General features: G+C 41.8%; 54 protein-coding genes and 2 pseudogenes (2 of these 56 cut by a window edge). 13 read left to right on the top strand and 43 right to left on the bottom strand.

All coding sequences use genetic code 11. The features are described from left to right. The 8 genes from MKX41_RS32215 to MKX41_RS32180 form a co-directional block, all read right to left on the bottom strand. Positions 1 to 186: the 5' portion of a hypothetical protein gene (locus MKX41_RS32215; RefSeq protein WP_340974769.1), read on the bottom strand. 72 nt of this gene lie to the left of the window's left edge; only the first 186 of its 258 coding nucleotides appear in the window; its start codon is at positions 184 to 186; its stop codon lies off the left edge, out of view. 526 nt (positions 187 to 712) lie between these two features. Continuing rightward, complete coding sequence (locus tag MKX41_RS32210; RefSeq protein ID WP_340974768.1) at positions 713 to 1,003, bottom strand: hypothetical protein; 291 nt, start codon at positions 1,001 to 1,003, stop codon at positions 713 to 715. 204 nt (positions 1,004 to 1,207) lie between these two features. After that, positions 1,208 to 1,435 (bottom strand): hypothetical protein, encoded by a 228-nt coding sequence (locus MKX41_RS32205; protein ID WP_340974766.1) that lies wholly within the window; start codon positions 1,433 to 1,435, stop codon positions 1,208 to 1,210. Between the two features lie 156 nt (positions 1,436 to 1,591). Continuing rightward, entirely contained in the window at positions 1,592 to 2,293 is a 702-nt protein-coding gene (sigK, locus tag MKX41_RS32200) for an RNA polymerase sporulation sigma factor SigK (protein ID WP_042125228.1), read from the bottom strand. Positions 2,294 to 2,501: 208 nt separating this feature from the next. Beyond that, complete coding sequence (locus MKX41_RS32195; protein ID WP_445671352.1) at positions 2,502 to 3,512, bottom strand: recombinase zinc beta ribbon domain-containing protein; 1,011 nt, start codon at positions 3,510 to 3,512, stop codon at positions 2,502 to 2,504. A 12-nt stretch (positions 3,513 to 3,524) separates the two neighbouring features. Further along, positions 3,525 to 4,172 (bottom strand): recombinase family protein, encoded by a 648-nt coding sequence (locus MKX41_RS32190; protein WP_340974764.1) that lies wholly within the window; start codon positions 4,170 to 4,172, stop codon positions 3,525 to 3,527. Between the two features lie 317 nt (positions 4,173 to 4,489). Next, the gene (locus MKX41_RS32185) at positions 4,490 to 4,615 is read right to left on the bottom strand and encodes a hypothetical protein (RefSeq protein WP_340974762.1); all 126 of its coding nucleotides are present in this window, start codon (positions 4,613 to 4,615) and stop codon (positions 4,490 to 4,492) included. 71 nt (positions 4,616 to 4,686) lie between these two features. After that, positions 4,687 to 5,460 carry a hypothetical protein gene (locus MKX41_RS32180; RefSeq protein ID WP_340974760.1) on the bottom strand — a complete coding sequence of 258 codons (774 nt, stop codon included), beginning with the start codon at positions 5,458 to 5,460 and terminating at the stop codon, positions 4,687 to 4,689. A 927-nt stretch (positions 5,461 to 6,387) separates the two neighbouring features. On the opposite strand from MKX41_RS32180, the gene MKX41_RS32175 reads away from it, so the two are divergent. From MKX41_RS32175 to MKX41_RS32165, 3 genes are read left to right on the top strand one after another with little or no spacing between them, the layout of a single operon-like run. Next, positions 6,388 to 7,521 (top strand): tyrosine-type recombinase/integrase, encoded by a 1,134-nt coding sequence (locus MKX41_RS32175; RefSeq protein WP_340974759.1) that lies wholly within the window; start codon positions 6,388 to 6,390, stop codon positions 7,519 to 7,521. 1 nt (position 7,522) lies between these two features. Continuing rightward, a complete protein-coding gene (locus MKX41_RS32170; protein ID WP_340974757.1) occupies positions 7,523 to 8,587 on the top strand; it encodes a tyrosine-type recombinase/integrase in 1,065 nt (354 codons plus the stop codon). Position 8,588: 1 nt separating this feature from the next. Then, the gene (locus tag MKX41_RS32165; protein WP_340974755.1) at positions 8,589 to 9,548 is read left to right on the top strand and encodes a tyrosine-type recombinase/integrase; all 960 of its coding nucleotides are present in this window, start codon (positions 8,589 to 8,591) and stop codon (positions 9,546 to 9,548) included. A gap of 53 nt (positions 9,549 to 9,601) precedes the next feature. On the opposite strand, the gene MKX41_RS32160 is transcribed toward MKX41_RS32165, so the two are convergent. The 6 genes from MKX41_RS32160 to MKX41_RS32135 form a co-directional block, all read right to left on the bottom strand. Further along, positions 9,602 to 10,336 (bottom strand): ribonuclease H1 domain-containing protein, encoded by a 735-nt coding sequence (locus MKX41_RS32160; RefSeq protein ID WP_340974754.1) that lies wholly within the window; start codon positions 10,334 to 10,336, stop codon positions 9,602 to 9,604. Continuing rightward, positions 10,288 to 11,307, bottom strand: coding sequence for a DUF4238 domain-containing protein (locus MKX41_RS32155; RefSeq protein WP_340974753.1), 1,020 nt, complete (start codon positions 11,305 to 11,307; stop codon positions 10,288 to 10,290). Before MKX41_RS32155 ends, MKX41_RS32160 begins: the two co-directional genes overlap by 49 nt. Before the next feature lie 67 nt (positions 11,308 to 11,374). Then, complete coding sequence (locus MKX41_RS32150) at positions 11,375 to 12,418, bottom strand: hypothetical protein (RefSeq protein ID WP_340974752.1); 1,044 nt, start codon at positions 12,416 to 12,418, stop codon at positions 11,375 to 11,377. Between the two features lie 278 nt (positions 12,419 to 12,696). After that, a complete protein-coding gene (locus MKX41_RS32145; RefSeq protein ID WP_340974751.1) occupies positions 12,697 to 14,148 on the bottom strand; it encodes a DNA integrity scanning protein DisA nucleotide-binding domain protein in 1,452 nt (483 codons plus the stop codon). A 175-nt stretch (positions 14,149 to 14,323) separates the two neighbouring features. Then, positions 14,324 to 15,397: a toll/interleukin-1 receptor domain-containing protein gene (locus MKX41_RS32140; RefSeq protein ID WP_340974750.1), complete on the bottom strand. Its 1,074-nt coding sequence runs from the start codon at positions 15,395 to 15,397 to the stop codon at positions 14,324 to 14,326. Beyond that, a complete protein-coding gene (locus MKX41_RS32135) occupies positions 15,394 to 15,849 on the bottom strand; it encodes a hypothetical protein (protein ID WP_340974749.1) in 456 nt (151 codons plus the stop codon). The genes MKX41_RS32140 and MKX41_RS32135 overlap by 4 nt, the downstream gene beginning before the upstream one ends. Before the next feature lie 297 nt (positions 15,850 to 16,146). Between MKX41_RS32135 and MKX41_RS32130 the strand changes: the two genes are divergently transcribed. Both MKX41_RS32130 and MKX41_RS32125 read left to right on the top strand, forming a co-directional pair. Continuing rightward, on the top strand, positions 16,147 to 17,730 hold the full coding sequence (locus MKX41_RS32130; protein ID WP_340974748.1) for an ATP-dependent nuclease: 1,584 nt from the start codon (positions 16,147 to 16,149) through the stop codon (positions 17,728 to 17,730). Then, on the top strand, positions 17,712 to 18,827 hold the full coding sequence (locus MKX41_RS32125) for a hypothetical protein (RefSeq protein ID WP_340974747.1): 1,116 nt from the start codon (positions 17,712 to 17,714) through the stop codon (positions 18,825 to 18,827). The genes MKX41_RS32130 and MKX41_RS32125 overlap by 19 nt, the downstream gene beginning before the upstream one ends. Before the next feature lie 72 nt (positions 18,828 to 18,899). Here MKX41_RS32125 and MKX41_RS32120 read toward each other — a convergent pair. Next, positions 18,900 to 19,103, bottom strand: a pseudogene (locus tag MKX41_RS32120) (RNA polymerase subunit sigma-70); the annotation flags it as partial. Positions 19,104 to 19,584: 481 nt separating this feature from the next. Between MKX41_RS32120 and nrdI the strand changes: the two are divergent. Genes nrdI through nrdF form a run of 3 tightly spaced genes read left to right on the top strand, consistent with a single transcriptional unit; the run spans position 19,585 to position 23,014 of the window. After that, positions 19,585 to 19,944, top strand: coding sequence for a class Ib ribonucleoside-diphosphate reductase assembly flavoprotein NrdI (gene nrdI / locus MKX41_RS32115; RefSeq protein WP_042185827.1), 360 nt, complete (start codon positions 19,585 to 19,587; stop codon positions 19,942 to 19,944). Continuing rightward, the gene (nrdE, locus tag MKX41_RS32110; protein WP_340974746.1) at positions 19,931 to 22,015 is read left to right on the top strand and encodes a class 1b ribonucleoside-diphosphate reductase subunit alpha; all 2,085 of its coding nucleotides are present in this window, start codon (positions 19,931 to 19,933) and stop codon (positions 22,013 to 22,015) included. Before nrdI ends, nrdE begins: the two co-directional genes overlap by 14 nt. Positions 22,016 to 22,054: 39 nt before the next feature. Then, a complete protein-coding gene (gene nrdF / locus MKX41_RS32105; RefSeq protein ID WP_042185822.1) occupies positions 22,055 to 23,014 on the top strand; it encodes a class 1b ribonucleoside-diphosphate reductase subunit beta in 960 nt (319 codons plus the stop codon). A 63-nt stretch (positions 23,015 to 23,077) separates the two neighbouring features. Here the strand turns inward: nrdF and MKX41_RS32100 are convergent, their stop codons facing one another. The 5 genes from MKX41_RS32100 to MKX41_RS32080 form a co-directional block, all read right to left on the bottom strand. Further along, positions 23,078 to 23,437 carry a hypothetical protein gene (locus tag MKX41_RS32100; protein ID WP_042185820.1) on the bottom strand — a complete coding sequence of 120 codons (360 nt, stop codon included), beginning with the start codon at positions 23,435 to 23,437 and terminating at the stop codon, positions 23,078 to 23,080. Positions 23,438 to 23,903: 466 nt separating this feature from the next. After that, positions 23,904 to 24,677, bottom strand: coding sequence for an SDR family NAD(P)-dependent oxidoreductase (locus MKX41_RS32095; protein ID WP_283910738.1), 774 nt, complete (start codon positions 24,675 to 24,677; stop codon positions 23,904 to 23,906). A 302-nt stretch (positions 24,678 to 24,979) separates the two neighbouring features. Then, on the bottom strand, positions 24,980 to 25,210 hold the full coding sequence (locus MKX41_RS32090) for a hypothetical protein (RefSeq protein ID WP_340974740.1): 231 nt from the start codon (positions 25,208 to 25,210) through the stop codon (positions 24,980 to 24,982). Between the two features lie 5 nt (positions 25,211 to 25,215). Continuing rightward, entirely contained in the window at positions 25,216 to 26,439 is a 1,224-nt protein-coding gene (locus MKX41_RS32085; RefSeq protein ID WP_340974738.1) for a Ger(x)C family spore germination protein, read from the bottom strand. Continuing rightward, the gene (locus MKX41_RS32080; protein ID WP_042185813.1) at positions 26,436 to 27,950 is read right to left on the bottom strand and encodes a spore germination protein; all 1,515 of its coding nucleotides are present in this window, start codon (positions 27,948 to 27,950) and stop codon (positions 26,436 to 26,438) included. The genes MKX41_RS32085 and MKX41_RS32080 overlap by 4 nt, the downstream gene beginning before the upstream one ends. Before the next feature lie 144 nt (positions 27,951 to 28,094). Here MKX41_RS32080 and MKX41_RS32075 point away from each other — a divergent pair, with 144 nt between their 5' ends. Then, positions 28,095 to 29,198 carry a GerAB/ArcD/ProY family transporter gene (locus tag MKX41_RS32075; RefSeq protein ID WP_340974736.1) on the top strand — a complete coding sequence of 368 codons (1,104 nt, stop codon included), beginning with the start codon at positions 28,095 to 28,097 and terminating at the stop codon, positions 29,196 to 29,198. Positions 29,199 to 29,277: 79 nt separating this feature from the next. On the opposite strand, the gene MKX41_RS32070 is transcribed toward MKX41_RS32075, so the two are convergent. Continuing rightward, positions 29,278 to 29,691: a zinc ribbon domain-containing protein gene (locus MKX41_RS32070; RefSeq protein ID WP_076286297.1), complete on the bottom strand. Its 414-nt coding sequence runs from the start codon at positions 29,689 to 29,691 to the stop codon at positions 29,278 to 29,280. A 287-nt stretch (positions 29,692 to 29,978) separates the two neighbouring features. Here MKX41_RS32070 and MKX41_RS32065 point away from each other — a divergent pair, with 287 nt between their 5' ends. After that, complete coding sequence (locus tag MKX41_RS32065; protein ID WP_042185808.1) at positions 29,979 to 30,197, top strand: PspC domain-containing protein; 219 nt, start codon at positions 29,979 to 29,981, stop codon at positions 30,195 to 30,197. 47 nt (positions 30,198 to 30,244) lie between these two features. Next, positions 30,245 to 30,928, top strand: a complete 684-nt coding sequence (locus tag MKX41_RS32060; RefSeq protein WP_339269525.1) for a PspA/IM30 family protein — start codon at positions 30,245 to 30,247, stop codon at positions 30,926 to 30,928. 36 nt (positions 30,929 to 30,964) lie between these two features. Here MKX41_RS32060 and MKX41_RS32055 read toward each other — a convergent pair whose 3' ends face one another. The 4 genes and pseudogenes from MKX41_RS32055 to MKX41_RS32040 form a co-directional block, all read right to left on the bottom strand. Then, entirely contained in the window at positions 30,965 to 31,669 is a 705-nt protein-coding gene (locus MKX41_RS32055) for a DNA alkylation repair protein (RefSeq protein ID WP_339801482.1), read from the bottom strand. Positions 31,670 to 31,691: 22 nt separating this feature from the next. Then, on the bottom strand, positions 31,692 to 32,309 hold the full coding sequence (locus MKX41_RS32050) for a DNA-3-methyladenine glycosylase family protein (protein WP_340974733.1): 618 nt from the start codon (positions 32,307 to 32,309) through the stop codon (positions 31,692 to 31,694). A 179-nt stretch (positions 32,310 to 32,488) separates the two neighbouring features. Next, positions 32,489 to 33,193: a vWA domain-containing protein gene (locus MKX41_RS32045; RefSeq protein ID WP_340975143.1), complete on the bottom strand. Its 705-nt coding sequence runs from the start codon at positions 33,191 to 33,193 to the stop codon at positions 32,489 to 32,491. Between the two features lie 78 nt (positions 33,194 to 33,271). Beyond that, positions 33,272 to 33,790 (bottom strand): annotated as a pseudogene (locus MKX41_RS32040) (TerD family protein); the annotation flags it as partial. A gap of 111 nt (positions 33,791 to 33,901) precedes the next feature. Here MKX41_RS32040 and MKX41_RS32035 point away from each other — a divergent pair. Then, positions 33,902 to 34,540 (top strand): 3'-5' exonuclease, encoded by a 639-nt coding sequence (locus MKX41_RS32035; RefSeq protein ID WP_340974732.1) that lies wholly within the window; start codon positions 33,902 to 33,904, stop codon positions 34,538 to 34,540. Between the two features lie 334 nt (positions 34,541 to 34,874). Here the strand turns inward: MKX41_RS32035 and MKX41_RS32030 are convergent, their stop codons facing one another. Next, positions 34,875 to 35,831, bottom strand: coding sequence for a 3'-5' exoribonuclease YhaM family protein (locus MKX41_RS32030; protein WP_042185798.1), 957 nt, complete (start codon positions 35,829 to 35,831; stop codon positions 34,875 to 34,877). A 199-nt stretch (positions 35,832 to 36,030) separates the two neighbouring features. Beyond that, positions 36,031 to 38,322 carry an FMN-binding protein gene (locus MKX41_RS32025; RefSeq protein ID WP_340974731.1) on the bottom strand — a complete coding sequence of 764 codons (2,292 nt, stop codon included), beginning with the start codon at positions 38,320 to 38,322 and terminating at the stop codon, positions 36,031 to 36,033. A gap of 492 nt (positions 38,323 to 38,814) precedes the next feature. On the opposite strand from MKX41_RS32025, the gene hemH reads away from it, so the two are divergent. After that, positions 38,815 to 39,828 carry a ferrochelatase gene (gene hemH / locus MKX41_RS32020; RefSeq protein WP_340974729.1) on the top strand — a complete coding sequence of 338 codons (1,014 nt, stop codon included), beginning with the start codon at positions 38,815 to 38,817 and terminating at the stop codon, positions 39,826 to 39,828. Positions 39,829 to 39,919: 91 nt separating this feature from the next. Here the strand turns inward: hemH and MKX41_RS32015 are convergent, their stop codons facing one another. From MKX41_RS32015 to MKX41_RS31940, 16 genes are all read right to left on the bottom strand, one after another. Then, a complete protein-coding gene (locus tag MKX41_RS32015; RefSeq protein ID WP_340974728.1) occupies positions 39,920 to 40,372 on the bottom strand; it encodes an IDEAL domain-containing protein in 453 nt (150 codons plus the stop codon). 322 nt (positions 40,373 to 40,694) lie between these two features. Beyond that, positions 40,695 to 42,506, bottom strand: coding sequence for an adenine deaminase (gene ade / locus MKX41_RS32010; RefSeq protein ID WP_445671336.1), 1,812 nt, complete (start codon positions 42,504 to 42,506; stop codon positions 40,695 to 40,697). Between the two features lie 237 nt (positions 42,507 to 42,743). After that, a complete protein-coding gene (locus tag MKX41_RS32005; RefSeq protein ID WP_340974726.1) occupies positions 42,744 to 43,976 on the bottom strand; it encodes a pyridoxal-phosphate-dependent aminotransferase family protein in 1,233 nt (410 codons plus the stop codon). A 133-nt stretch (positions 43,977 to 44,109) separates the two neighbouring features. Beyond that, the gene (locus MKX41_RS32000) at positions 44,110 to 45,351 is read right to left on the bottom strand and encodes a M20 family metallo-hydrolase (RefSeq protein ID WP_340974725.1); all 1,242 of its coding nucleotides are present in this window, start codon (positions 45,349 to 45,351) and stop codon (positions 44,110 to 44,112) included. Beyond that, the gene (locus tag MKX41_RS31995; RefSeq protein ID WP_340974723.1) at positions 45,348 to 46,742 is read right to left on the bottom strand and encodes an allantoinase; all 1,395 of its coding nucleotides are present in this window, start codon (positions 46,740 to 46,742) and stop codon (positions 45,348 to 45,350) included. Before MKX41_RS31995 ends, MKX41_RS32000 begins: the two co-directional genes overlap by 4 nt. A 33-nt stretch (positions 46,743 to 46,775) precedes the next feature. Next, the gene (gene uraH / locus MKX41_RS31990) at positions 46,776 to 47,180 is read right to left on the bottom strand and encodes a hydroxyisourate hydrolase (RefSeq protein ID WP_340974722.1); all 405 of its coding nucleotides are present in this window, start codon (positions 47,178 to 47,180) and stop codon (positions 46,776 to 46,778) included. Then, positions 47,180 to 48,130 (bottom strand): factor-independent urate hydroxylase, encoded by a 951-nt coding sequence (gene pucL / locus MKX41_RS31985; protein ID WP_036680024.1) that lies wholly within the window; start codon positions 48,128 to 48,130, stop codon positions 47,180 to 47,182. The genes uraH and pucL overlap by 1 nt, the downstream gene beginning before the upstream one ends. 39 nt (positions 48,131 to 48,169) lie before the next feature. Further along, on the bottom strand, positions 48,170 to 48,682 hold the full coding sequence (gene uraD / locus MKX41_RS31980; RefSeq protein ID WP_340974721.1) for a 2-oxo-4-hydroxy-4-carboxy-5-ureidoimidazoline decarboxylase: 513 nt from the start codon (positions 48,680 to 48,682) through the stop codon (positions 48,170 to 48,172). Between the two features lie 4 nt (positions 48,683 to 48,686). Further along, positions 48,687 to 49,223, bottom strand: coding sequence for a (2Fe-2S)-binding protein (locus MKX41_RS31975; RefSeq protein WP_340974720.1), 537 nt, complete (start codon positions 49,221 to 49,223; stop codon positions 48,687 to 48,689). Beyond that, positions 49,210 to 51,504 (bottom strand): xanthine dehydrogenase subunit D, encoded by a 2,295-nt coding sequence (gene pucD, locus MKX41_RS31970; protein WP_340974719.1) that lies wholly within the window; start codon positions 51,502 to 51,504, stop codon positions 49,210 to 49,212. Before pucD ends, MKX41_RS31975 begins: the two co-directional genes overlap by 14 nt. A 34-nt stretch (positions 51,505 to 51,538) precedes the next feature. Further along, entirely contained in the window at positions 51,539 to 52,438 is a 900-nt protein-coding gene (locus MKX41_RS31965; protein ID WP_340974718.1) for an FAD binding domain-containing protein, read from the bottom strand. A 57-nt stretch (positions 52,439 to 52,495) separates the two neighbouring features. Further along, complete coding sequence (locus tag MKX41_RS31960) at positions 52,496 to 53,425, bottom strand: ABC transporter permease (RefSeq protein WP_076185399.1); 930 nt, start codon at positions 53,423 to 53,425, stop codon at positions 52,496 to 52,498. A gap of 3 nt (positions 53,426 to 53,428) precedes the next feature. Continuing rightward, positions 53,429 to 54,571 (bottom strand): ABC transporter permease, encoded by a 1,143-nt coding sequence (locus tag MKX41_RS31955; protein WP_340974716.1) that lies wholly within the window; start codon positions 54,569 to 54,571, stop codon positions 53,429 to 53,431. After that, positions 54,568 to 56,100 carry an ABC transporter ATP-binding protein gene (locus tag MKX41_RS31950; protein ID WP_340974714.1) on the bottom strand — a complete coding sequence of 511 codons (1,533 nt, stop codon included), beginning with the start codon at positions 56,098 to 56,100 and terminating at the stop codon, positions 54,568 to 54,570. The genes MKX41_RS31955 and MKX41_RS31950 overlap by 4 nt, the downstream gene beginning before the upstream one ends. A gap of 109 nt (positions 56,101 to 56,209) precedes the next feature. Beyond that, positions 56,210 to 57,370 carry a BMP family ABC transporter substrate-binding protein gene (locus MKX41_RS31945; protein ID WP_036680038.1) on the bottom strand — a complete coding sequence of 387 codons (1,161 nt, stop codon included), beginning with the start codon at positions 57,368 to 57,370 and terminating at the stop codon, positions 56,210 to 56,212. A 242-nt stretch (positions 57,371 to 57,612) separates the two neighbouring features. After that, positions 57,613 to 57,671, bottom strand: partial view of an NTP transferase domain-containing protein gene (locus MKX41_RS31940; protein WP_175617362.1) — the 3' end only. It continues 514 nt past the right edge of the window; the window shows 59 of its 573 coding nt (coding positions 515–573); its start codon lies off the right edge, out of view; the stop codon is at positions 57,613 to 57,615.

Here is a 57,671-nt window from a genome sequence, read left to right as displayed (position 1 = left end):
AGTCAACTCCGTACTCTCTTTCTCCACGCAGTGCTGAATAATTGCTGTTAGCTTCTGCATATAACAGCCCGCAAAATTCTCAATCTCCTGCTCAAGATACTGCTTTCTGTTGTAACCAAACGTAAATCGCATTCTTCCTTCTTTCACAATACCACTTACTTCTAATCCACTGCTTCGCTTCAGCACAGGACTTGACTCAAATATATTACCTTAGTCCAATATTAGGAAGAGTGTTCCTTTAAAGTGAAAATCATCACTCTGGGTTCTCACTTAACAGAGAGGACAATCCAAAACGTACACTCTGTTCAATATGATTTACTTAAGTATTCTGTAGTTTGTTGTTATAGCACATTTGACTTAAAGTACACTTATGATTTAGATACACTCTTGTCATCCCTGGTCAGGACAATATTATTAATAGTTTCAGCACCGATGAACGCTTTCATTTGCATTTCTATCTCTGTAAGAATCAGGAAGACTACTACAGCAATAAGGAAATTACCAATTGAACACATTAATGTGAATAGCCAGGAAGAGTTTGCGAAAAAATAATTATCCCCATCTTGCGATCGCAAATGTGAAAAATCATACAGTTAATTTATTAATATCACCACATCAGGGCATTCGAATACTTAAAACGTTACTTTCACAAAATCTATGTATCATCTTGGAGGCCCCTAAGGGAATTGTTATCTGCATTCTATCCCTCAATTCAAGGCTTATCTTTCAGATTTGATTTTATTCGATTTTTCAAATGACCTATAAAGATCTGACCAGGTTCAGAAAGATCGAATTTCTTAATAACAGCTTTATGAATTAAATCGATTTCTTTAGCAAAATTGTAAGCATTGGGCCCAAAAACCCAGCTCCTCTTTAATGGTCTATAGTATTTGATTAGAATTTTCGTAGCCTCATCTTCCTCATATCCCAGAAGTTTAAGTTCACGAATTACGTCATTAATGTAGGGTTTATCCCTCATATGTCTACTTGTTGGATTGTTCATACATTTACCTCCAAGATCCCATGTATTAGTTAGTGACTCAAAAATATATTTTATATTATTTCCGTATTATTTTTACATCATTTCAACTCTTGTAGATATTAGTCTAGCGACAATTATAACTACTCCTTTTTTGCTAACGATCATTTTAGAGTTACCTATCTAGAAGCTTATTCCTACATACAAAACATATATTAAATCTAGGCATCATTTAAAGTATTCTTCTGAACACCACTTTATTTTTATTTCTCTACTTTTTTCATGAATTTTTATTAACTGATTTAGAACAAAAATTCGTTGAACTATATCTTCAGCTATAAAAAACTGTCTCTTAAAATAATTAAGTTGCTTCTGATATGGACCTTGATGCTTTTCATTGTTCTCATATACATGTAACAATTGAATATGGAGATCATAAATTTCTTTGTATGTCATAATAACACCCCTCAGCAGTTAAAAAGTTAATATTCTAAATGTGCTTTTTTTATGTTCATTTAGCCTAACAACTTGCCTTAACAAAAAAGCAACTTCCCTGTTGGCAAGTCGCTTTTAAAACACTCTATAGTAAATCTTTAGTTATTATCTAAGATCCTACCGCTTCGCCTTATAAAACTCATGATACAGCTTCATGAGCGCTCGCTTCTCAATCCGTGACACATAGCTGCGACTGATACCAAGCTCCTTGGCAATCTCCCGCTGCGTTCTTTCTTCTCCACCTGTATCAAGTCCGAATCTGCCAACTACGACTTCTTTTTCCCGGTCATCCAGAATATCAAGGTTACGATAAATCTTGCTTTTCTCAATCTTAAGATCGACCTCTTTAATGACATCATCAGCCTCGGAGCCAAGGATATCGATGAGTGTAATTTCGTTTCCTTCTTTATCAGTCCCTATCGGATCATGTAATGAAACATCCTTGCGGGTCTTTTTCAATGATCTAAGATGCATCAGGATTTCGTTTTCAATACAACGAGCAGCAAAAGTGGCTAGCTTTGTGCCTTTGTTTGGACGGTAGCTTTCAATAGCTTTGATCAGACCAATAGTTCCGATGGAGATCAGATCCTCCATGTCTTCCCCAGTATTATCAAATTTTTTCACTATATGAGCTACTAATCTCAAATTGTGCTCGATAAGCAAATTCCGGGCTTTTGCATCCCCTTCAGCCATCATGCCTAAGTATTTGCTTTCCTCCTGCTCCGAGAGCGGCTGTGGAAATGCGTTGTTCCTTACGTAAGATACCAGCAACGTCAGTTCTTTAATTAGCAACGCGATCGTACTTAAGAATCCAGGCAACTTGGCGACACCTCCCGCACTTGTACAATGAAACCGATCTGTTTGCCTTACGGGTTCATGGTCATCTTATTGTATGTGGGTAGATGCCCAGAAGTGCATGTACATAAGAAAGCAGCATCATAAAAAAATAGTCTTCTCAATAAAGATCACTTAACTATGCTACTTATCATACAGCAAGGTTAAACTTACGTTTGTTAAACGAGTAGCATCAACCATTAGTATTGCCCTTACGTCGAGATGGTAAGAAAAGTTTCTTATTCAACGTCAGTGGAATATCTTTCTCACTTCCTCCACTTTGACCTCCTGTAAGCTCACTTAGGCTTCCGACTACACTAATGTTAAATCCTCCATCTTCTGCTTTGAGAACAATTTCATCGATGAGTGTTTCAATGATAAACCGTTTATCCTCAAATACCAGTTCTGCTCCTTTACTACTTATAAAATCGTTTATCTGCTCGACTATCTTCAGATTCTCCTCATGAGAGTAATGTTGTTCTCTGTGCGTTTTGACCTGCTCCTCATAAAACACCAATTGTGACTGCAATTCATTTATCTCACGAATTAATTTATAGGAATCAGTTGCTAGCTCATCTTCCGTAATTACATCCCGTCGGAACATGATTTTTAACTTATCCATTTCTTTTCTCTTTTCAACGATCTGGCTTTGGATCATACCAGCAGTAAAAAGTAATTCATTAATGACTTCTTCTACTTGCCCCTCTAATCTCTGCATATAGTCTTCTGGATTAGACAATGCCTCCATAACCATATCCCAAATAAACTCTTCCAACACCTCTGCTCGAATACTGCGTGAAGGGCAAGGTTGGGATATCCCATATACTCTAGGAAAAAGATTAAGGCATCGGTAGCAAGTGTATTTAACTCTTTTACCTGTCTTCTTATCCTTTCGCCCCGTGTATGTAGTCCCTCCCCATTTACGACCACAATGACCACACCGAATAAGTGATCTCAACAAGTAATTAAAATGTACATTCCCCGAACGAGTAAAGTTCTTTATACGCCGTTGGCGCGCTTTTTCATATAACTCCTCGGTTATAATCGGTTCAATTCCAACCATAATCCAGTCGTTTTTTTTTCGTATTGTGTATGTTTTTTTTGGATTCCCAAATTTACTCTTTTGTCCCTTGAGTTTCTTCACTTTTCTACGATTGTAATAATACTTGCCGATATATATTTCCGAACTAAGCATCCGACTTATTGAACTTCCTCCTCAGTTTCCACTGACGGAACGTTTTGGGCGGACACCCATTTTGAAAAGCCTGTTCCCAATTTGTCGGATTGTCATATTTTCATTCAGATACCAGTGATATATCTGTCTTACATGCTCTGCCTCCATCTGATTCACAATAAGTTGCCCCTCAACCCAATCATATCCGAAGGGGGCAACGCGCATAGGCATGATCTTTTTGTCCTTTTCTACGGCCTTCAGCCTTCCTCGAACAGTCCTCTTCTTAATTAGAGAAAGCTCATATTGAGCAATAACACTCATCAAATTAAAGAAAAGTTGTCCTTCAGGAGTACTTTGATACTCCGTATCAACAAAGATCAGATGAACATCACGTGACTCAAACTCCCGGCACAAGAACAACTTATCAGTCAGATCACGTGAGAGACGATCCGGATGGGTAATTATGATTTCTCTAACCTGTCCTGCACTAATTAATTCACGTAGCTCATTCATTGCTGGTCGTTCAATATCTTCACCACTAGCCCCCTCTTCCCTAAAGACCTTTACAGAATGTTCAAGAACGCTAAGCTCCTTTGCTTTTTCCATGCAGAGCTCTACCTGGCTTTCTAAGCTATGGCCTTCAACCACCTGCATACCAGTCGATACACGAGCGTGAATCGCAGTATACAAAGAATCCCTCCTATCTAATAACATTTTTTTCTCTTTACAACTTCCCTACAGTTTAAAAAGGACTGACTATTTACAGTTTATTTACAGTATGAAAACCTTTGGTTTTCACGAGAGTCATTTACCAAATTTGCATAATAAGAACACACGTTCTTATTTGTCTATTGTATCCAATTGAATTAAAAATAAACCGACTGCAATTAGTCGGTTATTTGATAATTCTCTTTAATATATAATCGATGACTTTTCCTTTTGCTTTCGCTGCATCAGTTACTTCCAACGCATTCTTAATTGTTTCTAATTTGTTTACTCCTGGAGTATTATTGTTCATTTTTTTTCGTACATTTCGCAACTTCCATCGTTTTAATCCGTTCTTCTTCATCTTTCATCCATTGCTTAATAATCTCTAATGCCTTATCTCTGATTTTCTGATCTACTCTAGACAAAATAAAAACCTCCTGATAATCAAGTTATCAGAAGGTTTCACAGTAATAGCTACCGCTTTTCATTTGTATTTTCAAAAATCCAATTTTCTAAAATCAATGGGTGTATTAAAATCGATTTGGTGGTTTGCTATACATATAATCGCTGCATTCCTTTGACTAGGAATGGCAGTAAGTACATCTCCAAAAACACAGTCAAACTTGCTATTTAATGCTGCTAACAACTCGTTATATTCCCTTATAACTCCTAACTGATTAAAGATCTCCACAAGGAAATTCCCATTCCTACATTCAACTCTGAGAAATAGAGAGTTATCAGGATTAACTCCCTTAAGAATAAAATTTCGTATCCAGACCTCCGTATCTTTCACATTATTCAAGATTTCTAAAAAAGAAATCAACTTCTTCTTTTCAAGACCTAAATGATGAAAGTGATACGTTACCCATTCATTATCCGTTATTCTTTCTTCCATTAACCATTCAGGAGGGACACGAAAAAGTATCGCTAATTGAGCTATGAGTTTCTGCGAAATTTTTGTATTGAAAGAACCCGATCCCATGAACTTTTGAATTGGTGTATGACTAGCATAACCAATAATTTTTGCAACTTCTCTATATGTCATACCGGTGGATTTGAGTAGAAATTCACGTCGTATCTTTAAAGACAACCTCGCTAAAAACCTATGATAATCATCTGCCGATAATCTTAACAACGGATTACAAACAAACTGCCCCTTATTAAGGAAGTTTTCTTGGTAATACTTATCGGTCATTTTTCCTCTGCCAACATTTTTTCCTGCCTCTAACATCCTATTTAAATAAGAAGACTCTTCGGTTAAACTACTCATTCCCATGCTATCACCAAGTAAAGTGTATAAGCTGATAAGGTGATGGTGCTCATTTGTATTCTCAAAAATACAAATGAGCAGTTCGAGTATTTAACGTAAATAATACGTAATCAATTACAAATTGCATGCATTATCAATACTCATAGCCTCGAATCCGATCTGTAAAATGTTTAAAAAAGGGGAACACGCGGTTTAAAGCATACAAAATTATTAGCAACCTATAAATCTGTAAATATCTGTTATCGATACCCCCACCTCCATCCCTAGGTTTTTCTACAGATTTGATTATGATTTGATCAATTTTCGAATTCGAGAGAGTGATGATTAATGAAATACACTTTAATTACCTATGATATTCAATCCATTCTTTCTCTGTTTAAAATCTCTCAATAGATTCCATCACTATCTTATAATACTTATTAATCCCAAGATCTTCTCCGGTTTCAATCAGAAGTAAGATAGAATACACATTTTCATTTGCAATATTTCTAGCTAAGAAGCTTGGGTTATGTACGCTTGAAATATCTATTCACCACACTTCCTTTCTAGATATTTCACATGTTTATCAAAGATATCCCAGCAAAGTCCACATAAAAAAGCTTAGTTCAATTGAACTAAGCTTCGTACTCCATTAAAACAGCATAGAAAAACTTTACCAAAATAAAGTGTTTTACGTAAAAGTGAAATTTTACGTCACGAATGGATAATAAAGGAAAAAAACGAATGTACAAAGAAATCCCAATCTTTCCGAACTGATTCTAACGCTGTTTTTCCATTTATTTATCGTTGCCTGAGCAACTTCTCCGTCCCTGTTAAAACATTAGTAACAAGGAAAATTAGTGTGGTTCGTTGTACATCCAATTTTATACGAACCAAGTATATAAATCAATAAATACTAGAATAATAGATTTTGAGGGGGGATTATTAATGATACCTAAAATGATACAAAATACTCAACACTTCACAGAAACTGATCTAGGAAAGAAAAAAGTTAATTACACTACGCTGAAGACTATTATCGAACGTTCTGGTCCCGATCCTGAGTTTACAAACAAGTTGTTACTAGATATTGAAAAGCATATTGTAAAGCGTAATAAAAAGAGAGTTCATGTCCGTGGTAGCTCTGATTTTCCTCAGCTAATTCTTACATTTAAAAATCATTATGCTCAAAAATACTCACAGACATCATTAAAGCATCATATCTATCATGTCGGTAAGTTTTTAGGTTATGTTCAACGGCAATTTATCGGTGTAGCCCCTCTACATTCGATTTATGATTGCAAAAAATTCACTAAATCAATGGTTGTTTCCTATGAAGAACACTTAGTCGAACGGATGCATCTAGACCAAATTAAAAAAAGCACCTTGAACAGAGTGCTTTTTTCAATGAAATTATTTTTGGATATGTTATCTGCTCTTAAAGTAAATTACATTCGCTACATCATCCCGCAGTCACTGCGTGCCCAAGCCAATAGATCAAACGAATTTGTTAATCTTGAGGAAGTACATGTTCTGCTTGAATCAATAGAAAAAAGCAGTTCAAATTCAAAAATCAGGAACATGTGCATTGTATTACTCATCATGGAACTTGGTTGCCGTCCGATTGAAGTAGCTAATATTCATCTAAATGACCTGAGGTTAACCGAAAGACTTATTACTCTCCATTCAGTTAAATCTAAAACAAGAACCCTAAAAATGAGTAAGGATCTCACGGATATGATTCATGAGTATCTTCATTTTACTCGTTCTTTATATCCAGTCGAACACAATAATCTTTTTGTGACTCATCGATCAAGGTCTCCTATAACATCTCAGATGATAAGCTCAATGTTTAATCATAGTAATAAGATTAGTTTTGGAACGATACGTTTTAGTGCAAAATCACTCCGACATACCTATGCAACTAATGCTCTTGATAATCTTAATGATTTTGATCAAGTATCTGAATCAATGGGGCACAAACATCGTCGTTCAACGGAATGGTATATTCATAGAAGTGTGCAACGTTTGCTGGCTAAATCCCTCCCCCGTAATCCTTTAAATCGAATGAACGAGGTGTAACATGGACTTTGAATACCAAGTTAATATAACTCCCGAGGAAATATGTGAACTCTACAAAATTGATGTCCACGATTTCCTGGTGCTTGTTGAAGGCAAAAAAACTATTCGAGACGAAAAAACTATACTTTATGTTATTGAGGAATATATAAAAACCTTAAGGATGAACAGAATAAAATCAGAACTCACCATAAAGTATTACATCACAGTCCTTAGAAAATTTGCTCGGTTTTTATTACTAAAAGAGTCCGAATTTAAAATGGTAGATTTAACGGAGGAGCTTTTTTTCGAATTCACTGATACTTGTAAGCCTAGGAAAGAAGAGAAATTAACAGCTAGAACCTTCAACACCTACCAATCGATTATAAAAAACGTGATGGATTTTGCACATACACGAAGGTACGTGAGTGAGGATTTACGCTTTAAGATCGAAAAATTCAGAGGCGAAATTCTACCTAGATATCTCCCCGATGAGCTTATACCTCTAATTTTAAATCAAGCCAAACAAACTAACTGGCCATTTTTAAATTTTGCTTTAATCTATTTTATGCTCGGTACTGGATGTCGAGTGAGTGAAGTTGCGAACCTGAGGATTTGTGACTTTCAAATTCATGAGGACCTTATTTTCATACGAAAAGGGAAAGGAAACAAACAGCGTTACATCCCCATGTATCCACAAGTAAAAAAAGTCATTTTAGATTTTCTAGCGAGAACCGGAGTCTATCATTGGGACATAAGAGATGAATCTTATCTCTTTGCAAAAAGATGTTACGAGAATCGCGAACCCATCATGATTCGTAATATCCAACGAATGGTGACAGGCATATATGAAAAACTCGGGATTAAAGGAGCGTACACTGTTCACAGTTTACGACATACATTCGCGTATAATTCATTATCAGCAGGTATGGCAATATACGATCTCCAAGAAATTTTAGGTCACAATAATATTGAGACTACAAGAATCTATACAAAGCGTCGTCCCATCGATTTGAAAAATGCAGTAAATAAGTATCCATTTCCGCTTGAAAAGCTAGTTGCTCAAATAATGGGGATTGGAGAGAATTAGCATGATCAATTTCATTCAGGAAATTAATAACTATAAAAAGATAAGTAAATTATCGAAAGATAGATTCAATAGGTATCTAAACTGTCTTTATCATTTTTGCGATTTCCTTGCAGATCAACTTCACTGCAATCCAGATGAAGTGAACCTTGATAAGATTTATCAACTGAAAAATGGAAGCAACATCATCGCTTACAAACCAATAGATGCGGGGATCATTGACCACTATCTTATGAACCAAGTGAAGAATGGATATTCAAATTTAGAGTCGTCCACCCTTGCAATGAAAAGTTTTTTTAGGTTTTTAGCAAACAACCGTAATTTCCCTAATATAGTGCCTCATATGAGATTCAAACTCAACGATTATATTCCAGCTGCTAAGTCAATACGAATACTCAGCAGACATGAATTGCTAAGATTTTTACACAGTTTAATATCCCATAGTGACAACTTAATCCGTGATACTCTATTGTTTTCATTGCTTTTATCTACAGGTTGTCGGATATCAGAAATAACAGAATTGAAGTTTTCTGATCTAAACTTTGAGGATGAGATGATCACACTTCTCAAAACAAAAAATAAAATTCAACGGGTTATTGTCCTTCGCAAGGGGTTTGGAGCCCTGCTACGTAAGTACCAGTCTATAAACGAATTAAAAGACAACGAATGTCTTTTCCCCGGAAAGACCAAAAATATCCCTATTACTAGACAGTTCGCAAGTAATCTCTTTAAAAAATATCTCATTTTGGCCAATTTACCTGATTTGAGAATTCATAGTCTTCGGCACTCCTTCGCTACTCACATGCGAGACGAAGGTATGGATTTATTAACCTTAATGGAACTTCTAGGTCATCAGAAACTTCAAACCACTCTAAATTATACGCAGTCGTATTACACGAGGAATGCACATATACGAATAAAAGAGCATGAAGAATTTTATCGAAAGTTTCGATCTCGAAAATAAAGTGCTCTTTAGCTGCTGTAATACTTAATTTAATCTAAAATCTATTGAAATGACTAATATTCAGTAGCTTGCTGCGTAATAGATTCATGTGTACTATTGCTCATAATCAAGTCTATCCATTCCTTGTGCTCCCTCCAGCCGTTTAAGACACGAATTCCTTGGTACGCAAGTTTTTTCACCCACTCTGTTTCTGAACGAAGTGAATCTGTTTTGGTATGCTGAATATCAACGATCTGAAATTCTGGTTCTAGATTGTCCATCTGAATGTTGGAAATCATCTTTTTATATGCCCTATATTTATGCGAGTCTTTTAAGTGATTAATTTTCCTGTATTCTATATTACGAGTTTGTCCTACATAAAAAGGTATATTAGTCCGTGGATCAATAATAAGATAAGTAAAATATGGCCCTGGCTCCTCATCTTCCATGGGAGAAGAGTAATTTTGAACAGTATATTTTGCAGTATCAAAATGAAAGATCGGACTTTTTGATTCTGGTAACATTTGCCCCCACCACATTTCAGCCAATTCAATCTTAGAAAATGACTTGTATACAGCCCCTTTATATCCTTCTACGTATTGTTTGGCTCCTTCTTCCCAAATATCAAAAATTCCTATTTTCTTCCCTTTAATAACAACATAAAATTTACTTCTCATAAGAACCTCTCTCAAAAACCTTAATGTTTTTTTGACTTGTACTTTCTGAAATATAATTTTTATAAGCATAATCCCCCAATTTGTTAGTACTCCTGTTCTAACTTCTTTTGACGTACATGCCAAGTCTCCCACTCTTTTTTCTCATGATCGTAGGCCACTTGATTAACAATTCTGGGATAAATCTCACTTATTTCATCTACAGGATTTAATCCAAATATATGACGGTGCGCGTTCTCAGCAATAAATCGATTAAGGGTCTCAGCTAACTCTCTGGTAACATTATTCATTCTTACCTTATTTCCGACCTGAGTATATAGCAATAATCTAGGTGATAACGGAAAGATGATTTCTGCACCCTTATTTCCCCATCCCCCTTTAAAATCATAAGATCCATCTTCATAATAATTCAACCTCACTAATGGATTGTCACTTGTAACCCAAAGCAATTCTCCAGGAGAACGAAGTATACTCCATGTATGCTCATTCAGAACCTTATAAGTAGTAGTAAGTAAGTGACGGATAGAAAATAACCAAACTCCACGCCCCAACAATACTTCTGTTTTCAACTGTCCCAGCTCAGATGCAGTGCCATTTTCCTTAGTTACTCGTATTGGAATTAATTTGCTATCAATATATTCCTTATTTGCGGGAATAAGCCCCTCATTAGGGTCAGCTTTCATTTTACTGAGAGTTGTCTGCATCGCTTCTTCAATTATAGTTGGCATCTCTAACTTCCATCGCTCCAATTGTTGTATATACCTTTCAGGATTACGAATATCTTGAAGTGCAACAAATCTGAGCAGATGCTCCCATTCTTGTTTACTCAAAGGCTCATCAGAACGAGCTTTAGTCAAAGCAATTTGCGCGGGTGTCTCTATTTCCTGATCCATCCATACTTCAATTTCATCTGAATCAGCCCCTAAAATACTTCGTGTAAATAGATGATGGTGATTAGCTATAATCTTAATGGAAGATTGAAACCACTCCGGGACTGAACTATGCGAAACTAGGGTCCGATAAGTCCATACTCTATTATGATTATTCGCCCAGGTCTTTAAATAGGATTGTGATACATAGTGATGATTCTTTCTAAGATTCTTCAATGGACGAACCCCCATATAACCACTATTTTCATACTATTAATTACCTCGCTATTACAGCCTTTCCGCACTACTCACGTCCTTCCAACCAATAACGGACCTTTTTTGTTGAACTCATACCACTAGGAGTATCTGATAAAATTTCGATCTCTACATCTTCAATACTGAGCATAGCACTACATACTGAAGGCATCCTATTCGACAAATTCATTTCTTTATGTATTTCGCCTGAGATAAAATCGATATAAGGCAAACCTTGTTCCGTTGCATTTACAATAGTCTCAAATATGTATAGCCTTATTTCATCAGTCAGACCTCTGCTATTTATAGCTGAAGCTTTATTATTTACAGTTGAAGGTTTTTTGCGACTGTTGTTAATAGCTGTTTGATTCTCCGCAAACTTACTGATCATCTCAAGCTCATGTTGAGGGAATCTGTTTGGTTCACTCATCATGTATCCGACTTGCCAAAAATACATATCAACTAGTTTCATAGGGATATATTCATTACCTTCACTTGTTAGTAACTCTCTACACTTATTAAATTCGACTTCATTATCCAGATAAAAATCTACTATAGTAACAAGTGACTCTTGGGTAAAGGATGTTTTGCTTAATCCATGCATCTTCATTGCACTCACAAAAAAACGATCGTAAGCGGGAACAATTCCAAATAGCCCTAACAGTATTTTTGAAGCAAGTGTGTCACTAACTGAGATGATCTCATTTTTACCATTAACGGGTGTAACATTACTCGAATAGGATTCTTTCACATCTTTTATGAGCATCTCAATTTCATCATAATATTGATGTGAAGGAGTATTGCCATGCTCAGGAGAGTAGAACTGTTTATACTTCTTTTCTATAAAAACTTTTCTTAAAAGATATTCATGAACTTTGTAATCCTTTTGAAGTAAAAATGTCCCTCCTCTAAGCATCCCCCAACTAGCCAGATAAAAAGCCAAATGTAAACAAGCGTGATCGAATACTCTTGCTTCGTTGAACATCTCATGATTCCCTTTAAAAAATCGATAGCAATGTTGCCAAGATAAGAATCTATGATGTTTATCCATAAGAGACTGCTTATGATACTCTGACACTATATTAAATATCATCTAAGTTCCACCTCACTTTTATTTATTACATTCTACATTCATAGGTGTGGTGTTAGCCCCCCCTTGTAATATTACGCAATACGACAAACTAAGGTTATGGAGTGAGAAGGCTAATAGTTTGATATCTTCTTGCTGTATAAGCAGATGTAGAGTACTGTGAACCATACCATCTACCGGTATGCTGTGTTCGAGAACCGTTACTGTAGTCTTGATAAATAAAATAAAGGTGCTCAAGGGAAGATTGAGCACCTTTATTTAAATCATGAATAACTAAAATACTATACTACTTTATCACTTGTTGATAGTATATCTATATACTGATCTTCAGAAATAACAACAATTAAACACTTAATGCCTTCTTCTTTTTGCTTACTAATATACCTTAATGCAGAATTGAATCTTGCCCCTCTAGATGGTTCTCCTATTGAACGAGCAGCTCCATCAAGTATTATACCAAGACCAAAGCATTGACCGTATTGATCGACCATTATTGCACCATCAATATTAGAAACTAATTCAATGACTTCATTTTCTAAAAATGCAGCCTTTACTAAAGTACCAGAATAACTTAATCTTTCTGTTTCCTCGATTGCCTTTTCGGAAATTACTATCATCGTTCCATGTCTTTGAGCTGCTGCTCGCCCTACTAAATCATCTAGTCTTGCTTTATCCACATCAGATATATCATTTCCAAACATGATATCTAACTTTGAGTATAACTCATCTCTATAACTAATTTCTGTTGGTAAATACGGCCTAAGATTTAAAAAACCTAAAAACCTCTGTCCATTTTTATCCAGTTGCCAATGTAAGTATTCTTTAAACCTCACCTTGAAATAATTACTTTCTTTATTAACAGAACCGATAGCATACGCTTCATAATTATCATTAATTAATAAAGATATAGAATCATTAGTCATCTGCAATAATTTTCTAATATGCTTGTGCTCTTTAATTTCAATATTATGTTCAAGTTCTACCAAAATTCTAACTTTATGCTCATCGTCACTAACTTTATTTTGCTTTGAATTAATATAAATAATACTTCCATTATTTATTTGGTTTTCGTATTTAAGAGCAGATAATATATCAAAATGAGTATAATTATCCATTAAAAATTTCTCTGAATTAACTACAGCACGTTTAAATATTTCGTCATAATTATGATTATTGTAACCCAACTCCCAACCAATCTTTAGATGCTTAATAAATGGATGTACATCCCTTGTCCAGTTTAAGTATTTTAGAAACATTATTCTATCGAACTTTATTAATACTAATTCAAATGAATAATCACTACGCGGATCAAACATATATCTACCATATTCAGTAGCATCAGAGCACCAATATACAAACTCGTCATTTTTTCTATGTAAATTTTTCTCTATTGTAAAAGAAAAATGCATTGTTTTACTTTCTAGAGACTCAATCCTTTGAAATTCATTATTTATAAAAATTTCTACCGCATCTATTATTTCTGTTTTTTCTGAGTCTTCCGGCAATACACAAACATGATGGGATACATTTTTTTTGAAATATATATCAACTTTGTATACTTCCTTAACGCAACATTCCAAGATTTTTCTTGGTAATATTTTAGAAAATTCATCAAGTATTTTTTGTTTATTTCTTTGATATTTTTGTTCATTTATTTTATCAAGTTCTTCTTTATAGTCAAAAATTCTATCATGTAGTTTTCTTTTGTCTAGTATTCTTTTTTCCAAATCCAAACTACACCTCTTCCTAATGTCTTCCTCTTCAATTAATCCTCTATTTCTGATTTTAATAGATACTATTTCTAGAAAGAAGTACTATCTGTCATTGGAAATTAAATATATTTTATAATGGTTTTCAGCCTTATGCTTCGTTCTAATTACATAAAAATTAAATTATATAACCCTAAGCTTAATTACTCTCTACTTTAGGAACCACTAATTCAGTTAATGGAGAAAATTTGCTCTCCTCCATCTTCTTAAATGGAATGCCTTTCCTATCTGCAAGCATTGAAGTAAATTCGTCTATATCAAATAAGATCTTTTTAACACTCTTTAATTCTTTAATAGGCTCAATTTGGTTTAGAGGGCTTTCAATACTTTCAATTAATTCTTGAAGCTTCTTCTCCTCTTGTGCCCAATATTTAGCATAACTTACTCTACCAGATATATCATAGACATTAGCACCTACTAAAAAATCATCATTTATGCCACTATACCGAATTCTTTCATTCTCAGAAAGAATCATAAACAGCATTTTATTTTCGTAATTTCTGTTTTTCATTGTCTCTAAAACTTCATACATACATGCCCTTGATTTTAAATAGGAATCACTAATAATCATTACAACAAAATCATGTTCATCTATGCTGTTCATGAAATCTCTAAAACTTTCCTTATACATAACGTCACGTTCATCTCTTGAAACATGTACACCATGTGGTGTTAATACCTCTTGTAGCTTTTTATCAACTATATCAGCTATCACTCCGTCTTTGCTGCAATAGGAAAGAAACACCCTTTTATTTTTTATATTATGAGTAATAGAATCTTCATCTTCAGCATCAATTAAACAAACCTCAAGATAACTTAGAATGTAATTAATGAAAGGAGCAACTGTTTTTCTAGTAAAAGCTTGGTATTTATCCTTATACGATTTTTCACTTGTATAAAACATAACCAAACCTCTCAACTTGTTCGGATTAAGTCTGAAGAAGCTGAGCAATTGATAAACGAAAGCCACTACCATTTCATCCCCGCTAGGCAGCGAAAGTGGCCCCCATGCATTTTTTTCACTTATTGCAGTCGGAATATCAAACTGATGTACATTGCACTTTTCTATATACTCAGATAAAACTGCATCTTTCTCAATGAAATTCAGCATATCCTCAAGAAAGTTAAATTCTTCTTCGCTATCCATTGACAGAAACTGAGCCGCTATTCTTCTAAATTGCGCTGATGTTTTCCTTAAATTTTTCTTATTCATATATGACAACCTCCACATTTAGGACAGTAAGCTCCAACTAAATGATCAATCTCTCTAATTTTTAAATCGATATTACAACATTCTAAATTAACTTTAAGATAACAATTTGAAGCCTCATATAACTCGAGATTAGAATTAACTTTTGGAATTTTCATATCCACTTTTATAAACTTATTTTTATTTAATGACTTAATCGAAGCACCTAATGTTTTTTGTATTTGATCAATAGCCCATTGTGATATTATTTCATGGCTCTTCTCAATAACTTCTGTAGTATAAAATGTATTCAAATGATTAGGAATACCACAAACAGGACAAAACATGTGTAGAAAATCCCCATTTTTGAATTCATCTCCGAGAACCATAAAACGATTTTTACAGTAATCACATTCTAATTCCATAAAGCCTTGAGAGTCTAAAGGTATTAAGATATCAAAATTCACAACACTCATAGCTCCACCACCATTAATTTTCTGGTCTGTTTCTAATTAATTAAGTTGCCATAATCAATTCCCATAAATTCGAATCCAAGAGTAAATGAACTAATCTCCATTAACCCCAATTTAATCCATAGATAAATGATATCCTATTTTCCATTTGCTTTCCAGATGATTCTTATATTCACACTACTCTACTCAGCTCGCCTCGACTGCTTATAATCATGGGAGCTAACACGCCCATTTAAATCATATAGTCTCCATTTTTTTGATATAATTATTGATTATGTTGTCGTATTAGGAGGAACGGTTATGTACATACAAAGTCTAAAAATTAAAGGTTATAAAAAATTTAAGAATTTCACCATTGATTTTGGTCCTCACATTAATGTTTTAATTGGCGAAAATGAAGCAGGAAAAAGTACGATATTAGAAGCAATAGATATTGTGCTTAATCAAAAGACATTTATCTCTCCTAACGCTAGTTTTGAACAATACTTTAATCAAGAAATTGTACAGGAATATAAAATTCAACCGTCTATTAAGAATCTCCCCAAGATCGAAATCGAATTATTTTTCAATGATGAAAAGGATATACGCTCTGAGTATTTTAATGGACTCCATTCGTCGTTTTCTCCTACTATGAAAACCGGCATAAAATTCACATATAAATTTGATGAGAATCATCATGAACTATTAGATATTCTATACGAAGGCAATTATGACGAAACTTTTATTCCTCTAGACTATTACATAGCTGAATGGAATACTTTTGCTGGACGGAAATACATAAACAAGAATTCGCCTCTCAAGAATGTTTTAATCGATAATTCAACTAGAAAAAACAACCTCTTTGATTCTTACTCCAGACGAATCTATATTAATAAGTTAGCTCCACCAGATAGACAAAATCTATCACACCAATTTAGAAAAAACGTTCAACATTTTGTAAACAGCAATACGGAAAAATTAAATCTACAAGACTATAGTTTCGGCATTGATGAAGGAAAAACTGTATTAGAAAATTTACTAGATTTGAAAAGCGAAGGTGTTTCGATTCAAAACAAAGGAAAGGGTAAGGAGAACTTAATCAAAACTGAAATTGCATTAGAAGTTAGAAGCGATTTGATTTTGCTGGAAGAACCTGAAAATCATTTAAGCTATTTAAATACACGAAAGCTTATTAAAGATATTCAAAATAAATGTGATAGTGCTCAAATTATCATTACTACTCATGACCCATTGATTGTAAGTAGGTTGGATTTAAGAAATACCATCTGGATTTGTAATGGAAGGTACTACTCTTTAGAAAATATCCCGTCAGAAACAGCAGATTATTTCATGAAAACAGATAATATGCAGCTTTTAAATTATATATTAGCTCAAAGAGTTATTTTAGTAGAAGGAAATAGTGAGTATATTTTATTACCTCAGTTGACTTTAAATACTTTCAATTACACCTTAGAAAACCATGGTGTTGAACTTTTGTCAGGAGGAGGCATTACATATAAACATTACATGGAATTATCAAAAATAGTTATGAATCGACTTTTGGTAATCACAGATAACGATGGTGATCAAGAAACTATTGATTCTATCTTTGAAACTAATAAAGAAAATTCTAATATCCTTATAAAATGTTCATCAGATATAAACGAATTCACTTTCGAAGTATGCCTTTTTAATGCAAACCGATCAAAGCTTCAAACTATTTCGGAAAAGAAACCCGGAACTACTGCCGAATACCGCAAGAAAGCTGTCAACCAAAATTTAGCATACCTGCTTAAAAATAAAACCGAAGCAGCCCTAAGAATATCTGAAGAAGATAATTATAAAACTCATGTTATTCTACCTCAGTATATTCAGGAGGGAATTGAATGGCTCATTCAAAAATAATGCTTGCCGTGGCAGGCTCAGGAAAAACTCATTATATTGCAAATCATTTGAATCCAGCTGCCAACAATCTGGTCATTACTTATACAAGACAAAATGTAGATAATCTAAAGAAAGAACTTAAAAAAGTTAACGGTGGGCTGCCAAAAAACACTCATGTATTAACATTTTCAAGTTTCTTATATAGATGGCTCCTTAAACCATTTGAGCCGGTTTTAACGATTGGAAACAAAACGGCCTTTATTACCTCAGGAGTTGAAATTATTAAATCTCCGGAACCACTAAGTATTTCAGGTAAGCCAAATCCAAGATACTTTAAAAAAGATGATTATAGACATTACCTTCATTCCCAAAAATATTATGTTTCAAGAATGTCTGAGTTGATTTTAGCGCAATCAAAAGAAGTATTAAAAAAGATGTTTGAGCGTTTAAAGTATTTTTGTGACCATCTTTATTTTGATGAACTTCAAGATTTCATGGGTAAAGATTTTGAACTTTTAAAGCACTTTATTAGTGAACCTGATTTAGACGTTTTCGCTGTTGGTGATTTTCATCAGCATTCGGTTAGCAAGTCAGATTTTACAGCAAGTAAACCATATTTAAAAAAAGGTAAGACATATTTGTCTAAAGATGAATACAAACTCTTGTTTAAAGGAACGGCAACGATCGATGAGATAACACTGCTTAAAAGCAGACGTGTACCAGCAAAAATATGCACATTTATCAGTGGTAAACTTGGTATATACATTGAATCAGCTAGTCCAGTTCAAGGACATTACGAGTTATTAGAGGATGAACAAAAAATAATTCATACATTAGAGGATTCTGATACTGTAAAGTTATTTTATAACAGCAGTGCCATGTACACTTGTTCACCAACAATAAATTGGGGGTATTCCAAAGGTGATACATACAAAAAAAGCTGCATTATTCTTACAAGGACCTTTGACTCCTTATTTGATGAAAATTTCTCATGTACTCACTTATCACCATCTCAAATAAATACTCTATATGTAGCTATGACTAGAGCTACACATGAACTGTTTTTCATTAAAGAGAAGGATTTCAAAAAAATAAAAAGTAAGTACACTGGTTGTTGAAACCAATGTACTTACTGAAGCTTTTCAATAAATTGATTAAAGATCATAAGTGACATTATATCGTGTCCATAACCTCTTTACTATATGGGCGACAAGTCTCAAATTGTGCTCGATAAGCAAATTTCGGGCTTTAGCATCCCCTTCAGCCATCATGCCTAAGTATTTGCTTTCCTCCTGCTCCGAGAGCGGCTGTGGAAATGCGTTGTTCCTTACGTAGGATACCAGCAACGTCAGTTCTTTGATTAGCAACGCGATCGTACTTAAGAATCCAGGCAACTTGGCGACACCTCCCGCACTTGTACAATGAAACCGATCTGTTTGCCTTACGGGTTCATGGTCATCTTATTGTATGTGGGTAGATGCCTAGAAGTGCATGTACGGGGGAAATTGTACAAACCCTTTATTAGTCTCACCGCTTTAGCTTCATTAATGATCTCATCCATCTGCTCCCAGTTCTGCTCAACGGAGCGACGCTAATTAGTCATGATAAAAATGATGCAGCAAGATCCAGAACGAAAAACAGTACAGCTGCCTTAGCAAACCGCTCCAGCCTGCGTATTTTCGGGATATCAACACTTTAATAGAGCGTTTACTAGACCAGTTTCCAACTAGTTAGGAAGCACTTTTCATGTTGACTTTTCAACATATAGTGATTAAAATAAACAACGCACACTAAATATAGTATGCATATGATTTTCCAGTATTTATAGCTTATCTATTCAATCTTTACAGTAATATATACAGGGGGAGAGACTCCATGCTAGTCGCATACGATTCAAAAACCGGAAACGTCAAACGCTTCATTGGTAAGCTTAAGCTGCCAGCTGTGCAGATTGAAGAGCATATGACCATTGACGAGCCCTATGTGCTTATTACATATACCACCGGCTTTGGACAGATTCCAGAGAAGGTGTCTACTTTCTTGAAGAACAATTATTCCAATTTGAAAGGCATCGCCGCCAGCGGCAACAAGAACTGGGGCGAGCTGTTCGCGCATAGCGCAGACTTGATTGCAGATCGGTACAATGTACCAGTTATCGGTAAATTTGAGCTGTCGGGCACATTTGGTGATGTGGAACGAATTAAACAGGAGGTGAGCCGAGTTGCGGCATATTGAACTAAACAACATGTTGATGAAGAGAGACGAAAGTGGTTTCTTTCAATTGGATAAAGACCTTGAGGCAGTAGCCGAATTTATGCGGGATGTAGAACGGCGGAGCTTGGTTTTTGAGAATACAAAAGCCAAGGTTGATTATATGATTGAACAGGATTTCTACGAAAATTTTTACGAACAGTACAGCTTGGCTGAGATTGAAGATGTCTACCAAATTACCCATTCTTACAACTTCAGCTTTCCATCCTATATGGCTGCTTCGAAGTTCTATACGGATTACGCTGTAAAAAGCAATGACCGCAAGCAATATCTGGAGCATTATCCGGACCGTGTGGCGGCAGTTGCCCTTCACCTAGGGCGCGGGAACGCCGCTACTGCTGGCATGCTTGCCCGTTCGATGATGGAGCAGCGTCTGCAGCCAGCGACCCCAACCTTCTTAAACGCCGGCAAGAGCCGTCGCGGTGAGCTTGTCTCCTGCTTCCTTATCGAAATGGACGACTCGCTTAATTCGATCAACTATGTGCTCAACACCTGCATGCAGCTGTCGAAGATCGGCGGTGGCGTGGCTGTCAACCTGTCCAAGCTTCGTTCACGCGGAGAGACAATCAAGGGTGTCGAGGATGCGGCTAAGGGCATTATACCTGTGCTCAAGCTGATGGAAGACGGCTTCTCCTATGCTGACCAGATGGGTCAACGTAAAGGTTCTGGAGCCGCCTACTACAACATTTTTGGATGGGATGTTCTTGAATTTCTCGACAGTAAGAAGATCAACGCCGACGAAAAAACAAGACTCAAAACCCTGTCCATCGGCCTGATCATTCCGAATCGCTTCTATAAGCTGGCGAAGGACAATGAACCGCTCCATGTATTTGCCCCTTACAGTGTGTACAAGGCTTATGGCACGCATCTTGATGACATGGATTTGGATGAAATGTACGATAAGCTGCTAGCCGATCCACGTGTCAAAAAGAGAAAGGCCATGAGCGCACGGGATATGCTGACCAAAATCGCCATGATCCAGCTGGAATCTGGCTATCCATATATCATGAACAAGAGCAACGCCAATGAGGCCCATGCCCTGAAAAACGTTGGACAGATCAAAATGTCCAACCTCTGCACGGAAATCTTCCAGCTGCAGGAGACCTCAGAAATTGCTGATTACGGACAGGAAGATACCATCCGCCGTGATGTAAGCTGCAATCTGGCTTCCTTGAACATTGTCAACGTGATGGAGCATGGCAAAATCCGTGAATCAGTACATGAAGGTATGATCGCCTTGACTGCAGTCAGCGATATGACCAGCATCTCTAATGCCCCAGGCGTAGCCAAAGCTAACAAAGAGATGCACTCCGTCGGTCTCGGCGTCATGAATCTGCACGGCTATCTGGCCAAGAACAAGATCGCTTATGAGAGCGAACAGGCTCGCGATTTTGCCCGGACCTTCTTCATGACCATGAACTACCATTCACTGGAGAAAAGCATGGAGATCGCTGCTGCAACCGGCCGGTCTTTCCATGGATTTGAGGCTTCTGATTATGCTACAGGAGCTTATTTTGAGCGTTACCTGACTACGGATTACCGCCCTGTAACGCCAAGGGTACAAGAGTTGTTCGGAGATATTTTCATCCCATCCCCTACGGATTGGGAACAACTGCAGGATGCAGTAAAAGTAAATGGCCTGTACCATGCTTACCGTTTGGCAATTGCGCCGACAGCCAGCATTTCCTATATTCAAAATGCTACTTCAAGCGTTATGCCTATTGTAGAGCAGATTGAGACACGGACTTATGCTAATTCAACGACTTACTATCCGATGCCGTACCTGCGTCCAGACAATGTATTTTTCTATAAATCGGCTTACCAAATGGATCAGTTCAAGGTGATCGATTTGATCGCGGAAATTCAGCCCCACATCGACCAGGGCATCTCGACCGTTCTGCATGTTAACAGTGATGTTTCCACCAGAGAACTGGCCCGCTCCTACCTGTATGCGGCGCATAAAGGCTTGAAGTCGCTGTATTACACCCGGACCAAAAAGCTGTCCGTCGAGGAATGCCTCACCTGCTCGATCTAACTGGAAGGCTATAGCCGCAGAAAAGGAGATTGCCATATTATGACCGCTATCCAAGCCGTTAACTGGAACCGTCCCGACGACGATTTCTCATTGATGTTCTGGAATCAGAACATTATGCAATTCTGGACGGACGATGAAATCCCATTATCCGATGATAAAATGTCCTGGCTCACGCTCAGTGAGCAAGAAAAGGACTCCTATATGAAGGTACTCGGCGGACTCACACTGCTGGATACGATTCAAGGCGGAGTAGGTATGCCGCAGATTATGGAGCATGTCGAAGGTCTTCAGCGCAAGGCTGTGCTTGGCTTTATGGGCATGATGGAACAGATTCACGCCAAATCGTACAGTAGCATTTTCACCACTTTGTCCTCCACAGAGGAGATTGACAGTGTGTTCCGCTGGGTTGAAGAGAACCCTTATCTGCAGTTCAAGGCAGAGACCATATCACAATATTACAAAAAAATAGATTCACCCAAAGATCTGTACCTTGCCATGGCAGCCTCAGTGCTGCTCGAGAGCTACTTGTTCTACAGTGGCTTCTTCTACCCGCTTTATCTAGCTGGCCAAGGCAAAATGACATGCAGCGGTGAGATCATCGACCTTATTCTGCGGGATGAGAGCATCCATGGCGTATATGTCGGTGTGCTGGCGCAGGAGATCTTTGACGGGCTACCAGATGACGAGCAGCGTGAGCTACACCAGAAGCTGGTAGACCTCCTTAGACTGCTACATGAGAATGAAGAACGTTATACCGAGCAGATCTACGCTCCCATCGGACTGGTGGACGAGGTCAAGACCTTCCTTAGATACAATGCTAACAAAGCCATGATGAATCTGGGGCATGATCCGCTATTCGACGAGGAAGAGATCAACCCGATTGTTCAGAATGGCATCAGTACCCACACCAAGCAGCATGATTTCTTCTCGAAAAAAGGTAACGGATACGTCCGGGCGCTTAACGTGGAACCGCTGAAAGATGAAGATTTTCAATTTTAAATATAGATAAAGCAAAAAGTGCGGAGAAAATTCTCCGCACTTTTTGCTAACTGTAGGATTAGATTATTGCAAGCTTTTCAGGTATGTTCTAGCTTCTTCGTAGGTATCGTAAGCATCTGCAAAATCTCTACCAAAAATACGTTTCAATTGCATCTTCCAAATTGGGTTTTTAGTTACATAAGCCCATCCTGCTTGACCAGCTTCACTCGCCATAGCACCTGTAGGGGCTAGCATAGCTGCAACCTCAGGAGTAAGTACACTTTTAGAATCAGTTACATCAGTTGTTCCTGTAAATTTAGGTTTAACAAGCTTCATGATATTTTCAAAATCTTTCAGGTATCCTGGAACATCTTCAGCTGAAAAATCAATAGATACTACATCGATATGGTTCTCATTTTGGTTGTACTTAATTGTGTATGACATAATTATTTTTCCTCCAAGTTTTAACGTTATTTTTTTAATAATAGAGATGAAATGTATGTAACTTCACAGACAAAAAATACCCGCCCCATGCTTTTTCAGGGCGACGACATCTACTTCCTGTATCGTTTTTATAACAACACCCTTTCTAGAATCTTAACTAATACATATTACCTATATTATTATCGACAAATTTCTTTTTTTATTTATATTAAAATACAAATTTCTACAAATTCCAACATATCCATGGTCATATTTTCCTTAATTCATTCATTTTTGTGTATCTACTGTCTCTTGCAGCCATTCATTTTGCCAACATACGAAGAATCTGTTTTTTAGACAACTAAAAAAGGCTCTGCGTGCGACTTCCGATTCCAATCCAGTCATCCTTCAGGTTTTTGGAATCAGAATACGCCGCAAAGCCTTTAATACTATATATTAGTTGTTATATAAGTAAATCAATCCGTGATTACTTTGTTGCGGAATAGCCCCCGTCAATCACATGTGCTGTACCTGTAATAAACGAAGCCTCATCACTTAGTAGGAAGCATGCAAACGCAGCTACTTCCTCAGGCGTACCGTATCTACCCAGAGCCGTTCCAGAAGCGATAAGAGATTGAAGCATCTCTACATCATCAGACAACAGCTTTTCATATCTGTTCATGGTTGGTGTAGGGATAGGTCCTGGGCAAAGGGCATTTACTCTAATGTTACGGTGACCCACTTCTTTGGCAACCGATTTAGTCATCCCCACAATAGCATGTTTACTTGCTGAATAAGCTGCATCATTGGCCATCCCGATAAAAATACCATGCAAAGAGGAGCAGTTTAGAACGGAAGCTCCAGATTTCATATGAGGTAATGTATAATGCAACATGTAGAATTGGCTAGTGAGATTTGTCTGAATCACTTTTTGAAACAACAACGGATCATAGTCTATAACATCCGTATTGTCTCCTGTAATTGCTGAGTTATTATATAGGCAATCAATTTTTCCATAAGCCGCTAATGTTTGATCTACGATATTTTTGCAGTCTGCTTCGAGAGAAACATCTGACCGAACAAACATCGCTTCCCCACCTAGAGCCTTAATTTCCTCAACTGTGTTAGCGCCAGCATCTGATCGATTGGCAACTACTACAGTACCGCCCTCTCTCGCTACTCTTAAGGCTGTAGCTTTTCCGATTCCGGTACCTGCACCTGTAATAATAACTACTTTGTTCTCAAATCTGTTGCTACTCATATGCGCACCACTTTCTTATGTCTTTTTCAGGAGGAGGATTCGAACCTCATAGACCCTAATATCGCCTGATGCAATATGGATTGGAACATTTTTGCAGAAAAATCGACAAAATTATCCTCTATATGACAACTTTATTGTATTTAATTGTATATAGCAATGAATATTTTAATCTGTTTTTACAACAATTGAGAATTTGGTTTTGATCGTCATAAAAAAACACCCCTTAGAATTTCATCAGATAAACCAGAAGTTTTATCCGATGCTTATTCTAAGGGGTTTGATAATTTGTAAATCCGTCGTTGTTAATGAAACCATACTCCAAATAAATTATTTATTGGCTTATAGATAAGAATAATCAGAAACAGAGGACTCGGGATGTTCAATTTTAACAACGCACATACGGTCGTGCCAAGTCCCAAAATCCAAAATATAAAATATACGCTAAGATCACGTACTCGGCGCTTTCGCACTAATTTAGGCAAATCAAGTGCCATACAACCTACAGCAAGCACCAAAAAAAACAATAACACCATTCGACTCACTCCTTGATTTTTTCAAGAAAAGAATTATCTGTGAGACCTACGCGGTTAATAACTACTGAGGCACTATAATGGATGGGCAATGATTTGAGGTAATTGTCGCCTTTTTTTTGCTGTAGCTTTGTCCAGGCTTTAGGACTGGCATGGTAGATCGATTGTCCAAATCCCATAATATCAACATTGAAGCGATTAGTTACTTGCTCCACAGTGTTTTGCATCCGCTCTATAATCCGTTCCTCTGTTTCCTTTTCCAAACGTTTTATGGTGCTTTCCGATTCCAAATTTTCTGTACTTTGCACTTCTTCAATGTTGCAAAGCGTCTTAACGTCAAGGTAAATATGCGGCTCCCCATCAATAATTTTCACTTTGCGTTTGGTTGAAGCCTGGATCGCTTCGATAACAATAGGCTTTCCGTCTTCCCCTGCTATCGCGCCAGAATGTGAGGTTACCTTATCATTGATATAATTGTAACCAATCGTTTCACCCTCGTTTAGCCAACCGATCAGTTTGTCTTTTCTGAACACAGCTACAGTATGGTATTCCAATCTCGCCTTAGGCATTGTTCGCTCTACATTGCTTTTATCTCCCCCCTCTTTGGGATCTCCCATAACTTCCACTCCGGTCAGTACAGGATGTTCACCTTCAGCCAATAAATTTTCAATAAAATCATCCAGCGTGACAGCGACTGTTTTTGCTGAATCTTTATAAGAATTATCTAGGGAACTAAATAATTTGTTCGCTGGTAATTTATCCATAGGTGTAAGGACATTCAAGACATCGCTGGCGGTTGTATCTCTGGCAACCATGACGTAGAAATCCATTCGAGCTTCCCGACTTCTTTTAAATACGTCGAGTATCTCGCCCACTCCGGAGCGTGCAAGTTCCTCTCCAATCACTAACACCCGGATATGACCAAGATAACTCGTCCTGGAACTATCCAAATTCAACATACGTTGTGCATCATAAAACGTAGGTACCGTAAATTTATAAACAACCACTGGGACTCCAGTGCCTCCCCCTCCTCCAGACGATTGTGAGGAAATCGCAGATGGAATAACGACCTGCATCGAAACTGTATAACCCGTTTCAGCCTTGTCGATCCCTAACCCCAGGACAAAGGCTACCTCATTCAGCTCCTTTCTCTCCCAACAGCCACTTAGCACTAAAGTAAATTGGAGAGCTATCATCAATTGGAGAACGCCTCTAACTAATTTTTTATTCATTGCGTTGATTCCTCATCACTAGAAGTACTTTGACGAAATAGGTTCTGCGTCTTGTTCTCAGCAGGCCTTGTCTTTAAAAAAGGCCACGGAAAGCGAAAGATAGAGTCTTTTAAGTCTTTTGAATTATAAGGTCCGAGCGGACTCATATAAGGCATTCCGAAAGAACGCAAACTCGACAAATGCAGTACGATGATAAAAATACCGAATAGAATTCCATATAATCCGATAAATCCGGCCAAAGCTATAAGCACAAAACGGATCATCCGCGCAGCTATAGACATTCCTGTCTCCGGAATAACAAAGCTAGAAATGGCTGTAAGCGATACAATAATGACCATTGCAGATGAAATAAAACCCGCTGCAACTGCTGCTTGCCCTATCACCAACGTTCCGACAATGGAAATCGCCTGTCCAATATTTTTGGGTATCCGCACCCCGGCCTCCCGCAAAATCTCATAAGTCATTTCCATGATCAGCGCCTCGACAAAAGCAGGAAAAGGGACACTTTCCCGCTGGGCAGCTAAACTAATTACAAGATTGGTCGGTATCATCTCCTGATGATACGTAGTAATCGCAACATACAATGAAGGTGCAAGCAAAGTGATAAAAAACGAAATAAAACGAACTAATCTCAGCAATGTTCCAATATCGGCCCTTTGGTAATAATCCTCAGCAGACTGAAAAAATGCTACAAAAAATGTGGGTACCAAAAGTACAAAAGGAGTTCCATCAACAATAATGGCCACTTTCCCTTCCAAAATACCTGCTGCAATCGTATCTGGACGATCACTGTTGTATACGGTAGGAAATGGTGTAAATACCGTCTCTTGAATAAATTCTTCAATATATCCACTCTCGAGAATACTGTCCGTATCAATTTTATTCAGACGGCGTTTTACTTCTTGCACCAACTCCTTATTCGCGATGTTGCTTAGATACATAATGGATACGCTGGTTTGAGTTACCCTTCCGATCTGAACGGTTTCCAGCCATAAATGGCTATCTTTTATTTTCCGCCGAACCAGTGCCGTATTCGTCCGTAAATTCTCAGTGAATCCTTCCATTGGACCTCGAACAACCGATTGGGAACTGGGCTCCCCTACATTGCGATCTTCCCAGCCTGGTAAGCCGATTCGGAGAGCGGTGGATGTCCCATCGAGCAGCAGCATTACACTACCGGACAGCAATTCGTGTACGAATTGGCTGTAATCAACGATAACGGTTAGATCACCGGCTATTAATATCTGTTTCTTAATAATCTCAATCTTCTGCTCGGGCTCAAGCTTTCCCAGCTGTTCATAAGGAATATGTTCCTGCAAAGAATACAAAATTGAATTATGCAGTACCTGAGTATCCACAAGACCATCTATGTAAATCAAAGAAATATTAGTATTTTCTTCTATCTGCAACTCTTTTATCACTACATCAGAACTTCCGCCCAGCAATCCGTTCAACTGATCAATATTGGTTTTCAATCGGTTTGATAGTGTACCCGTCTCCGAACTTTTCACGATGTAGCCTCCACTTCACTTAGATTAATGAGTATAGTTTGATGTTAATTTTGATAATTATTCCTTTCTGATTAAAATTCGGAATGGCATAATTCTGGTAACTACAACCATACTAAAACTAGTCCAATAAATTTGAGGGGGTATATGAGTTTGGAGAAAGATCGAATTAGTACCAATCAAATGATTATACTCGGGCTATTCACATTTATTGGGGATATGGCGCTTGTGTATCCAGCGTTAATGATATCAGGAGCGAAACAAGATGCATGGATTGCTGCTTTGATTAGTATTCCCTTGGGCCTAGCGACCATAAAACTGTTGCTCTGCTTAGCAGACATTGAACCAAACAAGAATATTATCGAGCTTAGCCTACAAATTCTAGGAAAATGGGCCGGAACTGCTGTAGCCTTGTTCTATTTAGTGTTCTTCCTGATTGCCGCTTCCACTTACATAAGAGAAATTGAAGATTTCATGTGTACACAGATTTACGAGAAGACACCCGGTGGGGTTATCCGTTTTATGGCTATTTTCCTGCTGGTATATGGTGTACGACTGGGTCTGGAAACATTGGGACGGGCAGCTCAGCTTTTTTTCCCTTTGTTTGCAATTTTTTTGATCGGTCTGCTGCTTCTGCTGACTCCCGATGTCAAAATGGAACGTTTATACCCCATTATGAACACACCAGTACCGGACATGCTCCATACTTTGATGTATGGTGTTTTTTATCCTTTTGGTGAATTATGCGTGTTTCTTATGGTATATCCTTATGCTCAGAAGAATAGCAAAACAAGCCGGGACATTTTCATAGCCCTGATCATCGGAGCTCTGGGACTTAACCTCATCTTATTTTTTTCCCTTACCGTTCTTGGTGTTTACGCTTCTGAACATCAATTTTATGCCGCATATATTCTTGCTCAAAAAATTAATATTGCTAATTCTCTACAACGTATCGAAGCGCTTATGGCTACAGCATGGATTATCAGCACGTACTTTAAAACAGCCATTTATTACTATGCTTTAACATTAGGTACAGCCCAATTATTTAAACTCAAAAGCCACCGTCCTCTGATCCTACCCACTGGATTTTTGTTATTTGGTATGTCACAACTGATTGCCAAAGACATCATTTTTTATGTAAAGGAAATCCCCACCTACTGGGTAGATTGGGATTTCACCTGTGCATTTGTTCTGCCGCTTATGTTGCTAATTGTGTATTATTTAAAAAAACGTTTTGCTGCCAAGGTTTAAACGACTTCTCTCCTAAAAATAAAAAAAGGACAGCTATTAAGCTGTCCTTTTGTTCATGAATTTCTTACATGCAGTAGCTTTATTCCTTCTTATCCAAAGTAATCGACGATGGTGTTACATCACGAATTGGCTCTTGAGCCACTTCAAAAGTTGATCCGCAACTCGGACAAAAGCGAGCCTCGATTGCCACATTGCCACCGCATGCTTTACACTGCTTCACATCGGACAACCCCGCAATTTGCTGCAGATTGACCTCAATCTCCGATTTCAGTTCAAGAATACGGGAAATATTCTTCTCGATCTGCTCACTCGGCAATGGTCCTGCTCCTTGTGTTACAGCTTCAAACAACAGTTTACCCATTACCTGATACTGCTGGTCAATGTCATTCTGCTTGCTGTTGTTCTGTAATTTCAAACGATTGATCTCCACCACTGTCTTTGCTTTATTGCCAGCCTCGCTCACGCCTGCCTTTACCTTGTTAAAAAAGCTCATATTCAGCCCCCTATTCCGTAGTAGTCATATATAAGCATATTTCGACACCACCACAAGTATTCCTCTCTTTATTGTACCTAACTTCAACCGGGATTTGTAGTTCATCCACAATCATGAACTTATTTCCCCCGCCTTCCTGCGGGAACGAACCTCGACTCAGGTCTGGTATATAAAACCGCCTTCAGGCCGTTTTGCCGCATTCAGAAAGGCTATACAATGAGTACATAAGCAAGCGGGTTGCAAGATTTAAACACAATTACCCCCATAAGAGAGGATGACAATAATAAATGAAAAAATTATATCGTTCCAGAAGTGACCAAAAGATTAGTGGTGTATGCGGAGGTCTTGCCAGTTGGTCAGGCATCGATGCCACAATTCTCCGTCTCGTAACGGTTGCTGCAGCACTTTTCAGCTTCGGTACCGTACTTATCTTTTACTTTATCGCCAGCATCATCGTCCCTAAAGAACCTTTTGGCAGCTTTTCGGATGGACATGATTTCTATTAACAGATCGTCCTTTCATACCAATCAAACATACTAAGGAGAGATATAATATGAGTTTATTTAAAAGAATTTCCACCCTTACTAAAGCTGCCCTACACGAAGGTCTGAACAAATTAGAAAACCCAGTGCTACTGACGGGTCAGTATCTACGCGATCTTGAGAACGAAATAGCTACGGCAGAACGCAATGAACGTGATTTAAAAGTTACAGCGAGTGTATTGGAACGCCGTAAGCAAGAATATACTCAGCTGATAGAGCAAAGCGAAGCTGAAGCCGTTCAGGCGGTTGAGCAAGGAAATGAAGAAAGAGCACGCCTTGCACTCATGGCCAAGCTGCGGTATACAGAACAGCTGGATGAGAGTATCAATAGTCAGGCACAAACTCAGCAATCCCTGGCAGAGCTGGAGATCAACATCGCTAGAGCTAAAGAAGAGCGCGAACATCTTAAAGCGAAAAGAACTGAACTTATCGCTCGTGCTCAGCAAGCTACAGAAACACTAAGCTCCGCTCCTCATAGCAACAGTGTAAAAGGACCGAATGTGGGTAACGCTTCACGTGGCTTCGAACGAATGGAAGAGAAAATTTTCGAGTGGGAAGCATTGGCGGAAAACTCCAAGTATAAATCCAACTCAGGCGCAGGCGTAGCTTCGTCTATTGATCCCAACCTTCGTAGCGCCGTGGATGATGAAATTGAACGTATCCGCAACCGGAAAATCAATACCGACAAAAAATAAATATAATAACAGGTCCCTTATTTCTCAGCTACTGAGCTATATAAGGGGCTTGTTTTTTCTATTCCTCTTCATCCCGCGAATCATTTTTTTCGATTCCGGATCTACTCGGTAAGACTCTGTGATTTTCTGCAAAGCCTTGTTATAGGTGAAATCATCTAAAGCGTTAGTTCTCAAATAATCTATCGTAGCCGCAGGCATCTTCACATAACACATCGAAAGCGCCCAAGAAACCGCCATTTTCACATAATACCCCTCATGTCTGACCTTATCGAGTAGTTGTAGAATCCGACTGATGTACGCTTCTTCAATAAAGAAATTAAGCATCATTACTACCGCAAATCGAATCTCATATTCTTTGTCAGATAACAGATACGGCACTATAAAGTCCCACATCTGCTCTTTATTCTTCAAGGTAAACTTCAGCCCCGTGCAAAAGCTATCACATACCGACCAGTTATCGATTTTAGGAATAAAGTCCGCAATATAATGCAGAATTTCTTCAGGATCTGTCTTCACATAACCAAGTACCATACCTTGCAGCATTACCTCTTCAAAAAAATCAGAGTCGGCGTGCTCCAAATAGGCTCTCCAGTCACCCTTTGCAATGGTTTTGGCGAGTTTACGTAGCTCCGGTAGCCTGACTCCTATCACATTATCGATCGTCGGAAGTAAAGCCGCAGAAAACTTCTGGTAATCCGCATCTGCCAACTCCACTAGCTGTTCCTTTATTGTTTTGTCCACTATAGTGCTCCTTACGTATTAATTATTGAAATGAAATCTCCCATAAATATATGGATGCTACCGAACCGTGTGGTGAGTACCTGAGACGGTATTGTTCGAATTGCTTTTTGGTAAGCGTATCAAGCCCATACAGCTTCATCATGCCGCGACGAATGGCGATATCTCCCCAACTGACTACATCTGGGCGCTCCATACAATTAATTAACATCATCTCTGCTGTCCACTTACCAATACCTTTTAACTTCATGAGTCTTTGAATAACCTCTTGATCGGACAATCCATATAATTCCTCCAGCTTAAACTCTCCATCAGCAATCAGCTTGGAAATGTCATGAATACAAACCGCCTTTTTCATCGTCATACCGCAACCCTGAATCTCATCTGCTGTGTGTATAGCTAGCTGCTGCGGAGTTATTTCTCTGAATTGAACCTGCATTCTTGTCCAGATAGTTCGAACCGCTTTGACTGATATTAGCTGACCTACTATGGCATAGATAAGTGCAGTGAAAAGATCCGGAATAATCACACGTTCCACTTTCCCCATTCGCGCCATCGCCGCACCTAGCACTGGGTCCACACTTCCGAGGTAATCGACTTCTGCTTGCCCATATTCAAAAAATTTAGTGATTACAGCTCCCAAAGTATTTCCTCCCGTATCTGAGCTTAACAATAATATACAACATCTATTTTGCAGTGTACGGATTCTTGAATAGGATAGCAAGATAACCAAACTTGAAAAAGCCACAACATTTCTACTCGGGTAGATGGTTATGGCTCCATGTATAGGATTCGATTATTCTGTTTAGATTTTTTCATTATTTATGCTCGAATAATTCGCTTTTCCTTTGCTGCTTTTAGCCATATGGGGAATTCATTTAGTAGCTGATCGTAAAGCTCTTCATCCGTCACCTGTTCAATCCGGTCCAGATGAATAAAATTAGCGTTATCCACCAATCGCCCCTTCATGGTATCAAGTTGCATTAAGACTTCAAAATCGGAATTTCCAATCCCTACAAACTGCCAGAAAATCGGTTGAACAGAAGCCGCCATAATCACCTTCTTAGTAGGCTTCACGACACCACCATCGTTGATGAAAATAATAAATACCGGTGTAGAATCAGGCTCTTCTTCTGTGTATTTTTTAATGATATCCTCCATTACTGGTGGTTCATTATTGCGGCCAAATTTATGGATTGTATTATTATTCATAATATGTGTAAACACATAACTTCCTAATTCCTGCTCTGTCACAGGTGGTAAGCGACTGAACTCGGTATCGTAGACCCATACATCCAGTGACTGGTTATCATCGAATTTACAGGCAACAGCTAAAATACGCTCTACCACTTCTTGCACTGTCCCATTCGCATAAAGGTTTCTCATCGAGCCTGTAATGTCCAGTACGATTCCTACTCTCGCTGTTACACCAGTCAATTTCTTTTTTTCTAAGGTGATCTGGACAATTTTTTTTCGTAAGTCAATGTTGGATAGCACGTTCTTCTCTTCCGAAAGAATCGGTACCAAAGGAATTGTTAACTCAGGGGTAGCAGCTACCTCATTACTTCCCTCGGCTTCTTCAATATCTAGTCCATAGTTGGTGCATAATGCAGCCAATCCCCCATCAAATCCACTACCAATAGCACTAAATTTCCACCCTGATCCATACCGATAAAGTTCTCCTACTACAATCGCTGTCTCCTTGGAAAGATCAGAACCGTAATCGAAAATGAACAATTCCTCATCACTGTCACCATCTACTAAACGTAGATAAGGAGCAGAGACTTGCTTCATAGAGTGCCCTGATTGTTCTCCTTCATAAATCGTTAATGTTAAAGCTATTCTAGTAATGTCCACAGGAAGCCCGGAGAGCGTTATGACGATAGCTTCTTTATCAACTCCTTGTTGTAAGACTGAGTGACTTACCGCTTCGCCTATAGACACCGGATTTCCGTAAAAGATAAAGTTCTCATCGCGTTCGCAGCGATTCCGATCAGACAACAAAAAGGCAGCCGCATCTATGCCAATCCTAGCATCAGCGGTCATCCAACCAAACTTCAGTTCCAGCTTATTTACACTTCGCCCTTTCGTGAGATCCACCTTTTGTCCTTTTATAAGCCGCAATCTCTCATCTCCTTATTATTACTCAACTACTATTTGTAACTTGTACTAGATTGTATTTATCATTTTACTACTTTAATATGAATGTATATATGATAGATGAGGAGCTTTACGATGGACTTTATAGCAATTGACTTTGAAACGGCGAATTCCAGTCGATCCAGCGCCTGTGCTTTGGGACTTGTGGAAGTTAAAGATGGCGTAATCACAGCAGAACATTCTTGGTTGATCGATCCGCAACAGCGGTTTGACGGCATGAACATTTCGATACATGGCATCACCCCCTCCATGGTAATCGGTCAGCCTACTTTCCACGAATTATGGCCCACCGTTGAACCTTTGCTGCACGGACGAATTGTTGTAGCGCACAATGCCGCTTTTGATATGAGTGTACTGCGGTATTGCCTCGATGGGATGTCCATAAGCTATCCGAGCTTTCAATACTTATGTACTTATTTATTAGGTAAAAAAATGCTGCCCGAGCTTCCCTCTCATAAACTTAATGTAGTATCCGAGCATTTCGGCATTGAGCTGAAGCACCATGACGCTCTCGATGACGCGCGCGCTGCTGCCATGGTTCTATTAATGCTTATGGAGCGAGAATCACACCTTGACCCGCTTTTGCTCTCCAGCAGCCACGGATATACTAGCGGAACAATGTTTGCTGGTGGATACACTCCTTTTTCTGCTCGAAAGAGTAAACCTGCTAAGAAACCTGTGAACAATCAAAGAACGAAAAACTTCTATTTGTAAGAAACTATTAAGTTATTTAGCAAAAAACACCCAACAGGCTCATTACAGCTGGTTGGGTGTTTTGCATAGATGGAGGAATATAGCAAACAAGTCGATTCATTCACTACGAAGAAATCTAACCTTTCTGGTCATTATAGGCAATTTATCCCTATAATTCATAAGGTTCGGGTGTAAATGAAGCATTTCATAAAAATTATAAGGAGAAATTCCGTATAATGACTTCAAATAGACCCTTATCGTGCTAATTATAGGGAAGAATTCCGTATATTTTATCAGCGATCAGTGAACATCCCATCGGTTCATCCAGATCACCAACCAAGATCAACACAACACACTAGATCTTCATCCGATAAACTGCTTTATTCTCCAGTCCTCTGATGAATGGCGTCCATTCTTCCGTTTCTGGTGTGGTATCCAGCGCATCCTCGACCATCTGCAGCTTCGCATCCATCGCATCAATATGATGCAGCGCTACTGCCTCAGCCGTTTGCGGCTGAACAGGACTGCCCCATTCGCCCAGGTTATGATGTGATAATACGAGATGCTGTAACGCCAGAACCTTCTCCGAATTCAAATCAATGTCTAAGCGGATGGCCGCTTCTGTAATCCAGTTAGATGCCATCGAGATATGACCAATCAACTTACCCTGAACGCTATATTCTGAGACAATTCCGAGCTGAGAGATCATCTCCTCCGGCTTCGCGATATCATGCAGAATAATTCCAGCCTTCATTAAATCTGGATTCAGGAACGGACGCTGCTTGCACAGAAAATCCCCGATCTCCAGCATGCGAACCATATGATAAGCAAGTCCGGCAAAATAAGCATGGTGATGCGTTTTGGCAGCCGGATAATGCATCAATTTCTCTTCCACTTTACTTACACAAAAGGAGACAATCGAGGCAATCTCCGGATCTGTGATGCTTGCCATCACCCCTTTAATCGTATGAATAAGGTCTACTGGACGAATAGGAGCGGAGCGAATAAAATCCGTTAGCGCAACGCCATCCTCATCGTTCACCAATCTGATTTTGGTTACTTTGATTTGCAATTTCTCACGATAAGTGTGCGCAATCCCGCGAACCTTCACCAGTGCCATAGGAAAAAAAGTTTCTTTATCGGTTGTACTAGCATCCCAATATTTCGCGGACAATTGTCCACTGGAATCTCCCAAGACTAGGTCGAAATAATCCTTTGGAGGAGTACCGTTCGTTTGTTTGATCGCGAGCTCTCTTAAGAGATAAAAGCCAACAAATTCATCCTGTGGAGCGAGCTGTTTAATTTGTGTCATGTTGAAGCCTCCTATTAATAACAGGCTTTGTACCTGCTCTCTATATTAAACTTTAGACACTCACGTCCAAAATCCCTTTAAATCACTATACGATCTATTTTCATTTTTATGTACAGGTAGATAAAGGAGGTTACTCCACAGGCCATAATATGGCTCTAGAATAACCCCCTTTATAGATTAACTATTGATTAAAAATTGCTTATTTACCAGCGGATTCAAGCGCTGATTTAATAGCTTCTACCACTTTAGCAGATACTTCTTTCTCAGCATCATTATTTCCGAAGGCTGCTGCGCGATATCCATACTTGTGTAAGCTATAGCCCGTTGAAGTCGACTCAATCTCGCTCTTCACAGCCAGCTCAGCGTCAGTCAACTGGTTGACCGTTCTTGTACTTCCGTTTTTATCTAAATAGTAAACGAGCATTTTAACAGGAACACCATGTTCTACATACGTCATAACATTTACAAGCTTATCAGCACTTACACCAATGAAGATTCCATCGAAGTAAGCCGCTTTGTTAGCTTCAACAATCTCAGCTTTCCCGTATGCTCTATCCACCGCAGTCTTGAGAGCTACACTACTACTAGTTGCACCGGAAACAGCGTCTACATCTTGCACAGCTTCTCTAGTACCTGCTGCAAGGAAGCTAGAAGTCAATTGCGGAATTGCTTTTACCACCTCGGGGTAAGCAGCTTTGCCTCTATCCACAAGATTCATTCCTACACGATACAAAGCAACATTTACGATCTTACCGTTACGAAGAGTAACGTCTGCTCTGTTAGTCCCTTTATCATAGGCATCACCAAATGCAGTGAAGGTCCCGTCTTTGTAGGTTCCTTGAACCTTGGATGCGTTAGTCAAAGCATCAGTCAGAGCAGCTTTGGCAGCTGCGGATAGCTCTTCTTGACCTGTGATATCGGACATTTGCACACCTTTTTCAAGTAATACTGAAGTAAGTGTACCCACCAGCGATTTTTGTTCTGCACTTAGTTTGTCATCAGCGATCAGCTTGCCGTCAGCTCCGAACAAGCTTAATTTAATGTTTGTAACTGTATCTGAAGCAACATCAACAAGCAGTAATACTTTAGATTGGTTATCTACACCTGCGAATTTTCCGTCAAAATATTTAACTTCATCTGGAACTTTCAGTGCTTTCTCGAAAGCTCTTTCTACGGCTTGGTTCCAACCGTGACTGCTTTCTGTAGCGCCAGAAATTCCATCTACTTTCTCATCATAGTTAGTGAAGTAAGATCCATTAGCAAGCAACTTAGCTGTCATCGGAGCATTAGCTTTTACAACTTCTGCATAAGCCGTTGCACCTCTGTCAATGAGGTTGTTCCCAAGTCTGAACAGCTTCACATCCACTAGCTTACCGTTGCGGATCACGATGTCAGCTCTTTCAACACCGACACTTCTTGCAGTCCCATAAGAGGAATAGAATCCGTCTACATAAGCAGAAGTATTGTTAATCTTTGCATTCTGCTCAGCATCCCAGAAAGCATTAATCGCAGCCTTAAAGTCGGCTTCGAGTCCTACAACAGGCTCTGCAGCTGTTCCTTTAGCCAGCAATGCTGGTGTTATAGCTGCAACTGCTGCAGATTGCTCAGCTGTGTAGGCCTTCTCATCCACGAAATCACCAGCACTGTTCAGCGGGTACACTTTAACAGCTGTGAGCTTATTGGATTCGTAGGTTGCAAATACTGCATATTTACCTGTAGGATCTATACCCATATGAACACCATCAAAGTAAACTGCATCTGTATCTTTCACTGTTAGAGCTCTTTCAAACGCTCTGTCTACAGACAATTTCCATCCATTACTAGAGCGTGTTGCTCCCGAAACAGCGTCTACTGCTGCTGCTCCATCTCTTGTCTTGCCAATCAATTTATTTGTCATCAATCCATAAGCTTGCCATAAAGCGCTATAATTGTTACGAGCATCTCTGTCAATCAGCTTAGGGCTGGTTCTCAGGAGATCAATGCTAGTAATTTTTCCATCTTTAATTTCGATCTTAGCGCCTTCGGTACCTTTGGAGTAAGCATCGCCATACGCTACGTAAACCCCATCTTGATATACATTTTCCTTAACTGTAACCGGCAATGCTGTAGGTACAGGCTTAACAGTCGCTGCTGGAACTACTGTAGCCGCAGGAGCAGCGGTTGCTTTTGGCGTTGTAGCTGGTTTTGTCGTTGCTGCTGGTGCCGCTGTTGCCTTTGGTGTTGCTACTGGTTTTACCGTTGCTTTCGGTGTTTCTACTGGTTTTGCTGTTGGCTTTGGTGTTACTACTGGTTTTGCTGTTGGCTTTGGTGTTGCTACTGGTTTTGCTGTTGCTGCTGGTTTTGCTGTTGGTTTAGCTGCTGGTGCATCCGCTTCTTCAGAAGCTGCGGATACTGCATCCACCTTCAAGTTCAAAGCAGGCACATTAAGTGTGTAAGCAAATGGCGCTAACAATATTGCCGCGCTAATCGTTAAAGAAATTAGTTTTTTCAATAAAATTCTCCTTTACCAAGTCCCCAGTGATATATAGCTTTTCTTAACCAAACTTACCTTTCACGGCGCCCCTTCTCTTCTTATGAAGCATTACATCTCTCTTCATAAGAACCCATCCCCCCTCTCATGCCTATGCGCGAACCATCACTTTCCAAAAAAATAATGCCTTAAATCTATTCATTCCTTTTTACAATAAATCGCATCAAAGGTGAAATAATTCACATGTAATATCAGAAAAAAATGAAGGCGCTTTTTCAATCAATTTCTGGTTTGATACTACCAAACTTTTCCGCAATTCCTCTGTATCTAAAATCACATACCCTATAAGAAACATCACTATTTGCTCATAAATGTGATTTTTCAATATTTTTTCCAAACAAATACACCCACTTCCTATTCTCAAAGTAGATAACGTGATCTCGATTATTGTGTATCCAAGAATAGATATGTTATTTTAGAACGATCTCTAACATGGGAAAGGAGTTCAATGCTTTGAACAAACAGCCACCTATTGGAGTTATTCTCGCCCAAATTGGCACACCTTCTGCACCTACTGCAAAGGCGGTACGTCCTTATCTGAAACGTTTTTTATCCGACCGCCGAATCATAGATTATTCACCACTGCTCTGGCAACCTTTGCTGCGAGGCGTTATTCTGCGCTTACGTCCACGCCGGTCGGCTGAGCTGTACAGACAAATCTGGACAACAGAAGGATCACCTTTACTCTTCCACTCATTAGCTCAGCGATCTGGTTTGCAAGCGCTTCTAGGTTCACGGTATCAAGTAGAGCTTGGCTTAGCATATAGCGAACCAAGTATGGAACAAGCGATGAACACATTGGAAGCTAACGGAGTCACACGCATCATCATTGTGCCGCTATTCCCGCAATATTCGTCCACTACGACGGCATCTGTCTTCGATCAAGCTAGTTTCGCTGCACTAGGACGCCAAAGCTCCACTGGACCGGTAACAAAGCGCCTTATTCCTGCTCTCAGATTTATGGATGCCTATTATAATGAACCCGGTTATATTTCAGCCATGAAGTCGCATTTACTGCAGCAAATGGAACTTCTGAGCTCTAATCCTGATTTTTTTGTACTGACCTTTCACGGGATTCCAAAACGATATGCAGATACAGGCGATCCCTATCCAGAGCAATGTATGGAAACTGCACGTCTTCTCGCTTCAGCTATGAATTGGGAGCCTGAACGCTGGCAGCTTACTTTTCAATCACGCTTCGGACGCGAAGAATGGGTAGGTCCCTCTACAGCAGATGTTTTGGGAAAGCTAGCGGAACGCGGAATTCATAAACCTTTGATTTTCTCACCGGGACTTGTAACGGATTGTCTGGAAACGCTGCACGAGCTAGCCATAGAAGGGCGCGAGCAATTTGAGGCTGGAGGAGGACATGCTGAAGACTTCACTGCGATCCCCTGCTTGAATAATCATGAGGACTGGCTTCAATTTCTGGCTCAGCATGTTGAACGAAATGCCATGGGCTGGTAATACAAAAAAACCGTCTTGTCCGCAGATATTCTCTGCTGAGATAAGACGGTTTGTTATGTCCGTTCATAGGATCTAAGGATCACTAAGATGCTTATGCTGTAAGCTGCTTATATTTAGTAGTCAGTTCATGGAACCATTGCTTGTCCTGTAAGGTCAATGCAAAGTCGATCAGCTCGGCAATCTCACTTGGCTGCAAATCAGCTGAATCATTAAAAGATACTTCAGCGGTTGCAGTGGCTTCTTCATTCCCATCCTCTGCATAATCATAAGAGAAGCATATCTTGATATCACTTTCCAGAAATTCGTTACGCAGGAAATATAACACCTCACACATTAGCACAGGTCTAACATGATCATCAAAGACACATTCCATAACCTTCGCCCAGTACTGCTGATTGCTGAGGTGTAGCTTATCATTGGTTAAGAGATATTTCTCACCCTGAAAATCAGTGACAAATCTCAGCTCAAGCGGCTTCATTTTAAAAATAGTAGCAATTTGCTTCATGCTAATATTCAGAATGTCTTGCGTTTCTAGTCTGATCATCTCTCATGCACCTCGTCCCTCTTAGTTGGGTTACCTGAAACCTGATGATATCTATAATTTCGTTAAATGCCAATAATGTAAAATTAGCTCTATCCAATCACTTTAATTTTTATCTAATTTAACATTATTATCGTCAACTGACTACGCTTTGTTAATATTTTTTCATTAATTCCACAGAAAAATGTTTCAATCTTTGTCCATCTGTTTAATATTTATATTTAAAAACTTAGTCTTTCTTATTTTCACAACAAAAAACTGTTCTGAATGGTCATCATCGACCTCAAAACAGTCTTTTGCCTAGTTATTAATCAGTTAACTTTACTTAAACAAACAATGGCACTAACTGTATTCCTTCAGGCGAGATCCGAACAAGTCCTTTATCCGTGATGCGTAACGTCGGGATAACCGCCAATGCAAGCAGCGATAAAGTCATAAATGCGTAGTTCAAAGTACAGCCAGCATCATATAGCGCTTTGCTGATCGCAGCTGATTTTGCAGCAGCAATTTCGAAGGGTTCCGTGGACATTAGACCTGCAATAGCCAACGGGAATAATGTTTCCCCACTGGATGTGATCATGCAAACACCACCCTGGGCATCCGCCACCGCATTTGCAGCTTTAGCCATTAACTCATCATCATTGCCGATGACGAGTACATTATGACTATCGTGAGCAACCGTCATTGCAATGGCAGCCGGCTCTTTAAATCCAATGCCTTCGACAACGGCCACTGATTTATTGCCTGTACCTTTATGACGTTCGAGCACTGCGATTTTGCACAAACCTTCTATAGCATTTACATCCAGTTGCCCCTCCACTACAGGTATCGAAACCATACGCTCAATAGTCTCCACATGATTTTCTCTTACTTTAATAACTCTTGTAGTAAGTTCACCTGTTTGAATTGGAGCAGCAATAATGAAATCTTCTGAAGTAGGACGCTGTGGCAAATGAACAGAAGCCAACACTTCCTCCGGATAGGCGAATTTAGCAAGCTCTGCCGTCATTACTCCGTTCTCCGCAACTACTACACCTGCGGCAATTGTCAGCACTACATTAATATCCGCCAAATTCCCGTCTAAAAGGATGATATCTGCAAAAGAACCCGGAGTAATAGATCCGATATCCCGCGCTAAACCAAAGCGTTCAGCAGTATTAATGGTAGCCATTTGGATAGCCGTTATAGGCTTAACACCTTGAGCAATAGCATCACGCAGGACGAAATTCATATGCCCTTCATCTCGTAAGGATTCCGAACTACGATCATCCGTTACCAGCATCATTCGGCGTGTATCTATGCCGTGTTCTGTATGGGCCGTAATTGTTTTAGCCACATCATGCCAAGCGGAACCCCGGCGCATTTTGGCATACATCCCCAGTCTAACGCGCTCAATCACATCGTCTGCCGTCACACACTCATGATCGCCAGTCACACCTGCCGCAGCATACACGGGCAATCTCCAGTCGCTGGAAGGCCATGTGAAATGACCATCTACAAATCTACCTGCCCGCAGCGTAGCTTGAATTTCGCCAAGCATTTTCTCATCGCCATAAACAACGCCAGGAAAATTCATCACTTCACCCAGCGCAATCACATCGGGTCCCCAAGTAAAGGCTTCTGCCACTTCTTCTGGTCCAATAGAAGCTCCCGTTGTCTCGAATTCCGCACCTGCCGCAGGCACACAAGAAGCCACCTGCATGTAAGCCGCTAACGGTGTTCCCCGCATCTCATCGAGCATCAATTGAATCCCCTTCAGCCCAAATACATTAGCAATCTCATGAGCATCAAAGAAACCACCTGTTGTTCCCAGCGGCAGAACCGCACGGGAGAATTCAGTAACGGTCAGCTGTGTGCTCTCAATATGACAATGGCCATCAAGTAGTCCCGGAGCTATATACTTACCGTTCGCCTCAATAACCTGCGTTCCTTCACCAATCATATGTGTCACATCTTTACCAACATAAGCGATACGTCCACCTTGTATACCAACAGACATTCCTTCTAAAATTTCACCAGAGCATACATTAACCAGCTTTCCACCAGTAATTACTAGTGTTGCCGGTTTATCTCCTCTTGCCGTAGCCACAAGCTCAGGTACACAATCTGCTAAAGGCTTTCTTGTAAAAGTTGTCATTTTCATCTCTCCCCCGTTAGTATCCAAGTGCGTTCTTGATGTAGTGAATAGATTCATAATAATAGAGGATTGCTTAACCATCGGCTGTGTTAATATCATAGTTGGCAAATCTGATATTGTACGAAAAAACGGCTCCGTCATCCCTGTAGATGATAGCCGTTTTCTTAATCCAAAGATTGTCCAACACTCCGGACATGCCCCTGGTATGAACTCACCCGCCAGCATCTATTCCAACGATTATCTTACGTTTTCCTCATATACGTCAAGTGCCGCTTGAACACCAAGTCCGTAAGAAACTTCAAATCCGTGTCGCAGCAACGCTGCTTCCAAAGCTCCAAGCAAACGCAGCACATTATTCGTACGGCAGCTAAAGCCCATCGTGCCAATGCGCCAGATCTTTCCTGTCAGAGGCCCAAAGGAGCTGGCAATTTCAATGCCGAACCGCTCCAGCAGCAGCGTGCGTACAGATTCCCCGTCTATGCCCTCAGGAATCAGCACACAGGTAACAACGGTAAGTTTGCAGGAGGGCTCCCCGTAAAGTTCAAGCCCCATCGCTGTTAATCCAGCTATAAGTGCCTTTTCATGGAGCTGATGTCTGGCGAATCTGGCATCCATTCCTTCTTCAAGCGCAAGTCGCAAGCCTTCCCGAAGTGCATAGAGCATAGAGGTCATCTCTGTATGATGATTGAGACGTTGCGGGCTCCAATAATCCTGAAGCATGCCAAGATCGAAATAGTTGCTGCGGACAAAAGACAACTCACCAGGCTGAACATCGCTGATTCTAATCCCACGTTCTACTCGTTTACGGGACATAAGCTTAGCCTCAGCGCGGTCATTATATGTTATTGGTGCCATACCGGAGGGGACGGACAGGCATTTCTGTGTACCTCCTACGACCGCATCCAGCATCCAAGCATCCGTTTCGACAGGAATGCCCCCAAGAGTTGCAACTGCGTCAACTATGAAAAGAGCATCCATTCGGCGGCAGGCTCTGCCAATTTCCGCGAGTGGCTGCACCCGTCCTGTAGAGGTCTCACCATGCACCATCGCTACCACATTTGGCTTAAAAGTCTCCATAGCCGCTATCACTTCCTCCGGTTCAAACACACTTCCCCATGGCTTTTCCAGAACGAATACCTCAGCGCCACCACGTTCGGCAATCTCATGAAGCAGGTGTCCGAAGCGGCCAAAGATCGGAATCAGCACACGTTCCCCCGGCAGGATTAAGCTGACCATCACCGCCTCAATACCAGCGCGAGAGGTCCCATCTATAGGGTAGGCCCATGAATTACGAGTAGCAAACAGCTCCCGCAGCATTTCCATCGTTTCATTCATAATAGAGGTGAACTCTGGATCAAATTGACCCAGCACCGGAAAAGACATCGCCCGCAGTACACGCGGATCTACCTCGACCGGACCCGGAGTCATAATACAGCGTTGGGACGGCGACAAATCTTCGTAACGCTTCATGATGATCCTCCCTTCAAGTAGAAACGGCTATGCCGTCCTTTAAGGGACGGGCTCCGTTTCAGCGAGAAATATAAGGATAAAGTATAGCGTAAAACATATACTTCCTTATATTTTAAAGTTCTGCGAACTCTTTTTAATAAGCTAACTCATATAACATCGCAGTCAGCACCTCAAGCCCAGCAACGAGCTGCTCAGGGGAAGTATACTCTTCCGGAGAATGGCTGATGCCAGCTCGGCTTGGCACAAATATCATCGCAGTAGGGCAACGCGGCGCAAACAGCTGGGCGTCATGTCCCGCTCCACTTACCATCATGCGGTAGGTTTTCCCCTGTTGGCGGCAGATATTTTCCAGCATTGCAGATAGCTTCATATCCATAGGCGCAGGTACTGTGTGGAGCACGGATGTAACCTCCAAGGTAACCCCACGTTCTGCGGCGATTTCATGATATTGCGAAAAAAGCTGCGCACAGAAACACTCCAGTTCGTCCTCTTCACTATTGCGGATATCTAATGTAAAAAGAACCTCACCCGGGATCACATTTGGCGTATTCGGGTACACCTCAAGCTTACCCGAGGTTGCTACAAGAGGTTCACCAGCCGTTTTAGCAGATCTTTCAAGCACGTACAGCATTTCAACCGCACTAGCCAGTGCATCCTGCCGCATAAACATCGGTGTCGTGCCCGCATGATTAGCAATACCACTGACCTTGACCATATAGCGTCTCTGTCCAACAATCCCCTGAACTACGCCTATACGAGTGTCTGTCTTCTCCAGAATAATCCCCTGCTCGATGTGCAGTTCTACAAAAGCACCAATATCATTTCTGACTCCATTCTCATCTGTTACACCTTGCAAAAAGCTGGATTCCGTCATTGCTGCCTGTAATGTCACTCCCTCTGCATCCATACAGGTCTCAGCCTCGCTTCCGTCATACCTTTCCGTGACATGGCCCGAACCCCAATAAGCAAGCGGAAATCGGCTCCCCTCTTCTTCACAAAAAGATACGACCTCAAGCGTCAGCTGCGGCTGGCCAAAGTTCCTCTGCAAATCTTGAAGCGCAATCATAGCCGCAGCGATCCCATAGGCACCATCATATTTTCCGCCATTGACTACAGTATCAATATGCGATCCGGTTAAAATAACCTTTTGCTGCGGATTGCATCCACTCAATCGTCCATATACATTGCCAACCTTGTCTATGGAAACTTCTAAGCCGAGCCCAGCCATTTTTTCCTGCAAAAAAATCTGCGCCCGGCTCCATTCCTCCGTATATAGCAGTCTAGTAACTCCTGGCCCAGGTGTGCTGAATGCCGCCAGCTCCTCCAGCAGCTCCAGCAGTTTCTGAGTCGAAGCTTGAACTCTGGAATCATTCATAGGCTGTACTGCTCCTTCCTAATTCGCAGCCACTGTCCACCTCCCTCACTGATCACTCCTTCTTCAGAGGTATAGATCACATTCCCGCGACAGATCGTAGCAACTACTTTGCAGGATAAAGTTCTTCCGATGTAGGGGCTGTGCTTGTGGCGATACAATAAATCCTCCGCAGTCAGCGTATAGGTTGTATTTGGATTCAGCAGAACTAAATCGGCATCTAGACCTAGGGCTATAGCGCCTTTACGATGCTCTATTCCAAAACGTTTTGCGGGTTGCCCTGCGAGCAGACTGGAAATTAATGTAACATCCAAACCCCGCACATTCACGCCTTCATGGAACATAAGCTCCAGACTGCTCTGCGCACCCGAGATCCCACCCCAAGCTGCAAAAAAAGACAAGTCCGACTTCACCTTCAATTCCGTTGGACAGGGGGAATGATCCGAAGCAATCAGATCGATTTTGCCTTGGGCCAGCATCCCCCATAACTTCTCCTGCTCCACCGCACTTCGCAGCGGAGGCGCACACTTCGCCACAGGGCCTAAAGCCTTCATATCATTTTCAGTGAGGACCAGATAATGTGGACAGGTTTCGGCCGAAACGTCCAGACCTCGAAGCTTAGCTTCATAGATTTTCTCAATGGCGGCGGCCGTGCTGATATGAACAAAATGCAACCGGCAGCCCGTACGTTCACTGTACAGCAGCGCCCTGCCCACTGCCTCCAGCTCTGCTTCAGCAGGGCGGCAAGCCGCAAAATCACTTGCGCTGGTTCTGCCATTTCGCACTGCATCTGCGGTCAACACCGCCGTGATAGCCTCACTTTCTGCATGCAGCGACAGAATCCCGCCCAGAGAAGCGATTCGCTGCATCCCTTGATAGAGTGTATCCTCATCCACTTCACGGAATCTGCCTTCGCCCTCCCCTCCAGGATTGGAGAGAAAGGCTTTAAACCCAGTGACGCCAGCAGCTGCCAATGCTTCCAAATCATCCAGATTTCCCGGAACGAGCCCACCCCACAGCATATAATCAACGGCAGAGTTTCCAGCCGCAGCATCTACCTTTTGACGAAGCGCAGCCTCGTTCACAGTAGGTGGATTGCCGTTAAGCGGCATATCTGCATAGGTTGTGCAGCCGCCAGCTGCCAACGCCGCAGAACCGCTGCGAAAGCCTTCCCAATGTCCAAACGTTGGTTCATTAAAGTGGACATGCATATCAATCATACCGGGGAGCACATAGAACCCCTCTGCGTCGATGACTTTGGTTAGCGGTGCAAGCGAAAGTTCCTCTCCAAGTGCGACAATCTTACCCTCTGATACTGCAATATCCAGCTTGAGTACCTGATGGGGCAGCACTACATTCCCGTTCTTAATCACAAGTTCATAGGATTCCTTCATGAGCTGCCACCTCCTAAGGTCATCAACTTTCTCCTAACTTCCCCGATACGTACTATATCCACCAGGAGCTACTAGCAAAGGTACATGGTAGTGTTGCATGGAGCTCTCTATATGAAAACGAATAGGTATCTGTTCTAGAAAAAAAGACATCTCACGTTGAGTATCTGCTGAGCTTTCTGTTACTCCTATGTCAGCTGCTGACGCTTTGGCATCAGCTCTACGGTAGTAATCGCCAACCATAAACAGCAGCTCGTAACATCCAGCCTCCATTTCGTTTCCCTCCAGCAGCGGAGCATCCAGCCTCCCGTCACTGTTCGTGACTTCTTCACACAGAAGCTTGCTCATCCCATCCGTAAGCTTCCAGAGCTGAAGCGTCAGACCTGTAGCAGGAATCCCCCGCGACAGATCCAGCACATGGGTGGTAAGACGCCCGCTCATTACGCTGTCTCTCCGGCCAGATCTGCACGGCTGACAGAAAAGCCCTGAAAACCATAGGGTGGACGAGGTTCGGTGAACACTCCACCTTTAGTTTCTTCAGGCTCAACAATGGTTTCCCAAGTCCGGTTATTGGACTCAAACGAAACGGTAGCCAATTGAGGGAAACGGGACAACACGCGCAGCCCAATTTGATAAATCAACGATTGGATTGATGGACTGTTCAGCTCATGAAAAGCGCTATGGGCGATATCGCGAACCTGCTCCGCAGCCACATATTGGCCTAGATCTCCATCCAGAGCATGCTCAACACCACTGTAGGTCCAGTTAATATTCAGAAAAATATAAAGCGGACGGTCAAAGCTCTCCGGCAATGTTGTGTACTCATCACGGACGAATCCATAAAACGAGCTTCCACTCACTTTTATCAGCTGTAAATCCTTCAATCGGCATTCATGCGCGATAACCTCAGTCCCATTCTCTCCACGTTTTATAGTTAACGAAGCCGAATAAGATTCATTATTGGAGTGACGCAGTACTAAATGACTCTGTTTAAGCCCCTCACCCCCGGGCACCATCACCTGTTCAAAAGGTAACCGGTCTGCGGAAACCGAAACTGCGGTGACATGATCGTATTTATCGAGAAAACGGCTGCTTAGAAGCTGCAGTAGCCCCTCCGTTGTGCTTCCAGTGTAGTCCGCGGTATTGCGCAGGATGAAATTTTTCATAGAATCGGTAGCAACGACCATGGAATTATCCCCCTCTGAAAAAGAAGGAAGAAACGCTTCGCCCGTGACCGCGAATGTAATATTATGTGCGAATATAATGTTGTCGCAGCCCGTGAAGGAAGATTCGGGAACGGGGGTAACGGCCAGCGGTTTAGCATAGGTACGATAAGTTAACACATCACTTTTCCCATAAAACATTGTACGTCCGTTAATTGGTTCCAGCATGGCTGACACCCTCCCCGTTTATGATGAATGAATGAATAATTAAATAATTAAATCACTTAGGCGAAGTCTCGTAATTGTACCGACTTCAGAAAAGGCTTGAACCCATTCCTCCTGAGGGGAACGCTCAACTCGCACGCCAATGGCGCTGATAATGTCATCTTTGTTTTTGCCACGAACAGCTAGAATAAAAGGGAAATGAAATTTGTCCGTATACTTTCGATTCAGATCATTTAATAGATTGAACTCTTCCGTTGTTAACCGATCCAGTCCAGCTCCCTGCTGCTCAGAGGCAGATAAAGCCGTAACTTGAAGCCTAGTCGCCAAATCTGGGTGAGCTTTTAATAGTCCCTCCATTCGGATCCGGTCAGCACTCAGTACGGTCTGCATCATTGTGCTGTGCAAATGCTCTAAAGAATGGAACGGAATCTGCTTATAAGCCTCCTCTGCTACCCACGGTGAATGTTCAAAAATGCCGCCTAGATGCTTCACAAAATCCGTTATACTCATGGCATTTATCTCTTCCAACGTAAACCTGCCTTCAGAAACGACCATCCACTCAACCTCCAATAGCTTTGTTAACAGCTCGTAAAATGCCACCGTACCCCGTACAGCGACAAATGTTACCCGATAAAGCTTCTTCCACTTCAGCCTGAGTAGGATGCGGGTTCTCTTCCAGCAGAGCAACCACCGAGATAACCATCCCTGGTGTGCAATAACCGCATTGGAACCCCCCCTCTTCTAAAAAAGCCCGCTGAACGGGATGCAGGCCTACTTCACTAAGACCCTCAATTGTTGTAATTTCCGCACCTGAGCATTGATAGGCCATGACCAGACATGAATTCACTGGACGTCCATCCACCAGCACCATACATGCCCCGCAGCGGCCAATCTCACAAGAACGTTTTGTGCCGGTCAGCTCCAAATCTTCACGAATGACATTTAAAAGCCGGCGGGAGGGTGGAAGCTCCGTGGATATCGCTTTACCATTGAGATTGCAATTAAAGGTGAACCTTTCTTCTGCAAAAGCTTCCTCAGACGATAAGGGGTCAAGGTTATCTTCATCTAGATTGTGATCTGAATTATGGCTCGGCATGGATGTTCACCACCTTTTGTGGAATAAACGGTGTAGACTGCAGCCATTCGGGATCAATGGGCAGCTTGGTTACCCGCTTCCCTACAGCCTGAAATATGGCTGACGCGACTGCCGGAGCTAAATTGACGGAACCCACCTCTCCAATGCCGCGAGGACCGTACGTGTCATGATCCGGCAAATCCTCTATCGGCTGCACCTGAATGCTGCCATTCATATCGGCAATGGTCGGCACCAAATAGGTGTCTAAATTTTTGGTGACATAGCTGCCGCCAGACATCACAGCATCCTCTGACAAGGTGAAACCGACCGCCATACTGCTGCCACCTTCGATCTGTCCAAGATAACCTTGCGGATTAGCCACCGGCCCCGCCGCTACCGCATGATATTGATCCAGTACACGAACACGTCCTGTAAGCAGATTAACTTCCACACGGACTGCGATTGCAGAATAGGTGTATAAGAAATGTGCCCCCACTCTTTTAAAGGGTGTGGTTGGATAAGCAAATTTTGTATTACAGACAATGGGTTCTGAAATACGCTGTGCCAAGTCCTTGTAAGTCAGAAGCAGACCGCCGTCTTTTAGCCAAATGCCGCCAGGGCCGAGCTTCATTTCAGCGCTATCCAGCTTTGGCATTATCGTCGCAGCTGCCTGGAGCATACGAGCGGTGAAGTCTGGACGCAGCCGTTTCAAGGCCATCCACATCATGCTTGTTGATCGCGAAGCCGTACTAGATCCGCTATCGGGCACAACATCCGTATCGCCAATGACGATACTTAGATCCTCTGCTGCGAAGCCAAACTGTTCAATCAGCATTTGTTCCATGGTTGCGATTAACCCCTGACCAAACTCCTCGTAACCAAACACCGCCTCAATCTTGCCCTCTAGCGTCAAAGAGAGCCTGCCACCCGCCGGATCGGGAATACCATAACCAAGTCCTGCACCATGCATAGCTATAGCAGCACCCGTTCCAGCTACGGTCCAAGGTTCCACAACACCTGAATCACTGTCTGTAGATGCGGCCTCATTCATAAGAGGCGAACCCGCCAGCGCTTCCCACACCTGAAAGGCACCATCGGTCTGAGCAATTTCCTGACCCAGTGGCCCCAGATCTCCATATTTACGTAAATTGCGGCGGCGCATTTCCCACGGATCGATCTGCAATCGCTCAGCCAACCGATCGATTTGTCCCTCCAAAGCGAAAATCGCCTGATTGCCGCCAAAACCGCGAAATTCACCAGATACACCGTTATTGGTATATACAGCAAAACCCTTCACATCCACATGATCGATGATATAGGGGCCCATCACATGTTCTGTCGCGAAGTTGAGCACCTCCGCCCCCAGTGTTGCGTAAGCTCCCGTATCCGAAATAATTCTGACCTGATGTGCCCTGATGATTCCTTCGGGGTCGCAGCCAGTCTTCATGGTGATTTTCATGGGATGACGTTTTAGTCCTGCACGTACCGATTCAGCTCTCGAATTATGCAGTCTTACCGGACGGAGTGTCCGCAAGGCGAGCAGCGCTCCATACGGCTGTACATTCAGCTCGTCTTTTCCTCCAAAGGACCCGCCGATAGGACTCGAGATGACGCGAATATCTTCTTGAGGAATAGCCAGAATTCTGGATAGCTGCAGGCGATCCATCAACCCATGTTGTGTAGCTGAATATACGGTAAGCCGTCCGTTATCCTCTGGGATAAACAGTCCACCTTCAGTCTCCATATAGGTGTGCATTTGGCGTGGTGTATAATAAGTCTCCTCTACCACATGACAGCAATCCGTAAATACCGTTTCCGGCTCCCCTTTCCGATATTCCGTATGATGAAGCACGTTTCCCTCGGCATGCAGCAGAATTGCGTCCTTTTTCATCGCCTCTTCCGGATTATCGAGTAAGGGTAGAAGCTCATAATCCACTTCGATAAGAGATAAGGCGTATTCCGCAATTTCGTCCGTCTCTGCCGCGACTGCCGCAATCGCATCGCCAGTGTAACGCACACGGTCACTGCAAAATACCGGTTGATGCGGCAAAGCTATGCCAAAGCCGTTAAGTCCGGGCACATCCTCATGAGTGATTACAGCGTGTACACCAGGGACTTCAATGGCCTTCTCAATGCGTATGGACAAAATACGAGCATGTGCCTGCTCACTGCGGAGCACGCGGCCGATCAACATTCCTTCTGCCCTCATGTCGGTCAAATACTGCAGCTTACCGGATACCTTGCCCTCTCCATCAGGTCGTGTACGCCAGCGGCTACCGCTGGATTCCTTATTCAGCAGCATTTTCCCTCTCTCCTTTCGTCGGGTTATTCACCTCTTAACTCCGTATATTCATAGCCTTCCACAGCTCAGATACAACCAAATTCCCAGCAGTCTTTTTCTTGTAAAGTTCTGTTGCAAAGGGATCACTATACGTCTCAAAGCTGTTCTCGACCCCTTCATATAAAGAAGCCAACAGCTCCTCTGTATACCTCACACCTTCAAGCATAACTTCAGCCCTACTTAGTCGCTGCGGCCGCCCAGAGCCCCCACCTGCGGCGATACGCACCTCACGGAAACGGAGTTCCTCATCGATTGATGCTGAGATTGCTACCGTTACAAGTGAAGGGGTGAACGCTTCCCGGCGGCCAACCTTACGGAAAATTTCTAGCCTATCCGTTAAGGGACTCTCTAAGCGAGTAGGTGAGATGCGAATCTCAGCCACAAGATCTGCCGCAGGTTTTATCCCGCTCCAGTGATTGTTTAGCCACTCTATCAAAGGTAGTGGCGTCATAAATTTGCCGTCAAAGGAGATTAACTCCGCGTCATAGACCAGTAACGCAGGTAGAATATCTCCGAAGCCAGAAGCGATATTGCCCCCGAGCGTGGCAAGATTACGCACCGACGGAGCCGCTATGCAACGTGCAGCCTCTTGCAGCGCAGGAGCCACGGCCTGCAAATGCTCATAACTGCGGCACTGGGAGAGTGGAACAAGAGCGCCCAGAGATAAGTGAAATTCCGTTAAAGTGATGTCCGCAAGACCTTGGATATGCCTGAGATCAATCAGCTGTTTGGGCATATGATCCGTTCCATTTTCCCACCCTGTTCTCAGCAATGTTCCTCCTGCGACATATCGGGAACTGTCTCCAAACGCCGTTTTTCTCTCCCAAGCTTCGTGCAGGCTGCGGGGTTGAATTACTTCAGGTAGCCTACCTTCCTCTTCCCGTAAAACTCCCATACACTCCGCCTCCTTTTTGAGTACCAGATTGCTGCTTCCCTTCTCGTATAACCTGCCTTAAAACCTTTGTTCCCGAATATAAGGAATTCCGAGCGCCTCCGGTGTGCCGGATGGTTTGTTGCGATTGCGGTACCCCAGGTACATCAGGACCAGAATGGTCACAAGGTACGGAATCATTTTGAGAAAATAGGGCGGAACTGCACTGCCCAGCAATTGAATGCGGAAGCCAAGTGAATCCAATGCCCCAAAAAAGTAAGCGCAGAACAAGGCGCGCAGCGGATTCCATCTGGCAAAAATCACTAGCCCTACCGCAATCCAGCCTCGACCGGCTGTCAGCCCTTCATTCCAGGTTGGCGCGTAGGCCAATACCATATCCGCTCCGGCCAGGCCGATGAGAGCAGCACCGGTGATCACATAGCTGTAGCGGATAAGCTGCACACGGATCCCCATCACATCTGCGGTAGCCGGACTGTCTCCGACTGCCCGCAAATGCAGGCCCCATGAAGTGCGGTGAATTAGCAGATGCAGAGCAAGCACTAGCAGCAGGCTGAACCAGGTTAGGTAATCCATGTTACCGAATATTTTTCCGATGAACGGTACATTTTCCAGCCAAGCCAGATGCAGCTTAGGAGATGTTCCCGGTAAAGGAATGCCGCTGATCGGTTTACCAAGATAAGCGCTCAACCCACTGCCGAACAGGGTCATCGCAAGACCGGACATCGTTTGATTCGCCCGCAAGGTCACACAGAGAAAAGAATGCAGCAAACCAAGCACAGCCGTTACAGCTACGGTAGCCAGCAGAGCCAGCAGCAGGTTTCCGGAGCGAATATACACGATACAAGTGGTGACCGCTCCCATCAGCATCAGACCTTCAGCCCCAAGCTGTATAATGCCGGCTCGTTCATTTAGAATGCCTCCCAGCGTAGCCAGCAGCAGCGGGGTCCCTGCGGAAATAGCGGCAATAAGTAGCTGTGTTGTAAAATCCATCGCCTATCTCCCCCCTTTCAGCTGAACCCGGCTACGACGAATGCGGAAACGATAGATCATATCGCCAGCAATCAAGAAAAACAGGATGGAGCCCTGCAGCATTTCTGATATCGATGAGGGCAGCCCGATGGTTTGAACACTATATCCGCCAACAATTAAGCCACCGAATAAAATAGAAGTAACGATTAGACCGAGTGGATTCAATTTGGCCAACCAAGCCACAATAATGGCGGTGTATCCATAACCCGGTGAAATGCCCTGCATCAGCTTGTGTGTAACACCGGAGACCTCCGCCATGCCAGCGATCCCGGCGAGCCCCCCACTGATCAGCATGACGATAATAATATGGCGCTTGATAGGAATCCCCGCGTATCTGGCTGCAATAGGATTGGCCCCAATCAGACGGAGCTCGTAACCCCACTTGGTAAAACGAATCATTAAGTAATAAATCACAACGGCGATAAGTCCAAATAACAATCCAATATGCAATCTTGTACTTCCGAGAACAGGCAGCGACTGAGCCGCAGTAAACATAGGTGATCCCGGGAAATTAAAACCTTTAGGATCTTTCCAAGGTCCGAATACCACGTAATCGAGCGCCAATAGAGCAACATAATTCAGCATTAATGAAGTGATTAGCTCATTCACTCCAAAATGCGTCCGCGGAATAGCAGTCAATAGTCCCCAAAGCGCACCCGCGGCAATCCCGAACAGCAGCATTAAGCTCAGAGACCAGAATGAAGGTAAGTCAGGAAAATAAATCGTGACCGCTGTGGCCGCCATAGCCCCAACGGTTAACTGGCCTTCTGCTCCAATATTCCATACCGAAATGCGGTAAGCCACAGCAATCCCAAGCCCACATAGAAGTAGCGGGATCGCTTTAACCATCGTTTCCGTGAGCCCATACGCAGTGCCAAATGCGCCACGGAACATTTTTTCATAGACCAGCACCGGATTCATGCCATTCGCCGCAATAAATAGGGCACACAACAATAACGCTAAAATTATAGATACAATAGGTGTCCACCAAGGAGAACGGATGCGGCTGGCATCGTACTCGAAACGTAGAGAGAATCGTTTTCCGGAGTGAGAGGGGAGGGGTTCCAGGAAAGCTCCTGCGGTATTTCTTCCATTCTCCAGGCTCATACGGCGCTCTCCTCTCTATTATGAATACCAGCCATTAGTAGTCCGATGCTCTCTCGATTCGCTTCCTCATGTGTACTCTCACCAATAATTGAGCCGTTATAGATCACTAGAATCCGGTCGGACAACTGAAGCAATTCATCTAAATCCTCCGAGATTAACAACACGCCACTACCTGAACCACGCAACTCCATAAGAAGGTCGTGAACACCAGCCGTGGCACCTACATCCAGCCCTTGTGTCGGATGAACGGCGACCATCAGCTTAGGCCGATGACTGATTTCACGTGCAAAGAGCAGCTTCTGCTGATTACCACCTGACAACTGTTGTACTGGCGTCTCCAGCTCAGGTGTCTTGACGTTAAAGCGCTGGACCAGCTCCTGTGACCACAAACGGTTCTTCGCGGACTTCAAGAAACCAAATTTGGAGTGCTCCTCTGAGCGGTAAGACTTAAACAAAAGATTATCCACCGATCCGAGGCGTCCAGCTAAACCGCTCTTCATCCGGTTCTCCGGCACGTGGGAGATTCCTGAATCAATTGCCCCTCTAACCGAAGCGGATTTCACCGTCTTTCCATCAAACGTGATTTCACCACTTCTCCAGCCTCTAAGACCTGTTAATACTTCAGCCAGTTCCTTTTGCCCGTTGCCAGCTACCCCAGCTACGCCTACAATCTCCCCTTTACATACGTTCAGAGAGAAGTGATCCAGTGCTTTTCGCCCGTGATCGGCATATACGTCCACATCTTTCACTTCTAATAAAGAATCCCCTTCAGTGGCTTCCCGTTCTTGACGGGTGATGGTTACTTCCTTGCCCACCATCAGACGAGCCAGCTCCAGTTCATCTGTATCTGCCGTGGTCAGTGTGGCGATCATTTTCCCTTTGCGCATGACGGAAATCCGATCGGAGGACGCCATAACCTCTTTCATTTTATGAGTAGTCATAATAACCGTTTTTCCTGCCTGCTTCATGACCCGCAGCGTTTCAAATAGCTGTTCCACCTCTCCCGGGGTCAATACAGAGGTTGGTTCATCCAGAATAATAATGTCAGCCCCGCGATACAGCGTCTTAACGATTTCAACACGCTGCTGCTCACCCACGGACAACTGCCAGATCGGGCGATCCACCGGGAAATTCAGTCCAAACCGTTCCGCTAATGCCTCTATCTCCTCGCGTTTGTTCTTCATCCACTTACGGCCGCGCCAGAAAGACGACTTTTCGCCAAGCACGATATTTTCTGCTGCTGTGAGGCTTTGCACCAGCCTAAAGTTCTGAAACACCATACCTACACCCAGCTGCGCAGCATCTTTAGGAGAACGGATCTGAGCACCTTTCCCATGAATGAAGATTTCTCCTTCATCTGCTCTGTACACCCCTGACAGCATGCTCATCACCGTGCTCTTCCCGGCCCCATTCTCCCCAAGCAACGCATGAATCTCACCCGCATTTGCCGAAAAGTCGACTTGATCACTGGCGGTTACCGAGCCGAATTTTTTCACAATCCCCCGCATTTCAACTGAAGTTCCCCGCATGGCCTGAACCCCTCCTTCCTTCAAGTTGTAGTACGGGTGGGGAAGTTTCCGCTTAACGGAACCCGCCCCACCCATAGATTGTGCACATCTTATTCCCTATTTTTAAACATTATTGCGGGATAGTTCCTTCCACACCTTTTACGAGCCAGTTCATGCCCAGCACTTCCTCCAAGGTCAGCTTCTGACCCTCCTGAACCTTCACATTCCCTTGATTATCTGAGATCGGACCTGTGAAAACCTCAAGCTCACCACTGATAATTTTGGCTTTGGCGTCTTCGACAAGCTTTTTCACATCATCTGGGATCTTGTTCCCGAAAGGAGCCAGCTCCACCATACCGTCAGCCATATCACCAGAATATTGCTCGCTCTTCCAGGTTCCATCCATAACTGCCTGCACAGCTTTTACGTAATACGGCCCCCAATTCCATACCGGGTTCGTCAAATAATTGTCCGGAGCGTATTTGCTCATATCCGAGTCATTTCCCCCGGCAAAAGCCCCTCGTTCAGCAGCAGCCTGCAGGGTTGCAGGTGAATCCTGATAGGCCAAAAGCACATCCGCACCCTTATCCAGCAAGCTGATTGCCGCTTGACGTTCAGTCGTCGGGTCATACCATGTATTCGTCCATACCACATTCACCTTTACATCAGGATTGACACTTTGTGCTCCAAGGGTAAAAGCATTCAAGTTATAAATCACTTCGCTGATCGGAAAAGCGCCCACATAACCCAGCTGATTGTTTTTGGTCATTTTTCCTGCCGCTATGCCGCTCAGATAGCTGGCCTGATAGTTCTTCCCGAAGTAGGTCCCCATGTTCTCTGCGGTTTTGTAACCCGAAGCATGCAGGAACTTCACGTTGGGAAATTTGCCCGCTACATTTAATGTAAAATCCATATATCCGAAGCTCGTTGTAAACACGATGTCGTGTGATTGCGCAAGCTCTGTGATGATTCGTTCGGCGTCAGCACTTTCAGGGACATTTTCTACAAAGTCAGCTTTAATCCCCAGCTCCTTCTCCATATACAGCCGTCCTTGATCATGTTGGTACGTGTAGCCGCCATCCCCTGGAGGTCCGATATAAACAAAAGCAACCGTCGGTTTCTTTGCAGCCGGTTCTGTTGTTGCAGTTGCCTCTGTTGCCGCTGTAGTTGTCGCTGGTGCCTCCGTTGCATTTGTAGAAGTATTATTATTGCTGCCACACCCCACCAAAGCCACCGTCATTAGAACCATTAATGCAAGACAAGATGTTATGAACTGACCCCTTTTTTTCATAATTCTCCTCCTCCAAATCATCTCTCATCATGGCTGCAACCATTAATGTACTTCTACTATACTTAGAGGTGGCCTTGGCGTAAATTTATATAACATACGTTTGTATAGGAATATAAGAATCAGAACTTTTTTTGTGTGTAATGCACTAATTGGTTTTCGGAAGGTGAGTTTCGTGTCATATTATATGACCAAAGGTGGGAAAGGAACACTGATTCAGATTACTTTTCAGACTATTCTTTACTTCACTTTCCATTTCTCAGAATCCATTGCTCCTGAATCTCACCAAAATCTTCTTTTGTAT

This window comes from Paenibacillus sp. FSL R5-0475 (assembly GCF_038004585.1).
Classification (GTDB): Bacteria; Bacillota; Bacilli; order Paenibacillales; family Paenibacillaceae; genus Paenibacillus_AQ.
The sequence above is the reverse complement of the archived record's forward strand: the minus strand, read 5'-3'. Positions and strand labels throughout refer to the sequence as shown.

What these genes read in the sequence shown, in the direction of transcription:
- nrdF (WP_042185822.1), top strand. Translation starts at nt 22,055, where the DNA reads ATGACCGCTATCCAAGCCGTTAACTGGAACCGTCCCGACGACGATTTC.
- MKX41_RS32065 (WP_042185808.1), top strand. Translation starts at nt 29,979, where the DNA reads ATGAAAAAATTATATCGTTCCAGAAGTGACCAAAAGATTAGTGGTGTA.
- pucL (WP_036680024.1), bottom strand. Translation starts at nt 48,130, where the DNA reads ATGCTGGAACCAATTAACGGACGTACAATGTTTTATGGGAAAAGTGAT.
- MKX41_RS31960 (WP_076185399.1), bottom strand. Translation starts at nt 53,425, where the DNA reads ATGGATTTTACAACACAGCTACTTATTGCCGCTATTTCCGCAGGGACC.
- MKX41_RS31995 (WP_340974723.1), bottom strand. Translation starts at nt 46,742, where the DNA reads ATGAAGGAATCCTATGAACTTGTGATTAAGAACGGGAATGTAGTGCTG.
- MKX41_RS31950 (WP_340974714.1), bottom strand. Translation starts at nt 56,100, where the DNA reads ATGCGGGGAACTTCAGTTGAAATGCGGGGGATTGTGAAAAAATTCGGC.
- MKX41_RS32130 (WP_340974748.1), top strand. Translation starts at nt 16,147, where the DNA reads ATGTACATACAAAGTCTAAAAATTAAAGGTTATAAAAAATTTAAGAAT.
- MKX41_RS32165 (WP_340974755.1), top strand. Translation starts at nt 8,589, where the DNA reads ATGATCAATTTCATTCAGGAAATTAATAACTATAAAAAGATAAGTAAA.
- MKX41_RS32075 (WP_340974736.1), top strand. Translation starts at nt 28,095, where the DNA reads ATGAGTTTGGAGAAAGATCGAATTAGTACCAATCAAATGATTATACTC.
- MKX41_RS32030 (WP_042185798.1), bottom strand. Translation starts at nt 35,831, where the DNA reads ATGACACAAATTAAACAGCTCGCTCCACAGGATGAATTTGTTGGCTTT.
- MKX41_RS32170 (WP_340974757.1), top strand. Translation starts at nt 7,523, where the DNA reads ATGGACTTTGAATACCAAGTTAATATAACTCCCGAGGAAATATGTGAA.
- MKX41_RS32070 (WP_076286297.1), bottom strand. Translation starts at nt 29,691, where the DNA reads ATGAGCTTTTTTAACAAGGTAAAGGCAGGCGTGAGCGAGGCTGGCAAT.
- MKX41_RS32125 (WP_340974747.1), top strand. Translation starts at nt 17,712, where the DNA reads ATGGCTCATTCAAAAATAATGCTTGCCGTGGCAGGCTCAGGAAAAACT.
- MKX41_RS32140 (WP_340974750.1), bottom strand. Translation starts at nt 15,397, where the DNA reads ATGAATAAGAAAAATTTAAGGAAAACATCAGCGCAATTTAGAAGAATA.
- MKX41_RS32175 (WP_340974759.1), top strand. Translation starts at nt 6,388, where the DNA reads ATGATACCTAAAATGATACAAAATACTCAACACTTCACAGAAACTGAT.
- MKX41_RS32085 (WP_340974738.1), bottom strand. Translation starts at nt 26,439, where the DNA reads ATGAATAAAAAATTAGTTAGAGGCGTTCTCCAATTGATGATAGCTCTC.
- pucD (WP_340974719.1), bottom strand. Translation starts at nt 51,504, where the DNA reads ATGCTGCTGAATAAGGAATCCAGCGGTAGCCGCTGGCGTACACGACCT.
- MKX41_RS31945 (WP_036680038.1), bottom strand. Translation starts at nt 57,370, where the DNA reads ATGAAAAAAAGGGGTCAGTTCATAACATCTTGTCTTGCATTAATGGTT.
- MKX41_RS32205 (WP_340974766.1), bottom strand. Translation starts at nt 1,435, where the DNA reads ATGACATACAAAGAAATTTATGATCTCCATATTCAATTGTTACATGTA.
- MKX41_RS32060 (WP_339269525.1), top strand. Translation starts at nt 30,245, where the DNA reads ATGAGTTTATTTAAAAGAATTTCCACCCTTACTAAAGCTGCCCTACAC.
- MKX41_RS31965 (WP_340974718.1), bottom strand. Translation starts at nt 52,438, where the DNA reads ATGGGAGTTTTACGGGAAGAGGAAGGTAGGCTACCTGAAGTAATTCAA.
- MKX41_RS32090 (WP_340974740.1), bottom strand. Translation starts at nt 25,210, where the DNA reads ATGGTGTTATTGTTTTTTTTGGTGCTTGCTGTAGGTTGTATGGCACTT.
- nrdI (WP_042185827.1), top strand. Translation starts at nt 19,585, where the DNA reads ATGCTAGTCGCATACGATTCAAAAACCGGAAACGTCAAACGCTTCATT.
- uraH (WP_340974722.1), bottom strand. Translation starts at nt 47,180, where the DNA reads ATGAGCGGGCGTCTTACCACCCATGTGCTGGATCTGTCGCGGGGGATT.
- MKX41_RS32180 (WP_340974760.1), bottom strand. Translation starts at nt 5,460, where the DNA reads ATGAGTAGTTTAACCGAAGAGTCTTCTTATTTAAATAGGATGTTAGAG.
- MKX41_RS31955 (WP_340974716.1), bottom strand. Translation starts at nt 54,571, where the DNA reads ATGAGCCTGGAGAATGGAAGAAATACCGCAGGAGCTTTCCTGGAACCC.
- MKX41_RS32015 (WP_340974728.1), bottom strand. Translation starts at nt 40,372, where the DNA reads ATGATCAGACTAGAAACGCAAGACATTCTGAATATTAGCATGAAGCAA.
- uraD (WP_340974721.1), bottom strand. Translation starts at nt 48,682, where the DNA reads ATGGTCGTTTCTGAAGGCAGGTTTACGTTGGAAGAGATAAATGCCATG.
- MKX41_RS32210 (WP_340974768.1), bottom strand. Translation starts at nt 1,003, where the DNA reads ATGAACAATCCAACAAGTAGACATATGAGGGATAAACCCTACATTAAT.
- MKX41_RS31975 (WP_340974720.1), bottom strand. Translation starts at nt 49,223, where the DNA reads ATGCCGAGCCATAATTCAGATCACAATCTAGATGAAGATAACCTTGAC.
- MKX41_RS32095 (WP_283910738.1), bottom strand. Translation starts at nt 24,677, where the DNA reads ATGAGTAGCAACAGATTTGAGAACAAAGTAGTTATTATTACAGGTGCA.
- MKX41_RS32005 (WP_340974726.1), bottom strand. Translation starts at nt 43,976, where the DNA reads ATGAAGCGTTACGAAGATTTGTCGCCGTCCCAACGCTGTATTATGACT.
- MKX41_RS32035 (WP_340974732.1), top strand. Translation starts at nt 33,902, where the DNA reads ATGGACTTTATAGCAATTGACTTTGAAACGGCGAATTCCAGTCGATCC.
- ade (WP_445671336.1), bottom strand. Translation starts at nt 42,506, where the DNA reads ATGACAACTTTTACAAGAAAGCCTTTAGCAGATTGTGTACCTGAGCTT.
- MKX41_RS32135 (WP_340974749.1), bottom strand. Translation starts at nt 15,849, where the DNA reads ATGAGTGTTGTGAATTTTGATATCTTAATACCTTTAGACTCTCAAGGC.
- MKX41_RS32150 (WP_340974752.1), bottom strand. Translation starts at nt 12,418, where the DNA reads ATGATATTTAATATAGTGTCAGAGTATCATAAGCAGTCTCTTATGGAT.
- MKX41_RS32100 (WP_042185820.1), bottom strand. Translation starts at nt 23,437, where the DNA reads ATGTCATACACAATTAAGTACAACCAAAATGAGAACCATATCGATGTA.
- MKX41_RS32000 (WP_340974725.1), bottom strand. Translation starts at nt 45,351, where the DNA reads ATGAATGATTCCAGAGTTCAAGCTTCGACTCAGAAACTGCTGGAGCTG.